A 45609-nucleotide genomic window follows, 5' to 3' on the forward strand; every position below is an offset into this window, starting at 1 on the left:
CCCTGTCGGAGCGGGGTCGGCCGCTTCGCTTTCGCTTTTCGGCCTTTCCGACTCTAGCAGATCCGATTTCGTTCCGTTGCCGGTCCGAATTCGTTTCCGATTCCCCGTCGGAAGGGGGTTGCCTTTTGGCTTTTCCGACTTTATCAGAAGGAGTTCGGCCGAATTAACGGGCCGGGGCTTCCGGTAAGTGGTCGGTTGCGCTTCGCCGAATTGAAGTTCCAGCCGAAGCGGAGAAGAGACTAACTCGTTGCGGATGAACTTGTCCAGTTCGTTGCAACCGTTCGAATCTACCTCCCCCTGACGCCTGTGTCAACAGGCTTCTGGGGCGAAGGGAAGATTAGCAGGCCAGCAGGGCTGGATGCACATCACGCGGCGGTCGGCAGAACGGCTTCGCGGTCGGTGAGGTCGACGTCGCCGGTGGCTCCGGCCCGTACGGCGCGGCCGCCCAGGACGTAGACGTACAGGAGGAAGCCCAGCTCGGCGGCTATGCCGATGCCGATGCGGGCCCAGGTGGGGAGGCCGGAAGGGGTGACGAAGCCTTCGAGGGCGCCGGATACGAAGAGGACGGCGGCGAGTCCGATGGCGACGCCGAGGGCGGAGCGGCCTTCTTCCGCGAGGGCCGTACGGCGGGTGCGCGGTCCGGGGTCGATGAGGGTCCAGCCCAGGCGGAGGCCGATGCCGGCAGCGACGAATACGGCGGTCAGTTCCAGGAGTCCGTGCGGAAGGATCAGGCCGAGGAAGGTGTCGAGGCGGCCCGCTGAGGACATCAGGCCGATGCCCACGCCGAGGTTGAGCATGTTCTGGAAGAGGACCCACAGGACGGGAAGGCCGGCGAAGGCGCCGAAGACGAGGCACAGGGCGACGGCCTGGGCGTTGTTCGTCCATACCTGGGCGGCGAAGGACGCGGCCGGGTGGCTGGAGTAGTAGGTCTCGTACTGGCCCCCGGGGCGGGTCATGGCGCGCAGGTCCTCCGGGGCGCCGATGGCTGCCTGGACCTCGGGGTGTGCGGCTATCCACCAGCCCATGAGGGCGGCGATCGCGGTGGAGAGGATCGCGGTGGGTATCCACCAGTGGCGCAGTCGGTAGACGGCTGCCGGGAAGGCCGTGGTGAAGAAGCGGGCGGTGTCGCGCCAGGAGGCCTTGCGGGCACCGGTGACCGTACTGCGGGCGCGGGCCACGAGGGAGGTAAGTCGGCTGGTCAGCGCTGGGTCGGGGGCGCTGGAGAGGAGGAGGGAGAGGTGGGTGGTGGTGCGCTGGTAGAGGGCGACCAGTTCGTCGGCCTCGGCTCCCGTGAGGCGGCGCTTGCGGCGCAGCAGTGATTCGAGCCGGTCCCATTCGGCGCCGTGAGCCGTGACGAAGACATCGAGGTCCATGTATGTCGCTCCTCGCAGCGCCGTGGGTGAGTGCCGGGTCAGCTTGGCAGACTGGCCGTGTCCGGCGTGGGGTGGGCGGGAGTTCGGGGATCGAGAGGGAGTGGGGCGCGACGTGAGGGAACTCGTCACGGGCGAAGCGGTGGTGCTCGGGCTGCGGCCGGCCAGGCTGCCGAGCAGGGGGCTGGCGGTGGCGGTCGATGTGGCCGTGGCCTGGGTGATCTACATCGGCATCTCGCTGATGCTGGTGGGCGCGACCTCGTCCATGGACAGCGCGGCGATGGCGGCCGTGTCGGTGGCGACGTTCGTGCTGGTGCAGGTCGGGATACCGATCGTCGTCGAGACGCTGAGCCAGGGGCGGTCGCTGGGAAAGCTGCTCTGCGGGCTGCGGGTCGTCCGGGAGGACGGTGGGCCGATCCGGTTCCGGCATGCGCTGGTGCGCGGGGCCATTGGGACCATCGAGATCGTGATGACCATGGGGGTCGTGGCGGCCATCGCCTCGTTGGTGTCGGCGCGGGGGCGTCGGCTGGGTGATGTTTTCGCGGGGACGCTGGTCATACGGGAGCGGATGCCCGTGGCGGAGGCCGGGACGGCGCTGCCGCCACCGCCGCCGTGGCTGGTCGCGGAGCTCGGGGCGCTGGACCTTTCGCGGGTGTCCGATGGGTGGTGGCTGACGGTGCGGCAGTACCTGACGCGGCGGGGACAGCTGGACCCGCAGGTCGGCGCGGCGATGGCGGAGCAGCTGGCGGAGGACTTGCGCGGGTTCACCGGGGTGCCGGCGCCTGCGGGGGTGCATCCGGCGGCCTATCTGGCGGCGGTGGCCGGGGAACGGCAGGCGCGGGAGTCGCGGCGGGCGTTCGGGGCGTCGGTGTCGGCGGGTGGCGGGCCGGCAGGTCTTGGCGGGACGTCGGAGGCCGTCGGGGCGGCTGCTGTGGGGGCGGGAGACAGTGCGCCCGGTGAGAGCGGTGGTTGGGCCGGTGGGCCGTGGGCGTCGGCCGCGCCCGTGGAGGCGGCGGGGGAGGTCGTGGCATCCGGGGGTGGGGGTGTGACGCCGACGGGGGGCGTGGGTTGGGCTCCGCCCGGGGGTGGCGCGGGGGCTTCAGGGACGGCGGCCGGTGACGGAGTGATGCGTGGTGATGGTGTTGGGCTCGCGGGGGCGCCGGGGCGGGGGCGTGCCGGTGATCAGAGGGCCGGCGGAAGCGAGCGGCCGCCGTCCCGTACGGGGTTTGCGCCGCCGGTGTGAGGGGGCCGGTGTCAGGCGGCCGGTGAGGGGCGTGGCCAGGTGTGCCGGCTGGGGTGTCGGCCGCGTGGCGATGGGGCCGCTGTCCGCTTCCGCGCCGGGCAGTGGTGAGCGCGTAGAGGCAGGTGCCTGGCCGGGGTTGCGGTGGGGCCGCCGCTCCTGAGGCGTACGTAGGGCTCGGTCGAGTCAGGGGGTGACCGCAGCCGGCTGCCAAGAGGTTGTGCCGGAGTGGCCGGGACGCGGTGGGTGGGCCGATGCTCAGCTGGTGTGTGCCGTGCGTCGTCGGGGTGACTGCACGGCCTCCGGCCCGTTCGGTGTGGCTCTCTGGCGCTGCGCGCGGGAGGGGATGGCCGGCGGAGCAGAGGCCGTGGTTCAGGAGAAGGTCGACGGTGGGGACTCGAGGGATTCGAGTTCGATGCCGGGGGCGGCGAGGACCACGTCGCCGGCGATGTGAACGGTGTGCTGTTCGCCGGTCTCCAGGTCGTTGACCTGGTATTCGTCGGCCATGAGCGGGGCGTTGTCAGTGGCGTGTGGTGTGCTTTTCAGCAGGGCCCAGGACTGGTCGAGCGTGCGGGGGGCGAGGACGGGGGGTGTGAAGGCGACGAGGCGGGTGCGAACGGCGCCGGCGCCGAGGGCGGGGCGCAGCAGGCGGGCGGTGGCGATGAGGAACGCGGGGGACGCGCCGGTGAAGGCGTGGGCGGGGACGTTGCCTTCGGTGGCGTGTTCACCGGTCGGGTCGGTGCGTACCCAGGTGACGCCCTCCAGGGCGGCGCCGCGGACCTGCCAGGCGGAGGCGTGCAGTTCGAGGCGGAGGGGGCGGCCGAGTTCGTCGAGGGTGAGGTCGACGGAGCCGGTGTGGTCGCCGGAGGGGTTGACGATCTGGGAGACGTAGCGCCAGCCGGAGGGGCCGGTGGCGCAGTGGAAGTGCTCTTCACCGAGGGGGGTGTGATCGTGCGGGTCGTGGAGGGAGTAGTGGCCGCGGGGCATGGGGGTGCAGTCCTTCGGCCGGCGACGCGGGCCGGTGAGTCGGGGATGGCGGTTCGGTACGGGGACCTTACGGGCCAGGCCCCCGCCGTGAGGGGCGAGGGCCTGGTGTCACCGGCTGCTGGGGCCGGTCACCGGGCGATCAGGGGAGCTGACCGGCCGGTGACCGCCGCCGGATCAGTAGCGGTAGTGGTCGGGCTTGTACGGGCCCTCGACCTCGACGCCGATGTAGGCGGCCTGCTCGGGGCGCAGCTCGGTGAGCTTGACGCCGAGGGCGTCGAGGTGGAGCCGGGCGACCTTCTCGTCGAGGTGCTTGGGGAGCACGTAGACGTCGGTCGGGTACTCCTCGGGCTTGGTGAACAGCTCGATCTGGGCCAGCGTCTGGTCCGCGAACGAGTTGGACATCACGAAGGAGGGGTGGCCGGTGGCGTTGCCCAGGTTGAGCAGACGGCCCTCGGACAGCACGATCAGGACCTTGCCGTCCGGGTGGGTCCAGGTGTGCACCTGCGGCTTGACCTCGTCCTTGACGATGCCGTCGAGCTGGGCCAGACCGGCCATGTCGATCTCGTTGTCGAAGTGGCCGATGTTGCCGACGATCGCCTGGTGCTTCATCCGGGCCATGTCGGACGCCATGATGATGTCCTTGTTGCCCGTGGTGGTGATGAAGATGTCGGCGGTCTCGACGACCTCCTCCAGGGTGGTGACCTGGTAGCCGTCCATCGCCGCCTGAAGGGCACAGATCGGGTCGACCTCGGTGACGATGACGCGGGCGCCCTGGCCGCGCAGCGACTCGGCGCAGCCCTTGCCGACGTCGCCGTAGCCGCAGACCACGGCGGTCTTGCCGCCGATGAGGACGTCGGTGGCGCGGTTGATGCCGTCGATCAGGGAGTGGCGGCAGCCGTACTTGTTGTCGAACTTCGACTTGGTCACGGCGTCGTTCACGTTGATCGCCGGGAAGAGCAGGTCGCCGTCGCGGTGCATCTCGTAGAGACGGTGCACGCCGGTGGTGGTCTCCTCGGTGACACCGCGGATCTCGGACGCCAGGTTCGTCCACTTCTGCGGGGACTCCGCCAGCGTGCGGGTGAGCAGCTCCAGGATGGCGCGGTGCTCGTCGCTCTCCGCGGTCTCGATCGCGGGGACCTTGCCGGCCTTCTCGTACTCGACGCCCTTGTGGACCAGGAGGGTGGCGTCGCCGCCGTCGTCGAGGATCATGTTCGGGCCGCCGGTGGGCGAGTTGGGCCAGGTCAGCGCCTGCTCCGTGCACCACCAGTACTCCTCCAGGGACTCGCCCTTCCAGGCGAAGACCGGGATGCCCTGGGGCGCGTCGGGCGTGCCGTTCGGGCCCACCGCGATGGCCGCGGCGGCGTGGTCCTGGGTGGAGAAGATGTTGCAGGAGGCCCAGCGGACCTCGGCGCCCAGGGCGGCCAGGGTCTCGATCAGGACCGCGGTCTGCACGGTCATGTGCAGGGAACCGGTGATGCGGGCACCGGCCAGCGGCTGGGCGGCGGAGTACTCCTTGCGGATCGCCATCAGACCGGGCATCTCGTGCTCGGCGAGGGTGATCTCCTTGCGGCCGAAAGCGGCGAGGGACAGGTCGGCGACCTTGAAGTCCTGGCCGGTGGCTGCTGTCGTCATGCGGGCTGCTCCTCGAGCGTCGAGGTGGATGGGCGGGCAGTCTGCGGCGCGGGCTGGGGTCCCCCAGCTACCACGGGGGAAGTTCGAGCGTACGCGGAAGCGGACGCACCTCTCCCCCTGGCCGCAGCGCAGTCCGTCGGAGGCCCTCTCTCCCTCGGCCGGTCCGCGGTACGGACCGCCCGACCGCCATCAGCAGCGACGTCTGGCACTGGTCACGAATCTACACCGATCGGCCCGGTGAACCCCAGCCCGGAGGGGCCGGTCCGGTGCCGTCCCGGCCAAGAAAAGACGCGGGGACCGCCGGTGAATACGGGGTTCCGGTGGGTCCGCGGCCGGAGTTCCGGCTGCCGCGGACCGGGTGCCGCAGGGGGTTTGCGGGCGCTGCGCCGTCATGCAGGATGCCTGGAGCGCGGAACCACTGGCACGACCGCGCGCACGTTCCTAAGGAGAGCCACGTGACCACCAGTCCAGCTGAGCCCCTCAAGGGCGCGGGGACGAGCGGGCGGGGGCTGAAGCTGCTCGCAGTGACCGCCTGTCCGACCGGGATCGCCCACACGTACATGGCCGCGGAGAAGCTGGCCCAGGCGGCCCGGTCCCTCGGGCACGAGATAAAGGTGGAGACGCAGGGCTCCATCGGGGCTGAGAATGAACTGTCTGACAACGATGTCAGGGATGCGGACGCGGTCATCATCGCCGCGGACAAGGACGTCGACCGCAGCCGGTTCGTCGGCAAGCGGGTCCTGGCGGTCGGGGTCGCCGAGGGCATCCGCCACCCCGAGCAGCTGATGGAGCGGGTGCGGAACGCGCCGGTTTACGGGGGCGAGGAGGGCGCCGGAGCCGGAGCGGGTGGTACCGGCGCGGCGCCGGCTGCCGGGGGTGCCGGCGGCGGCAAGGAGCGCAGCGTCACGTACAAGGCGCTGATGAACGGCGTCAGTTACACGATCCCGTTCGTGGTGGTCGGCGGTCTGCTGATCGCGGTCTCGCTGGCGCTGGGCGGGCATCCGCAGGCCGACGGCGGTCTGGTGATCCCCGACGGTTCGTTCTGGAAGCACGTCAACGACGTCGGCGTCATCGGGTTCACGCTGATGGTGCCGGTGCTGTCCGGCTATATCGCGTATGCGATCGGCGACCGGCCCGCACTGGTGCCGGGCATGATCGGCGGCTGGATAGCCAACACGGGCTCGCTGTACGACTCGAAGGCGGGTGCGGGCTTCATCGGGGCGATCGTCACCGGCTTCCTGGCCGGCTATCTGGTGCAGTGGATCAAGAAGGTCGAGGTACCGAAGTTCGCCCGGCCGATCATGCCGATCATCGTGATCCCGATCGTGTCGACGACGGCGCTCGGGCTGTTCTTCATCTACGTGATCGGCAGGCCCATCTCCTGGGTGTTCACCCACCTCACCGGCTGGCTCGGCGGAATGACCGGGTCCAGTGCGATTCTGCTCGGCGCGCTCCTCGGCCTCATGATCGCGTTCGATATGGGCGGGCCGGTCAACAAGACCGCGTTCCTGTTCGGCGCGGGGCTGATCGCGTCCGGCAACCAGACCGTGATGGGCATGTGTGCCGCGGCGATCCCGGTGATGCCGCTCGGCCAGGGGCTGGCCACGCTGGTCCGTCGCCGCCTCTACTCCGAGCAGGAGCGGGAGACGGGCATGGCCGCGCTGTTCATGGGGCTCTTCGGGATATCGGAGGGCGCGATTCCGTTCGCCGCGGCGCGGCCCGCGCAGGTGATCCCGGCGAACATGCTCGGTGGCGCGGTGGCCGGCGCTCTCGCCGGGATGACCGGTGTCACGGATGCGGTGCCGCACGGCGGGCCGATCGTGGCGGTGCTGGGTGCGGTCGGCGGGGTGCCGGCGTTCTTCCTCGCCGTGGTGGCCGGCTCGGTGGTCACGGCGCTGGCCACGGTGGCGCTGGTGGATGTGGCGGAGCGGCGGAAGGTCGGGGTGCGGGTGGCGGCTGATGCCGTTGGCGGACTCGGGGCGGGTGCCAGGGTTGTCGTCGGTGGGGATTCGGCGGCGATTGTGGCTACTGGCGCGGAGACGGTGGTGGCCGGGAGTGCCGGAGCCGTTGACGGTGCTGGAGCGGTTGGCGGTGCTGGAGCCGTTGGCGGTGCTGGGGTGGCGTCGCGTACGGGTGCGGGGGCGGGGGTGGATTCCGTTGCTGCGGCGGTGGGTTCGGATTCCCCGGCGGTGGATGCGGTTCGCGCGGCGGTGGATTCAGATCCGGCGGGGGCGGATTCGGGGCCGGTGGGTGCGGATTCGAGGCCGGCCGGTGCGGTTGGCGCTCCGGTGGCCGGCGCTGGTTCGGCGCAGGAGGCGGCGGGCTCGGTTGTGGGCACCGCCGTCGCGGTGGGCGAGGTCACCGGCGGCGAGGGCGTCGGTAGCGACGAGGATGCCGGTAACGGCGGGGACGACCTCGGCACGGGACACGGCGCCGAGGTGCTCTCCGGCTATCTCACCGGGCAGACCGTCAGGACGCAGCTCGACGCCGACGAGAAGGAGGCGGCGATACGGGAGATGGCCGAGCTGGTGGCCGGCACGGGAAAGGTGGCGGACGTCGACGAGCTGGTCCGGGTGGCGCTGGCCCGTGAGGAGCAGGGCACGACCGGGCTCGGTGAGGAGATCGCCATCCCGCACGCCAAGACGGACGCGGTGACCGCTCCGGTCGTCGGGTTCGCGCGGTCGGCGGACGGTATCGACTGGGGTTCGCTCGACGGCACACGCGCCAAGCTGCTCTTCATGATCTCGGTGCCGGAGGCGGCGGCCGGGGACGAGCATCTGCGCATCCTGGCGCTGCTGTCACGGAAGTTGACGGACGCGGACTTCCGGGCCCGGTTGCAGGACGCGGAGGACGAGGCGGCGATTCTGCGGGTTCTCGGGGAGGTCCAGTAGGGCGGGGGCGAACGCATCCCGTAGGGGTGGCGTGGGCCCCCTTGGGGCCGACAACGTCGCGGGGGCGGGGCGGCATTCCCGTGGTGGGCCGCGGGGTTGGCCGGCGGGCGGGCCGAGAGGCTTGGAGAGAGCCGGGGCGTGCGGCGGGGGTCCCTCGCTCCTGTTGGGAGGACGGCGAGGGCCCTCGCGCTCGTAGAGCGTGCGGCGAAGGCGCTCACACTCGTAGGAAAGGCGGCGAAGGGCCCTGTGGTCGCGGGGGGGGGTACTGCGAGGGGCTCCCCACTCGCAGGAAGTACCGCGAAGACCCCGGTCGGGAGTAGAGCAAAGCCCTCGCACTCGTGGGGAGTATGGCCAGCCCCCGCGCTCATAGGAAGTGCGGCGAAGGCCCCCGTGGTCGCGGGGAGTCCTGCGAAGGACTCCCCGCTCACAGGAAGTACCGCGAAGACCCCGGTCACGGTGAGGAAGGCCAAAGCCCTCGCCCTCGCAGTGAGTGCAACCGAAGCCCCCGCCCTCGTAGGGCGTACGACCAAAGCCCCCCGCTCACCCGCTCATGGCAAACACGGCAGAGGCCCCCACACCACTGCTCGGAACAGCGAAGGCCCCCGCACTCCTCAGGAGTGTGGGGGCCTTGCGGCGCTCTGTGGTGATGGTGGTGGGGGCAGACGGGCCTGCGAGGCCGCTCCCGGCGGCTCGGCCCGAGCCGCCCCCGTCCCTGCGCTCTGTTACTCGCCCGGCGTCTTCGACAGGTCGGTGCCCGCCGCGGCGGCTGCCTCGTTGTAGATGTCCGGCTCCAGGTAGATGACCCGGGCGATCGGTACGGCCTCGCGGATGCGGGCCTCGGCGGCGTTGATGGCGTGGGCGATCTCGGTGGCGGTGTCGTCGTGCTGTACCGCGATCTTGGCGGCGACCAGCAGCTCGTCGGGGCCGAGGTGGAGGGTGCGCATGTGGATGACGCGGGTGACGACGTCGCCGTCGACGAGCGCCGCGCGGATCTTGGCGATCTGCTCGGGGCCGGCCGCCTCGCCCAGCAGCAGCGACTTGGTCTCCGCGGCCAGGACCAGGGCGATCAGCACCAGCAGCGCGCCGATGCACATGGTGCCGATGCCGTCCCAGATGCCGTCGCCGGTGGCGAGGGTCAGGCCGACGCCGCCCAGCGCGAGGACCAGACCGACCAGGGCGCCGAAGTCCTCCAGCAGCACGACCGGCAGCTCGGGGGCCTTGGCGCGGCGCACGAACTGGGCCCAGGTCTGCTTGCCGCGCAGCTCGTTGGACTCCTTGATGGCCGTACGGAAGGAGAAGCCCTCGGCGATGATCGCGAAGATCAGGACGCCGATCGGCCAGTACCAGTCCTCCAGCGGGTGCGGGTCGTGGACCTTCTCGTAGCCCTCGTAGAGCGCGAAGACGCCGCCGATGGTGAACAGGACGATGGAGACCAGGAAGCCGTAGATGTAGCGCTCGCGGCCGTAACCGAAGGGGTGCTCGGCGGTCGCCGCGCGCTTGGCCTTCTTGCCGCCGAGCAGCAGCAGGCCCTGGTTGCCGGAGTCGGCGACCGAGTGCACGCCTTCGGCCAGCATCGATGACGAGCCGCTGAAGGCGAAGGCCACAAACTTCGCTGCGGCGATCGCCAGGTTGGCGCCCAGCGCCGCAACGATCGCCTTTGTCCCGCCTGATGCGCTCATAGGTGCCGCAAGTCCCTTCCGTCGACGGTGCTCCACCGCTTTACCGAGCCTTTAATGCCGTGCGGCGGTCATTGTTGCAGCCCCGCGCCGGGCGTCTGCCAGGAGGCCACCTGGCGGACGGTTTCCGGACGGCCGGACGGGCTTTCCGGCCACCGGCCGCTCCGGCTCAGGCCACCACCGTCGCGCGGAACAGCGTGCCGTCTCCGGAGACCGTGATCCGCTCGCCGGCCGGTACGAAGGCGGACTCGCCGGGCGCCAGGGTCAGCCCGGCCCCGCCGGTCCCGGCCGCGGTCCCGGCCTCCGCGTCCCGCAGTTCGACGGTGCCCGCCGTGCACAGCAGGATCTGCGGCGTACGGGACGCGAGCGGGTGCGGTGCGGCGCCGGGGGCCGGTACGAGGCGGGAGAGGCGGAACTCGTCGATGGGGGTCTCGTAGACCTCCTCGCCGTCGGTTTCCTCGGGGCGCAGCACGCCCGCGTCGCCGGCCTCGAAGCGGACCACCCGCAGCAGCTCCGGCACGTCCACGTGCTTGGGGGTCAGGCCGCAGCGCAGCACGTTGTCGGAGTTGGCCATCAGCTCGACGCCGAGGCCGCTGAGGTAGGCGTGCGGGATGCCGGCGCCGAGGAACAGGGCCTCGCCGGGCTGGAGCCGGACGTGGTTGAGCAGCATGGCGGCGAGGACGCCGGGGTCGCCCGGGTAGTGGTGGGCGAGGCCGGCGCAGGTGGCGTAGGCGTCGGCGTGCGGGCCGCCCTCGGCGGCCAGCCGGCCGGCGGCGACGGCGGTGTGCTCGACGGTCCCGGCGATGGCGTGGTGCTCGGCACCGAGGACGGCGGTGAGCACCTCGCGCAGCGCGTCCTCCTCGGGGCTGGCGCGCAGGATGTCGACGTAGGGCTTGAGGTCGTCGACGCCGAGGCCCTCCAGGAGGTCCGCGGTCTGCGCCGGGTGGCGGAAGCCGCACAGGCCGTCGAAGGGGGTGAGCGCGACGATGAGTTCGGGCTTGTGGTTGGCGTCCTTGTAGTTGCGGTGCCCGGCGTCGATCGGGACGCCGCGCCGCTCCTCGTCGGCGAAGCCCTCCGCGGCCTGCGTCAGGTCGGGGTGGACCTGGAGGGAGAGCGGGGAGCCGGCGGCGAGCAGTTTGAGCAGGAAGGGCAGCCGGGGGCCGAAGGCGCGGACGGTGTCGGCGCCCAGTTCGGTCTCGGGGGCGGCGTCGATGACCTCTGCCAGGGAGACGGGGCCGGTGCCGCGGTCGATGCGGGAGGGGGCGCCGGGGTGGGCGCCCATCCACATCTCGGCCTGGGGTTCGCCGGTCGGCGCGGTGCCCAGGAGCTCCGGGAGCGCGGTGGCGGAGCCCCAGGCGTAGGGGCGCACGGTGTTGGCGAGGCGGTCCATGGGTCGGCTGCTTCCTGACAGGGGGACGTGCTGTGGTGCTACGGGCCCGCGGGCGCGGGCCGGCCGTCAAAGGTCACTCGGTCCCGGCGAGCGCCAGGTAAACGGCGGCGAAATCCACGATGGCCAGTAGCTCAGCGGCCTTCTCCAGGTCGCTTCCGGTGTCGGCCTCCAGCTCGCTGACGGCGGTGTCGCGCTCCTCGGCGAGGGCCTGGGCGGCGCGGGTGGCGGACAGCGGGCCGGGCTCGCCGTCGCGCAGCAGCACGACCCTGGCGTGCAGTGCGGCGGGCTGCTCGACGCGGTCGCGGAAGAAGTCGTCCGGGTCGGCGCCGGCGGCCAGGGCGCCGGCCAGCAGGGCGCGGTGGGTGCCGAGGGCTTCGGGCAGCTCGGCGGCGAGGGCGGGGCGGCCGGCCAGCCCGGCGAGTTCGGTGGCGAAATGCCGGCCGACGGCGCCGGCGACGGTGCCTTCGGTCCAGATCAGGGGGAGCGCGTCGGCGAGGTCGGCGGCCAGGGTCTTGCCGGGGTTGGTGTAGGTGGGGATGGCCGGGCCGCAGCGTTCGGCGAGCTGGTCGAGGCGGTCGGCGAGTGCGGACAGTGCCTCGGGCGGGGCCTTGAGCAGGCCGATCCGGTCGGCGAGCGCGAGCAGCGGGATGAGTACCGACCAGAGGGTGCCGGGGGCGGCGGGCGGGGCGCCCTCGACGTCGAACTCGGCGTCGTAGGGGGTGGTCGCCAGGGGGACGGCGAGGCCGCGGGCCTGGGTGACGGCTTCGGCGAGCGGGCCGCCGGCCGGGGTGACGGCGACGACGGCGCAGCCGCGGCGGGCCGCCTGCTCGACCAGCTCGGCGAGGCCGGGGTCGGCGGCGTCCGGGCCGGGGAGCAGCAGCAGGTCCAGGGGGCCGGCCCAGCCGGGGAGCGTCCAGCGCAGTGCGCCGGGCAGCGGGGCGACGCCGGTGGGCTGGATGTGGGTGACGGGGCAGTTGCCGCCGCCGAGTGCCCTGAGGAGGTCCGCCACACCGGCCGCGGCGGGGCCGGGGCCGGCGACGAGGACGGCGCGGGGCCGCCCGTCGGGGGTCAGCTCGGGGATGCCGGACTCGGCGGCGCTGCGGGCGGCGGTGCGGACCCGGGCGCCGGATTCGGCGACGCCGCGCAGCAGGCCGAAGCGGTCGGCTCCGGCCAGCGCGTCAGGGGTGTCGAGGAGTGACTCGTCGAGCATGGTGGGCGCGGCCTCCGATTCGCCGGGTCGGGCGGGGGTGTGCCGGGCGGTGCCGGGCGGACCGGCGGTGCCCGGTCAGGCGGGGCGGCGGGCCTCGTCGACGAGGAGTACGGGGATGCCGTCCCGGACGGGGTAGGCGAGGCCGCAGTCGCCGGAGGTGCAGCGCAGCTCGGGGTCGGCGGCGGGGCCGGAGGAGTCTCCGGTCCGGTCCTGGAGCGGGGCGTGACATGCCGGGCAGGCAAGGATCTGGATCAAGCTGGCTTCGACCGGCATGGAGACTGCTCCTTCGGGGCGGTTGCGGCGTGGCCAGCGTACCGCCGTACGGGGTGCGGGGGCCTGCTCGGCGGGGATTCGGGGTGGTGCGCGGGGGTGCGGGCGGCAGGGACGGCGCCGCCGCCCGCCCCCTCGGTGGCGGGTCAGCCGCGGATGATCGCCAGGGCCTCGTCGCGGACCCGGTCGGTGGTGGCGGCGTCGCGGGCCTCGACGTTCAGCCGCAGCAGCGGCTCGGTGTTCGAGGCACGGACGTTGAACCACCAGTCACCGCCGGTGACCGTCAGTCCGTCCAGCTCGTCGAGGGTGACGCCGTCACGGCCCTCGTAGGCGGCCCTGATCGCGGCGAGCCGGCCCGTCTGGTCGTCGACGGTGCTGTTGATCTCGCCGGAGCCCGCGTACCGGTCGTACTCCGCGACCAGCCGCGACAGCGGACCGTCCTGCCCGCCGAGGGCCGCCAGGACGTGCATCGCGGCGAGCATCCCGGTGTCGGCGTTCCAGAAATCGCGGAAGTAGTAGTGCGCGGAGTGCTCGCCGCCGAAGATGGCGCCGGTCCTCGCCATCTCCTCCTTGATGAACGAGTGCCCCACACGGGTCCGCACCGGTGTGCCGCCGCTCTCCTTGACGACCTCCGGCACCGACCAGGAGGTGATCAGGTTGTGGATGACCGTGCCGCCGGGGTGCTTGCCCAGCTCGCGCGCGGCGACCAGGGCGGTGATCGCGGACGGGGAGACCGGGTCGCCGTTCTCGTCGACGACGAAACAGCGGTCCGCGTCCCCGTCGAAGGCGAGGCCGAGGTCCGCGCCGGTCTCCCGGACCCGCGCCTGGAGGTCGACGATGTTCTTCGCATCCAGCGGATTGGCCTCGTGGTTGGGGAACGAGCCGTCCAACTCGAAGTACATCGCGTCCAGTTCGAGCGGCAGCCCCTCGAAGACCGTCGGCACGGTGTGGCCGCCCATGCCGTTGCCCGCGTCCACCACGACCTTCAGCGGACGGATACCGCTCAGGTCGACCAGGCCGCGCAGATGGTCCGCGTAGTCGCCCAGGACGTCGCGCCGGGTGACGCCGCCGGTGGCGGCGACCGGCTCCGGGGCACCCTCGTCGGACCACCGCTCCACCAGCGCCCGGATGTCGGCCAGCCCGGTGTCCTGCCCGACCGGCGCCGCACCCGCCCGGCACATCTTGATCCCGTTGTACCGGGCCGGGTTGTGCGAGGCGGTGAACATCGCGCCCGGCAGCCCCAGGGCGCCGCTGGCGAAGTACAGCTCGTCGGTCGAGCACAGACCGATCTCGGTGACATCCGCGCCACGGGCCGCGGCGCCGCGCGCGAAGGCCCGCGACAGGCCGGGCGAGGAGGGCCGCATGTCGTGTCCGATCACGATCGCGTCCGCCGCGGTGACCTCGGCGAACGCCGCACCGAACAACTCGGCCAGGGGCTCGTCCCACTGGTCGGGGACGACACCGCGTACGTCATACGCCTTCACGATCTGCGACAGATCAGTCACAGCAAGCCCTCCTGGAGAGTCCCTATGTCCTCCCAACCTACCGGGCGGTGCTGTGCGGGAGCCGGGTATCCCCGGGTACGGGCCGCCGCGGCGGGGCGGTTGTCCGGATGCGGGCGGGTGCGGTGCCGGGGAGCCGGGCCGCGGCGCTCAGGAGTCCGGTGAGCGCAGCACCCGGAGGTGGCCGCGGCGGGCGACCTCCATGGGGTGGGTGTCGCGGCCGCCGGGGGCGTGGGGGTCGCCGGCGGCGCGTTCCTGGGGGCGGGCGGCTTCGCGTACGGCGTTCGCCAGGGCTTCGAGGTCGTCGCCGCTGGGGCGGGCCGGGCCGGAGTCGAGGGCGAGGCGGACGACCTCCCAGCCGCGGGGCGCGGTCAGCCGCTCGGAGTGCTCGGCGCACAGGTCGTAGCAGTGCGGTTCGGCGTAGGTGGCGAGCGGTCCGAGCACGGCGGTCGAATCCGCATAGACGTACGTCAGCGTTGCGACGGCGGGGCGGCCGCACGCAGTGCGCGAACAGCGACGTACAGGGCTCACGACGTTGGACGGTACCGCACTCTTGAGCGGGCCGCGACGACTCTCCCCCGGCTCACCCAACCGTGTCGTCCCGCTTCGTCCGATGCGTCTGACCTGCACCCGCTCGACCTGACCTGGACCGGCAGGGCCGGGCCGGAGGGCGTGCGGTGCGGAATCCCGTCACGACTCGATGCATTTCCTGCCATTCCGGTGTCGATCTGCGATCTCATGCAGGGATGCAAACGAACACAACGCGGACAGCTCCGGTCAGCCGGCGACATGCCCCGTCTTGCCGCGCTCCCAGGTTCCCGGGGGTCCTTGACGGCTACGCTCGATCCTGATGGACAGCCCCGTACCTTCCCGACCGCCGGAGCCGCGGCTCCGGCGCCGCGACCGCCACGGCCGCGGCATGCGCGGCCCGATCGCGCCGCCCCAGGTGCCGCTGTCGGTGACCCGCGCCGAGGCCTTCGTGGATCTCGTCTACGACTCCCGGGACCGGCTCGAGCGCCGCTGGCCGCAGCTCTCCCAGGTCGACTTCCTGGTGCTGGAGGTGCCCGGTGCCGGCCCGGACGACGGGCCGGACGCGGCCGCCGGCACCGAGACCGTGCCGCTGGGCCGGATGCTGCCGGCCGCGGGCGGACATCGCGACCGGATCGTGATCTACCGGCGGCCGGTGGAGATCCGCACGAAGGGCCGCGACGAGCGGGCGCTGCTGGTCCACGAGGTGGTGGTCGAGCAGGTCGCCGAACTCCTGGGGCTGGCCCCGGAGTCGGTGGACCCGCGCTACGGCCAGGAGTGAGACCGTCGCGCGGGTCCTGGGTACGGGTCCGCGGTCAGTTGGTGAGCACCGACAGGTCCTGGCCCGCGGTCGGGACGAGGACCGAGCCGCGGTCGTCGGGCAGCGGCTGGACGGTGAACGCGGGCACCCCGCCCTGGGGGCGGGCGAGCATCCGGGCCGCGTAGACGGGGCCGCTGCCGGACTCCGGCTCCACGGTCAGCGCGTAGGTCCCCTTCAGGCCCTGGGGGCGGGGCGGCCGGACGTCGAGGCCGGTGCCGCCCTTGACCGTGTAGGTCCTGGTGACCGGGGTGCCGCCGCCGCTGCCGGCCGACGCGGTGACCTTCACCTTCGCGTCCTCGCCCTTCTGCGGCGCGACCAGCGAGAGGGTGCTGCCCCGGTCGCGGTTGTCGGCGGCGGTGGCGCGCTTCTCGACCGGCCGGGTCGCGGGGATGAACGCCATCTCCTGCTTGGCGCCCTTGCCGCGGGTGACCCGCAGCGCGGCCGTGACCGGGGCCTTGGCCTCGCCGTCGGTGGGCGTGAGCACCAGTGAGCCGGCCTCGCCCTTGGTGAGGTCCTTGAGGTCCACGGCGGTGGTCATCCCGCTCTTGAGGTGCAGGGTCTCCAGCCCGGCGGGCGTGATCAGCCCGGTGGGGGTGGCCAGTTGGACCTTCAGGTCGGCGTCGGACTCACCGGGGGCGAGGGCCACCAGCCGGACGGAGGTGGCGTCCTTCGGGATGCCGGGCAGCACCAGGCCCGGCGCCGGGTCGGCGGCCGGCGGCAGCCAGTCGCTGCCGAGCGTGCCGTCGCTCGCCTGGACGGCGGCGCCGACCCGGCCCTCCCGGGCGACGACGTGCAGCGCGGCGTTGGTGGTGGGGCTGCCGGTGAGCGTGGACAGCAGCACCGGGACCGTGGTGTGCGGCGGCACCTGGATGTCCTCACCCGACGAGCTGTCCAACGCCCCGTCCTTGCCGTGCAGTTCGAGGTCGACGACGGCCGGGGTCGCGTCGGGGTTGGTGAGGTGGACGTAGTCCTGGCGTTCGCCGGCCGTGCTGACCCCGGGGAACCAGAACGTGGTGTCGGGGGTGGTGCAGCTCAGCCCGAGGAGGCCGCGGCCCGCACCGGCGGCGACGGAGGTGGTCTGCTGCACGGTCCAGCCGGGCGCGAGGGTGCCGTCCGCTGCTCCCACCAGGGCGGGGGCGTCGGGGCTGTCGGTGGTCGTGGTGACCGGCTTGCCGGCCTCCTGGAGGGGCACGACGGGCTTGGTGTCGCGGGGGGCGACGGTCTGCCCGGCGGCGGGGTCAGCGGCGCCCTTGTCCCTGGTCTTGCCCTTGCCCTTCTTCCCCTTGCCGTCGGTGCCGTCGCCGGCGTCCCGCACGGTCCCGGCGGGCAGCAGCTGGGCGGTGCCCTTCTTGCCGTCCGCACCGGCAGCGGCGCCCTTGGGGGCGAAGGCGGTGTAGGCGGTCTCGCCGACCTCGGAGGAGGTCGGGGCCGGGCAGAGCAGCGCGGAGCGCTGGACGGGCAGGCGGCTGCCCGCGCGGGGGGCGTCGTGGCCCTCGCCGTCGGGGGCGGCCACGGCGCCGACGCCGGTGACCGCGCCCAGCGCGACGGCCACGCCGATCAGGGACATCATGGTGCGCTTCACTGCTGGTCGCTCCCGTCACGGCGCGGCTCGGGGTAGGAGCCGGAGTACCCCGGGTACTCGGTGCCGTCGTCGTAGGGCTGCTGGTGCTGCGGCCCGCCGTCGCCGTACTGCTGCTGCCCGTAGCCGTACGGGTCGTAGGCGCCCGCCTGGTAGGGGTCCGCGTACGGGTCGGCGGCCTGGTAGGGGTCGGCCGGCGGGTACGGCCGGCCGTACTGCCCGTCCTGGTACGGATCGGCGGGCACGAAGGGCTGCGGGGCGGCGGGGTGGCCCGGTGGCACGGTCCCGTCCGGTGCGCCCTGCTGGGCGGCCTGCCACTCCTCGTAGGACGGCTGCTGCGGCACCGCCGCATACGGGTCGCCGGGGGCCGCCGGCTCCTGTCCGGGGGCCGGTACGGCCGTCGGGACACCGTCCTGGTCGTGCGGCGGCTCGCCGGTGCGCGCGGCGGGGACACCGGGCTCGGGGGCGCCGGCCGCCTCGGCCTGGGCCCGCAGGCGCCGCGCCCGGCGGCCGTCGCCGGACGCCGCTGCGGCCTGCGCGGCGGCCGCGTCCTCCGGAAGGTCGTCGTCGATCTCCCGGCGGCGGCCCGGCAGCGCCAGCACCACCAGGGTGACCGCGAGCAGGCCCTGCGCCCACAGCCAGAGGGTGTGGCCGAGGGGGTTCTCGTGGGTGAGGTCGAGGGTGCCGCCGCCCGCGGGGAGCGTGAAGCCCTGGGCCCAGCCGTCGACGGTCACCGGCTTGAGCGGGGTGCCGTTGACGGTGGCCTGCCAGCCCTCGTCGGCGGTGTCCGCGAGGCGCAGCACCCGGCCGCTGTCGCCGGCGGGCACCTTGGTGTGCGCCTCGACGGGGCCGGCCGGTACGGCGACGGGGGCGGTGGCCTCGCCCGCGCTGGTGCCGTCCTTGGCCTCGCCCGGGACGATCGAGACCCGTGAGACCCGCCGGTCGACGCGCCACAGGGCGCTGCCGTCGTCCTGGCTGAGCCGGGTCAGGCCCGGGGTCGCGTCCAGCACCCGGCCCATGTCGCGCGGCGCACCGTCCCTGACCAGGACGTAGCGGACCGCGTAGCCGCCGAGCTGGTTGGTCTGGTCGGCGCCGGAGCCTGCCACGAGGTGGGCGACGATGCCGGCGAGCCGCTTGTCCTCACCCGCGGCCGCGGCCAGGTCGGCGTCGCCGAGCCGGGCGCCGGAGCCGCGGACGAGGGTGTAGCCGACATGGCCGGGCGAGCCGTCGAGGACCAGGGTGCGGGCCCGGTCCGCGGTGCCGGACTCCTCGGCGACGAACGCCGGGACCTGCTCCGGGGTGCGCCGCTCCAGCGGACCGGAGGCGCCGGTGATCATCCAGCTGACCGCGGCGTAGAGCGGGGCGAGCACGGACGCCAGCGCGATCAGCACGGCGACCGGCTGCTTCCAGCCGAAGCCGAGGCTGGCCATCCGGGTGCGGATGCCCTCGGCGCCGATCGCCGCGGCACACAGCAGCGCCAGGCCGTAGACGAGCATCGCGGGCCCGGTCCAGCCGGAGCCGTTGCCCAGCGCCGCGAGCAGCAGCCCGGCCAGCGCCACCGCCCAGGCGATGCGGGTCGCGCGCTGCCGCTCGTCGCGCAGTGTCGCGGCGAGCGCCGCCAGGACGATGCCGAGGAACAGCACCCCGCCGGCGGCCTTGGGACCGCCGGGGCTGAGCCCGATGAGGTCGAGGACGGAGGCGGAGCCGGCGCCGTAGTCGAGCCCGGCCTCCTGGAAGAAGGCGGACGGACGGCTCAGCAACGACAGCGACCAGGGCGCCAGCACCACGAACGGCACCACGGTCACGACCAGGAAGCGCAGCCCGTAGGCGAGCATCTGGTCGCGGCTGCCGTCGAGGAGGCGCAGCACCAGCAGCCCGATGCCGAGCAGCACCGCGATCGGCCAGACGACCGGGGTGAAGGCCATGGTGAAGGTGATCAGGAGGGTGTACGCCCAGGTGGCGCGCCAGCTGGGCCGGGTCCCGGCCGGGAGCCGCAGTCCGGCGGCGGCGATCCCCGCGCGGGCCATCAGGGGCAGCAGGACGGCGAGCACCGCGGTGCCCAGCCGGCCGCCCGCGAGCGCGCCGGCGGCCGCGGGCAGGAAGGCGTAGGCGATGCTGCCCCAGGCCCGCAGCAGCCGGGAGGCGACCAGCGGGCGGGAGGCGAAGTAGGCGGTGAGCCCGGCGAGCGGGACGGAGCAGACCAGCAGCAGGGTGACGGTGAAGCCGGTGGAGCCGAGGAAGAGGCTCGACACCAGGGCGACGATCGCCAGGTAGGGGGGCGCGGAGGCGCTGCCGCCGACACCGACCGCATGCCAGCTGTCGAGGTACGCCGACCACAGGTCGGAGACGCTGCCGGGTGCGGGCAGCATCGCGCCGCCGGTCAGCGCGCCGGAGCCGAGCAGTCCGCGGCAGGCGACCAGCGAGACCAGCAGCAGGACGAGGAAGAGCACCGGGGCCGGTTTGCGGGCGATCCGCTTGAGCCGGGCGAACTGCTCGACCTCCAGGAAGTCGGCGTCGTCCCCGCCGGGCCCGGACTCCACCGCGCCGTGCCGGCCGGCCGAGGCGACGTCCGGTGCGGCGCGCCCGGCGATGTTGCCGGCGACCTGTTCGGCGGTGGCCCGGACGGTCGCTCCGGGGGGTGGGAAGAGCGGCCGCAGCTCGTTCGCCTCGACCGCGGGCCGGCCTCTGCGTTTGCGTGCGGCGAGGATCTTGCCGGGCCGCAGCAGGGTGCCGAAGAGCCCGGCGAGTTCGTCGAGCGCCTGCCCCGGGACCTTGCCGACGAGGTAGGCGAGCACCCGCAGGAAGGTGCCGATCAGCAGCCGCAGCAGGACGTAGGGGAGGGTGGCGCCGCGGGTGTTGGCGAGCAGGGTGTAGACGGCGCCGGCCTTGTCGACGCGGTGCGGGTTGGCGACCGAGCGGCCGACGCAGTCGATGGGGCGGCGTTCGCGGGCGGAGGCCTCGGCGTGCCGCAGGACGGCGTCCGGCGCGACCAGGACCTGGTGGCCGGCGGCCTGGGCGCGCCAGCACAGGTCGACGTCGTCGCGCATCAGCGGCAGCCGGCGGTCGAAGCCGCCCAACTCCTCGTAGACGTCACGGCGGATGAGCATGCCGGCGGTGGAGACGGACAGCACCGTGCGCACCTGGTCGTGCTGGCCCTGGTCCTGTTCGCGGCGGTCCAGGCCGGTCCAGCGGCGGCCGGAGCGGGCGATGCTGACGCCGGCCTCCAGCAGCTGCCGGCGGTCGTACCAGCTGCGCAGCTTGGGGCCGACGATGACGGAGGAGGGGCTGGCGTCGGCGACCCGCAGCAGCTCGGCGAGCGCGTCCGGGGCCGGTGCGCAGTCGTCGTGCAGCAGCCACAGCCACTGGACCGGTTCGCCGTGCGGCAACTCCGGCATCTCGTACGCCTCGTCGCGCCAGGTGCGGGAGACCGGGTCCCAGCCGCTGGGCCGGCGCAGATACGGCAGGTCGTCGGGGGTCAGCACGGGGGCGGTGCGGACGGCCTCGTCGACGGCGGTGCCGAATCCGGAGCGGCGGGCGAGGTGCAGCACCCGCTGGTCCCCGATGGCCTCGGCGAGCAGCTGGGCGGAGTGGTCCGCGCTGCCGGTGTCGGCGCCGATGACGTTCTGCACCGGGCGCTCCTGGCCGAGCAGGCCGGTGAGCGCGTCGGGCAGCCAGCGGGCACCGTCATGGGAGACGATCACGGCGGTGACGACGTGCCGCGGGAACTCTGGGGTGGCGGCTGCATGTGAGGCGGCCTGGGCGGCCGACTGGCTGTGCACGGACATCGAGGTACGGGCCCTCCGGACCCGGGAGTTCGAAGGCCCGCGGCGAAGTCGCGCTGGCCCCGCCCCCGGAAGACACTGCGACGGACTACGAGGCGACGCGCGCGCCCGGCGGGGCGGCGGCGCATCTCGGACGGGGCCCCACACTAATGGTTCCCGCCGGTGCCCCGACCGGGTCCGTCACAGCAGTCCGCCTCCGGCGAGCAGGTCGCAGGAGGCGGGGTGTTCGCTATAGGGGGATATGGGGAGTTGAGGTGGTACGGCGGCGTGGTCCTCGGGGCCGCGCGCCGTCGGTGGGTCCGGTCGCGCTGTCATCGTCAGACGGCAGCCTTCTTGAGCCGGCGCCGCTCGCGCTCGGAAAGGCCGCCCCAAATGCCGAAGCGCTCGTCGTTGGCGAGCGCGTACTCCAGGCATTCGGACCGGACTTCGCAGGCGAGACAGACCTTCTTGGCCTCGCGGGTGGAGCCACCCTTCTCCGGGAAGAAGGACTCGGGGTCGGTCTGGGCGCACAGTGCGCGCTCCTGCCAGCCGAGCTCCTCGTCCGCCTCCTCGACCAGCAATTCCTGGAACAGCTCGGTCATGTGCGCCCCTCGTCTGTCTTTACGTCCCCGTGATCAAGCCGTGATCGATTTCGGCTGAACGACACGAGTGAAATTACAAGTGTGGTGATCCGGGCCAGTCAAGCCGAGATCTGCTATTGAGCCTCTTATTCACTCGGCAGAACCAAGCGGATGCGGAAAGTGTTCAAATCAGCAAAAACCAGGACACTTCCCTGGGCGTGCCACCCGGCACGTCCTCTTCACTCACCAAGACGCGACCAAGCGGCGTTCACGTTGCACCCCCGCGCGCCGAAGCGGGGGAGATCACAGACGGATCACGGGGCCGCAACGGCGTTTGAAGGCGCGGTTGCGGGTCGATGTCTCCGCCCCCGGCACTGCACAAACCTTTCGTCGGGCGGAGTAACCGGATGAGGTGAAAGATTTACGTCAAACCAGACATCCGGTTGACATCGCGCCGCGAACCCGGTCTCCTTGACCCCATGCCAGCGACCCTCGCGCTCCGACTGACCCGTGCCTACGGGTCGCTCTGCGCTGCGCAGGCCCGCTGTCGCTGTTCCAGCTGTCGAAGCCACTGAGCTCCAGCTTTTCCGCTCGCACCACCCCGCAGCACCCCTGCTCCGCGCCGCCGCGCCGCGCTCCCCACAGGGAGAGCCCGCGCCGCGCCGCAGCCCTCCCCCAGCCACCGCTGGGCGGGACCCCCCGCGCCACCCCAGCACTTCCGCCGAGGACCCGAAACCCATGAACAGCGACGTCCAGATCGCCGGCGACCCGCTCGCCATCCCCCACCTGCTGCCGCCCGTCCCCGCACACCCGGCCACCGTCGCCGGTTTCGCCGGGCTGGCCCGCTCGATCGCCGCCGACCGCGCCGCCTGGGCCCCGCTGGTCCGCTACGACGCCACCACCCGCTGGTACCACCGCCTCCGCACCGGGCCCGGCTATGAGGTGTGGCTGCTGAGCTGGGTGCCGGGACAGAGCAGCGGGCGGCACGACCACGGGGCGTCCTCCGGTGTGCTGACCGTCCTGGAGGGCGAGTTGACCGAGCACACCGGGGACGGACCCCGTACGCTCACGGCCGGCGCCCAGCAGGTGTTCGCCCCCGGCTACGTCCACGAGGTCGTCAACGACGCCCTGGCCCCGGCCGTCAGCCTGCACGTGTACTTCCCGGGGCTGACCGACATGCCGATGCACCCCAGCCAGACAGCGGATTCCGGCGCCACGACCGCACCTCCCGGGATGCTGGCCCCCTGATACCCACCCGTCGCCCGGCCACCGCCCCTCATGGACTCAGCCTCCGGCTGACACACTGTCTTTATGCGAATCGTGGTTCTGGCCGGCGGTATCGGCGGCGCCCGCTTTCTGCGGGGACTGAAGGCAGCGGCTCCGGACGCGGACATCACCGTCATCGGGAACACCGGCGACGACATCCATCTGTTCGGACTCAAGGTGTGCCCCGACCTCGACACCGTGATGTACACGCTCGGCGGCGGCATCAACGAGGAGCAGGGCTGGGGCCGCACCGACGAAACCTTCCGGGTGAAGGAGGAGTTGGCCGCCTACGGCGTCGGCCCCGAGTGGTTCGGGCTGGGGGACCGGGACTTCGCGACCCACATCGTGCGGACCCAGATGCTGGGCGCCGGATATCCGCTCAGCGCCGTCACCGAGGCGCTGTGCGCGCGCTGGCAGCCCGGTGTGCGGCTGCTGCCCATGTCCGACGACCGGGTCGAGACCCATGTCGCCGTCACGGAACCCGACAGCGGCTCCGCCGCGGGGGCCGGCGAGCGCAAGGCGATCCACTTCCAGGAGTACTGGGTGCGGCTGCGGGCCTCGGTGCCCGCCCACGCCGTGGTGCCGGTCGGCGCCGACCAGGCCAAGCCGGCGCCGGGCGTGCTGGAGGCCATCGGCGCGGCGGACGTGGTGCTGTTCCCGCCGTCCAACCCGGTGGTCAGCATCGGGACGATCCTGGCGGTGCCGGGCATCCGGGAGGCCATCGCGGACGCCGGGGTACCGGTGATCGGGCTCTCGCCGATCGTCGGCGACGCCCCCGTCCGCGGCATGGCCGACAAGGTGCTGGCCGCGGTGGGGGTGGAGGCGACCGCCGGGGCCGTCGCCCGCCACTACGGGCCCGGACTGCTGGACGGCTGGCTGGTCGACTCCGTCGACGCGGGGGCGGTGGCCGAGGTCGAGGCGGCCGGCATCCGCTGCCGGGCGGTACCGCTGATGATGACGGATCTGGACGCCACGGCCGCGATGGTGCGCGAGGCCCTGGAGCTGGCCGAGGAGGTCCGGGCGTGAACGACGCCGCCGGGGCGCCCGCCTACCGGGTGTGGGCGCTGCCGGGAATGCCCGAGGTGCGGCCCGGCGACGACCTCGTCAAGCTGATCGCGGCGGCGGCCACCGCCGAGGGAATGCCCCAACTCGTCGACGGTGACGTGCTGTTGGTGACCTCGAAGATCGTCAGCAAGGCCGAGGGCCGGGTGGTCGAGGCCGCCGACCGCGAGGCGGCGATCGACCAGGAGACGGTGCGCGTGGTGGCGCGCCGCGGCGCCCTGCGGATCGTGCAGAACCGGCAGGGGCTGGTGATGGCCGCGGCCGGTGTCGACGCCTCCAACACCCCTTCGGGGACGGTGCTGTTGCTGCCGGAGGACCCGGACGCCTCGGCCCGCGCGCTGCGCGCCGGCCTGCGCACCACGCTCGGCGTCGACGTCGGCGTCGTCATCAGCGACACCTTCGGCCGGCCCTGGCGCAACGGGCTGACCGATGTCGCCATCGGCGCGGCCGGGGTGCGGGTGCTGGACGATCTGCGCGGCGGCACCGACGCGTACGGCAATCCGCTCAGCGCGACGGTGGTGGCCACCGCCGACGAACTGGCCGCCGCGGGCGACCTGGTGAAGGGCAAGGCCGCCGGGCTGCCGGTCGCGGTGGTGCGGGGGCTGGCCCATGTCGTCGGGGAGACCGGCGAGCCGGGCGGCGCGCGCGCCATGGTGCGCAGCCCCGAGGACGACATGTTCCGGCTGGGCACCTCGGAGGCCGTACGGGAAGCGGTGACGGCGCGGCGTACCGTCCGTGCCTTCACCGGGGAACCGGTCGATCCGGGCGCGGTCCGGCGCGCGGTGGCGGCGGCGGTCACGGCTCCGGCGCCGCACCACACCACGCCCTGGCGGTTCGTGCTCCTGGAGTCGCCGGAGGTACGGCTGCGGCTGCTGGACGCGATGCGGGACGCCTGGATCGCGGACCTGCGCCAGGACGGCAAGTCGGAGGAGTCGGTCGCCAAGCGGATTCGGCGCGGCGATGTGCTGCGGGCCGCGCCGTATCTGGCGGTGCCGTGCATGGTGACGGACGGCGCGCACCCCTACCCCGACGCGCGGCGGAGCACGGCGGAGCGCGAGATGTTCATCGTGGCCCACGGCGCGGGCATCCAGAACTTCCTGGTCGCGCTGGCGGGCGAACGTCTCGGCTCCGCCTGGGTGTCGTCGACGATGTTCTGCCGGGAGGTGGTCCGGGACGTACTGGGGCTGCCGGAGGACTGGGAGCCCATGGGCGCGGTGGCCATCGGCCGTCCGGCGGCGGCCCCGCCGGAGCGGCCGGCACGGAACGCGGACGACTTCGTCGTCGTGCGCTGACCGGCGCCCGCGCCGGTCACAGCCGGGCGATGTCCCCCACCGGGAAGCGCGGGGCGCGGCGCGGCGGGACGCGGCCGGACAGCAGGATCAGCCGGGCGGCGCGGTGCCGCTGGCCCTCGTAGGGCGCGAGGAGTTCGAGCATCTCCTCGTCCGTGGTGCCGCGCCGTCCGGTGAGCGCATAGCCGATGATCTTCGGCAGATGCAGATCGCCGACCGTGATCGCGTCCGGGGCGCCGAGGGTGCGCTGCAGGGTCTCCGCGGCGGTCCAGGGGCCGATGCCGGGCAGCGCCGTGAGCCGCCGGGTGGCGTCCGCGAGGTCCATCCGCGCGGCCTCCTCCATCCGGCGGGCGGCCCGCACGGCGCGCAGGATCGCCGACGAGCGCTTGGCGTCGACGCCCGCGCGGTGCCACTCCCAGGAGGGGATCAGCGCCCAGCCGCGCGGCTCCGGCATCACCCGCATCCGCTCCCAGGGGCCGGGGGCGGGCTCGCCGTGCCGCTGGAGCAGCAGGCGCCAGGCGCGGTAGGCCTCGTCGCTGGTGACCTTCTGCTCCAGGACGGAGGGGATCAGCGACTCCAGGACCAGGCCGGTGCGCGCGAGCCGGACGCCGGGGTGACGGCGGCGGGCCTCATGGACGATGCGGTGCCGGGCGGTCAGCCGCGCCGGGTCGTCGGACTCCCCCAGCAGCTCGGGCAGACGCTCCAGCAGCCAGTCGGCGCCCGGCCCCCAGGCCTCGGCCTCGATCCGGCCGGCGGCCGGGCGGGCCGCGATACGGAGCGTGCCGGGCCCCTCGGGGGTACGGCAGGCCCGCCAGAACTCGCCGCCGCGCACCGCGAACGCGGGGTCACCGGGGCCGCGCTGCAGCACACCCAGCGTGCGGTGCAGATCGAGCGGGCCGGGCGGGTCCCAGGTGCGGGCGGGCATGCGGCCAGGTTAGGCGATGGGGGGTGACAGCGGGGCGGGCCGGAGGGGAGGGGCTGTGGGGGTGGGCCGTAGAGGGCCGTGGGGGTGGGCCGTAGGGGGTGGGCGAACAGATCCCGTAGGGGAGGCGAGGGCCCCCTCGGGGGCCACAACGCGGTGGTGCGGGGCGGCATTCCCGCGGTGGTGCGAGAGGTCTGGCTGCCGGGGTGGCGGCAGGCATGGCCGCCGTGGTGGCCGGGAGGCATGACGGCGGGGGGACCGGGAGGCATGGCGGCGGGGGGGACCGGGAGGCATGGCCGCCACGGCGCGCCCCCGGAGGGGCCGGACGCCGCCTGCTGGCTACCGGCCACTACCTACCGGGCCACCGGCCAACTCACCGCCTACCGCCCACCGGCCCACCCACCCCCGCCTACTGGTCCGACGAGAAGCGGACCGAGCCGGCCGGGAGTTCGGCGTCGCACCAGATGCGGATGCCGTCGCGCAGCTCGTTGTCGGCGCCGATCCGTGCGCCGTCGCCGATGACCGCGCCGTCCAGGACCGTACGGGCCCCGATGTGGGCCCCGGCGCCGATCAGCGAGTCACGGATGCGGGCGCCCGGCTCGACGACCGCGCCGTCGAGGACGGCGCTGCCGTCGATCTCGGCACCGGCGCCGATGACGGTGCGCGGGCCGACGACGGTGCCGCCGGTGAGCTTGGCGTCGGTGGCGACGTCGGCGGTCTCCAGGACCAGGCGCTCGCCGCGGCGGCCGGGCACCGCCGGGGACGGGGCGCGGCCGAGGACCAGGTCGGCGGAGCCGCGGACGAAGGCCTGTGGGGTGCCGAGGTCGAGCCAGTAGGTGGAGTCGACCATGCCCTGGAGGTGGGCGCCGTCGGCGAGCAGGCCGGGGAAGGTCTCGCGTTCCACGGAGACCGGGCGGCCGGCCGGGATGGTGTCGATGACCGACCGGTTGAAGACGTAGGCCCCGGCGTTGATCTGGTCGGTGACGATCTCCTCGGGGGTCTGCGGCTTCTCCAGGAAGGCGGTGACCCGGCCGGTGTCGTCCGTGGGGACCAGGCCGAAGGCGCGCGGGTCCTCGACGCGGGTCAGGTGCAGGGAGACATCGGCGCCGGAGGTGCGGTGGGTGCCGACGAGGGCGGCGATGTCGAGGCCGGTGAGGATGTCACCGTTGAAGATCAGTACCGGGTCGTCGGGGGCGGAGTGCAGCCGCGCGGCGACGTTGCGGATGGCGCCGCCGGTGCCCAGCGGCTCCTGCTCGGTGACGTACTCCAGATGCAGGCCGAACGCCGAACCGTCGCCGAAATACGGCTCGAAGACCTCGGCGAGGTAGGAGGTGGCGAGCACGATGTGCTCGACGCCGGCCGCCCGGGCGCGGGCCAGTTGGTGGGTGAGGAACGGCACACCCGCCGCCGGGACCATCGGCTTGGGCGTATGCACCGTCAGCGGGCGCAGCCGGGTGCCCTTGCCGCCGACCAGGAGGATCGCTTCAGTCACTGAGACCTCTGTTCGCTTCTCCGCCCGCTGGGCCCCTGCTGCCCGAGCGCGGGCGGGGAGGGAGCAGCGGTGCGGCTCTCGTCGTCGACCACAGCCCGGCGGCTGCACATACGACGCTCACGGTGTCTTCTCTGCTTCCTGCTGGGGTCGGCCGATCGGCCGACCAGTGTAGGCAGACGGGCTCCGGAGCTCCCCCGGTGGTGGGGCGCTCCGGTGCCGTTCAGGCCACGGGAGGAGCGCGGGGCGGGACGGCGGGCGTCGTGGTGGCTGGGGCGTGCGGACGAGGGAACGGATGAATGGTTTCTGCAGCCTGCACCGTGACAGACCCGAGCAAACCCGGAACGTGCCGTCATGTCAGGCCGGAAGCGGATCAGCGGCCCTGGAGTGCGGCCGCGGCGAGGCGGGTGGCGGCGAGCTTCTCGTAGAGGTGGACGCCGGGGCAGTCGGTGGTGAAGCCGTCCCGGTGGCCGGAGATGACGTGCAGGGGGACCTTCGTTCCCTTGGGGAAGCGGTTTCCGCCGCCGGACAGCAGCTGGATGGTGGCGCGCGGGTCGACGCTGTGGAGGCCGAGCTTCCAGGCCGTCAGACGGGCGATGGCGTCGACGGCGGGCTGGGGCGGCTCGTCGTCGGTGAAGGTGCCGAGGACGGCGATGCCGGTGCTGTCGGTGTTGAAGCCGAGGGTGTGGGCGCCCATGACGGGCTTGGCGACGCCGCCGGCGCGGCCCTCGTAGACCGTGCCGCACTTGTCGATGAGGAAGTTGTAGCCGATGTCGCGCCAGTGGTTGCTCTTGACGTGGAAGCGGTACATGGCGCGGATCAGCGAAGGGGCCTCGGCGCAGTCGTAGTTGTTGCCCGAGCCGCTGTGGTGGACGAAGGCGGCGCGGACGGTGCGGGTGTAGGTGAAGGCCTTCTCGCGCAGTTGCTCGTCGGCGCCCCAGCCGGCCCGGGTGACGATCCGCGGGCGCGGTCCGACGTAGGTCCGGCCGGGCGGTGCGCCGTCCTCGGCGGGGAGGTCGGTCTTGGCGGCGGCCTGGTCGAGGGCCGGGATCTCGGTGGCGCCGAGCGGGGCGAGCCCGGCGTTGGCGGCGGAGGCCGCGCCGGCCTCGGGGCCGAGCGGGGCGGGCGGGTCGGCGGGTGCGCCGCGGACGCCGCGCGGGGGCCGGCCGGGGTCGACGAGTTCCAGCCGCAGCCCGCCGGGGAGGGCGGCGCGGGCGCGGTTGCGGGACGCGGGGGTGATGCGCAGTTGGACGGCGTCGGAGTCGCCGACCCACAGCGGCGCGGTGCTGCCGCGGACCGTGCTGTCGCGGCGCTCGGCTGCGCCGAGGTCGGGGGCGTCGTCGTTGTGGACCTGGACGTCCTGCCAGCCGGACCAGTCGTCGCGGCCGGTGGCGCGGGTGCGGACCTGGACCCGGCCGCGCAGTTCGGCGGCGGCGTCGTCCCAGACGACGCCGAGGAGGGAGAACGGCCGTACGGTGCGGGCCGGCAGGCCGAGGGACTGGGGGACGGGCGCCGTGGCGTCCCGGGAGTCGGGGTGCGGGGCGGGTGCGCCGAGCGCCGCCACCGGCAGGGACTGGGTGCTGCCCGGCAGCTCACCGGAGTGGGCGGGGCGCGGCGCGGCGGCGGGGGCGGCACCGGCGCCGGGCGCGAGGGGCAGGGCGAGGGCGGCGCTGCACACGGCGCCGCAACAGAGTGTGAGGAAGGGGCGCATGGACAAAATCCTGGACATGGCCGGGGCGAACGCGCCAACGCTGATCTGACGGTGCATCGGCCGATCCGGTGGCTCCGGCCCGCCGGGCCCGGCCCGTCGCCGGCCGCCGCCGCGCGTACCCTGGCCGCGATGAACGCCACCGATCGCACCCCCGCCGACCTGCTGAGTTCCGCGCTCGCCGCGGACCCGGCCCGCCCGCTGGTGACCTTCTACGACGACGCCACCGGCGAGCGCGTGGAACTGTCCGTCGCGACCTTCGCCAATTGGGTGGCCAAGACCGCCAACTATCTCCAGGGCGATCTGGCCGCCGAGCCCGGCGACCGGCTCGCGCTGCTGCTGCCCGCGCACTGGCAGACCGCCGTCTGGCTGCTGGCCTGCTCGTCCGTGGGCGTGGTGGCGGAGGTGGACGGCGATCCGGCCGCCGCCGACCTCGTCGTCGCCGGGCCGGACCGGCTCGATGCGGCGCTCGCCTGTTCCGGGGAGCGGGTGGCGCTGGCGCTGCGCCCGCTGGGCGGCCGCTTCCCGCAGCCGCCGGCGGGTTTCGCGGACTACGCGGTGGAGGTGCCGGGCCAGGGCGACCGGTTCGCGCCGTTCGCGCCGGTGGACCCGGGTGCCGTGGCGCTGGCCGTCGGCGGCGAGGAGCTGACCGGGGCCGGGATCGGGGCGCGCGCGCTGGCCGACGCGGGGGCGGCGGGGCTGCCGGAGGCGCCCCGGGTGCTGTCGGGGCTGGGGTACGACACCTGGCAGGGCCTGTCGTACGGGCTGTACGGGCCGCTGGTGACCGGCGGTTCCGTGGTGCTGTGCCGGCACCTGGACCGGCTGGACGCGGCGGCCGTGGCGGGCCGGGAGGACAGTGAGAAGACCACGTTCCGGGCGCCGCCGGCGCACTGAGGGTGCCGCGCTCCCCCGTCCGGCGGACCGGACGGGCCCCGGGGCGGGCCGGTACGTCCTTTTCGGGCCAGGATCTTGAGTACGTACAACCATGCGCGGGTTTCGTCCGTCTCTTGTTCCGTCCGGGCCCTGCGTGCGGGCGCGACGCCGACTCCGTGAGGGATGGACGCACACGTGACCGAGACCCCCGAGCCCCCCAGGTTCGCCGGCTGGGGCGCACGCCCGGCCGGGGGGCCGGGAGCGGACGGGCCGGGGCCGCCGCGCATCCCGCCGTACCGGTGGCACTGGCGCCGCTGGGCCGCGCTCGGGATCACCGGTTTCGTGCTGGCCGGGGCGGGGACGGGCTGGGCGGTGTACGCCAAGCTCAACGGCAACATCCACACCGACAGCGCCACCGAGCGGGAGCTGCGGAAGTGGGAGTCCGAGCGGCCGCCGGCGGGCCCGCCGAACGCCGAGAACGTGCTGCTGATCGGCTCCGACAGCCGGAACGGCGGCAACGGCAGATACGGCCACAGCCGCGGCCAGCGGTCGGACACCACGATGCTGCTGCACCTCGCGGCGGACCGGAAGAGCGCCACCGCGGTGAGCATCCCGCGCGATCTGATGGTCGAGGTGCCGCACTGCAAGCGCCCGGACGGCACGGAGACCGCACCGCGGCCGGGCCAGTTCAACGGGGCGTTCGCGGCGGGCGGCCCGGCCTGCACGATCCGCACGGTCGAGAAGCTGACCGGCATCCGCGTCGACCACTACATGATCATCGATTTCGTCGGCTTCACGAAGATGGTGGACGCGGTGGACGGCGTCGAGGTCTGTCTGCCGCGGCCGGTCCACGATCCCGAGGCGGATCTCACCCTGCCCGCCGGCCGGCAGACCCTGCACGGTGAGGCGGCGCTCGGTTACGTACGGGCACGAAAGAGCCTGGGCAACGGCAGCGATACGCAGCGCATGGAGAGGCAACAACGATTTCTTGGCGCACTCGTGAAGAAAGTGCAGAGCAATGGTGTCCTGCTCAATCCGACCCGGCTGTATCCGGTGCTGGATGCCGCGACGAGTTCACTGACCACGGACACCGAGCTGGCTTCCCTCAGGGGGCTGTACGAATTGGTGCGCAGCGCGCGCCGCATTCCCACCGGGCAGGTCCAGTTCATGACCGTGCCACGGCGGGAGTACCGCCTGGACCCCAATCGCGATGAGCTGCTGCAGCCGGACGCCGGGCGGCTCTTCGCGCAGCTGCACAAGGATCTTCCGGTGACCGTGCGGCCCCCGCGCGACGCCGGGGAGGAACCGGTCCGCACCGGAAACGGATCGTCGGACGACCGGCCGGACGAACCGTCGGCGCCCCCGCCGAGTTCGGGCCCGACCTTTCCCGGGACGACGGCGGAACGCGGGATCTGCGAATAAAGATGCCGCAAAACAAGCCGACGACTCGAAGGGATTGGGCGGATTGCCCAGTTGTAGGTAAGTGGAATTTGTCACGAGCGTCGCGGGGCGCTGAACTGGGCGGATAGTGTGAGCGATCCGGTCGCTCGACCAAGCGACCGATGAACCGAGTAATGCACGATCGACCTACCGAGCGCCTTGAGGGGATGGCGCCGCGTGGCACCGACGGAGGACTCAAGGCACCGTGGACGCGCAAGGCCGTGGGCGGGCGGGCGACAACAACGTCGATCCCGCCGATCAGTGGGTGTTCGATCCGGACACCGGCAACTACGAACTGCGGCTTGACCCTGCCGGTCAAGCCGCCGCTCGGCCCTCCGACCGCACTGCGGCCGGCAGACGCGCCGCCCGTAAGCGGGACGCCGCGGTCGGCGACACCGACACCCGGCCGCTGCCGACCCAGCGTGGGCGGCGGGACGAGGACGGCGGGGACGGCGACGGCGGGCCGGCGGCCGGCGGCCGGGCCGCGCGCCGGGCGGCCGCGAGCCGCACGGCGACGGCGAACGCTGCCGAGGCGGGCCCGGCGAGCCGCCGCAAGCGCAAGCCGCAGAAGTCGGGGAAGAAGCGGGCGCTGCACTGGACCGCCGGTGTGGTGGGCTTCGTGCTCGTCGCCGGCTGCGGCGCCGCGTACTTCGTGTACCAGCAGCTCGACGGCAACATCAACAAGGTCGATGTCGGCGTGGAGAACGACGCGGTGTCCGACGGCCCGGTGAACCTCCTGATCATCGGCACCGACTCGCGTTCCGGGAAGGGCAACGCGGGATACGGCGACGCCGGGAGCGTGGGCCACGCGGACACCACGATCCTGATGCACATCTCCAAGGACCGGACGAACGCCACCGCGATGAGCATCCCGCGCGACATGATCACGGACATCCCCAACTGCCCGACGAAGCAGAAGGACGGCTCGACGAAGAACATCCCCGGTGAGCACGGGGTGCGCTTCAACACCAGCCTGGGCCAGGAGAGCCGGGACCCCGGCTGCACCTGGCGGACCGTCGAGAAGATGACCGGCCTGAAGATCAACCACTTCATGATGGCCGACTTCAACGCGGTCAAGGAGCTGTCCAACGCGGTGGACGGCGTCGAGGTGTGCGCGGCCAAGGACATCAACGACCCCAAGTCGCACCTGAAGTTGAAGGCCGGCCGGCACACCGTCAAGGGTGAGCAGGCGCTGGCGTTCGTCCGTACCCGGCACACCGTCGGCTTCGGCAGTGACCTCAGCCGTATCGAGCTGCAGCAGCAGTTCCTCAGCTCGCTGATCCGCAAGCTGAAGTCCAGCGCCTTCAGCAGCCCCGGCAAGCTCTACGACGTCAGCCAGGCGGCGACCAAGGCGCTCACCGTCGACACCGGTATCGGCACCGCGAGCAAGCTGCTGGACTTCGGCACCGACCTGAAGAAGGTCGACATCGACAAGGTCACCTTCGCGACCGTGCCGGTGCTGGACAACCCGGACGACCCGGCCACCGTCATCATGGACAAGGCCAAGGCGGACCCGCTGTTCGCGATGGTGCGGGCGGACCACACCCTGGCCAAGGGCAAGAAGGGCAAGAAGAAGTCCGGCCCGGCCAAGAAGGCTCCGGCCGAGCGGGTACGGGTCGACGTCACCAACGGCGGCGGGCCGATCGGCTCGGCCCAGGAGACCGTGGACTGGCTGCAGAACACCAAGGCCGCCAAGCTCGCCACCAACGCCGGCAACGCGCCGGCGAAGCTGGCCGCCACCCGCCTCGAGTACGCGCCCAACCAGGCCGACCAGGCCGCCACCCTGGCCGACTGGATGGGGCTGCCCAAGAGCGCGCTGAAGAAGTCCGGGAAGGACGCCGGGGACCGCGAGCCGATGAAGCTCGTCCTCGGCAAGGACTTCAAGGCGCCGGGTTCGCCGATCGAGGCACCGACCGAAACCCCGGACGGGGTCCAGAACGTCAATGCAGATGACAAGAACATCTGCGCAAAGTGAATTGAGCGGGAAACGGCCGCCCCGCCGAGGCGCCGAGCGCACCACCGGGACAACGGGGAGAGGGCCGTATGGGGCAGAGCAGTGTGCGGGGAGACCGGTCGCGTCGGAGACGCACGCCCGAAGGGCGGGAACCGGAACGGGACGGCAGCCTCTACGAGGACAAGGGGCTGCCCCCGGACGCGCCCGGCTGGACGCCTCCGGAAGGCGTCGCCGTGCCCTCCGCGGACGGGGCCGGCGACGCTGACGTGCCCGCCGACGGCGGGCACCCCACCGACGGGAAGCCGCGCCGCAAGGGCCGCAAGGCGCTGCGCTGGACCGCCCTCACCGTCGCCGTCCTGATAGCGGGCGGCGCCGGTGCCGGGTACTGGTACTACGAGCACCTCAACGCCAACCTCCGCAAGGCCCCGCGGTCCCTGGGCGGCGACGGCCTGAAGAAGCCGGACCCCAACGCCTTCGGACAGAGCCCGCTGAACATCCTGCTGCTGGGCTCCGACGGCCGGAACAACGCCAAGAACATCGAACTCGGCGGCGCCCGGCAGGACGCGGACCGCAAGCCGCTCGCCGACGTGCAGATGCTGGTGCACGTCTCGGCGGACCGCAGCAACATGTCGGTGATCTCCATCCCGCGGGACACCCGGGTGACGATCCCCCGCTGCACCGACCCGAAGACCCACGAGGTCTTCCCGCAGACCTCCGCGGCCATCAACCAGTCGCTCCAGCACGGCGGTCCGGGCTGCACCCTCGCCACCTGGCAGGAGCTGACCGGCATCTACGTCGACCACTTCATGATGGTCGACTTCGGCGGTGTGGTGGACATGGCCGACGCCATCGGCGGTGTCCCGGTGTGCGTCGACAACAACGTCTACTCGCACGACAGCAAGGGCCACGGCAGCGGACTGCGGCTGAAGAAGGGCACCCACTCCGTCAAGGGCGTCCAGGCCCTCCAGTGGCTGCGCACCCGCTACGGCTTCGAGGACAACACCGACATCGGCCGGGCCAAGGCCCAGCACATGTACATGAACTCGATGGTCCGCCAGCTGAAGGCCGGCACCAAGCTCTCCGACCCGGGCCAGCTGCGTGACCTGGCGGAGGCCGCGACCAAGGCGCTGACCGTCGACGACGGCCTCGACACCGTCAAGAAGCTCTACGACCTCGGCGGCGACCTCAGCCGGGTGCCGACCAAGCGCATCACGATGGTCACCATGCCCTGGCAGTACAGCCCCGACGAGTCGTATGTCATGCCCAAGCCCGGCGACGCGGAGGCGACCTTCGGGCTGCTGCGCAACGACACCGCGCTGGACGGCAAGGACCGGAAGAAGAAGCCCACTCCGGCTCCCAAGCCGTCAACTCCCAAGGACCAGCTGAAGGTCGTGGTGCAGAACGGCACCAACAGCACGGTCAACGGCCCGGTCTCCGGCCGCGCGTCGGCCGTCCAGCAGCAGCTGGCCGGCCTGGGCTACGCGGCGGCCGGCACCGACCCCGCGCTCACCACGCAGGCCGACACCACGCTCACGTACCGGGACAAGGAGCGGCGGGGCGACGCCCTGGCGCTGGCGAAGGCGCTCGGACTGCCCAAGAGCGCGGTCCGGGAGTCGAGTTCGGCCACCGGGATGCGGCTGGTGGTCGGCAACGACTGGCGCACCGGTACGGCGTACCCGGAGCAGGGTGACGAGAAGGGCGCGGACAAGGCCCCGGACAGCGCGGACGCGCTCAACGGCGAGGACACCAAGGCCTGCATGAAGGTGAATCCGTCGTACACCTTCTAGGCGGGACGGGGGCGCGGGGCGGGTGTTGCTTGTCTTTCCCGGCGGGCGTTGCTCGTTTTCGGGGCGGGCGCCGCTCGTCTTCAGGCAGGGCGCCGCTCGTCTTCGGGGGGGGGGCGCCGCTCGTTGCTTTCCCAGGTGGTTTTTCCCCGCCGCCCACCCCCCTTCGGGGGGTGGGCGGGTGTAGAGGGGAGGTTCCCGCAACGACGCGGCGGTGCCAGGGCGTGGACGAGGCCGTGGACCAGGCGGTGAGCGCCCCTCGCCACCGCCCCCGGGAGCGGGCCGGCGGCCCGGCTACTCGGCGCCCGCCGCCGCGCTCAGGACCGCCGGGCGGCGGCTGGCGATGACCTTCCTGGCGAGGGAGCGGGGGCTGGTCAGGAAGCCCGTGCCCCAGGCCATGTGCATGGTCGCCAGGGCGAGGGGGATCTGTGCGCGGGCCTTGAGCGACAGGCCCTTGCCGGCCGGCACCGAGCCCGCGGTGATGGCGGCGAGGTAGCCGGCCGGGACGACCAGGCCCCACGGGGTGACGGCCGCACCGATCACCAGGCCCGCCGCGATGGCGCACACCGCGGTCGGCGGCGCGAGGTAGCGCAGGTTGATCGAACCGGCGTGGTAGCGGGCGACGACATGGCGCCACTTGCCGTAGTCCTTGTACTGCTTGGCCAGCGCCTTGATGCTCGGCCGCGGGCGGTACTGCACCCGCAGCTCGGGCGAGAACCAGATCTGCCCGCCGGCCTCCCGGATGCGGAAGTTCAGCTCCCAGTCCTGGGCGCGGATGAACTCCTCGTTGTAGCCGCCCTGCTGCTCCAGCGCCTCGCGCCGGAACACCCCGAGGTAGACGGTCTCGGCGGGGCCGGCCTGCCCGCCGGTGTGGAAGGCGGCGTTGCCCACGCCGATCTTGGACGTCATCGCGGCGGCGACCGCGTCCTCCCAGGCGTTCTCGCCCTCGGCGTGCATGATCCCGCCGACGTTCGCCGCGCCGGTCTCCTCCAGGAGGCGCACCGCGGTGGCGATGTAGTTCGCCGAGAGCATGCCGTGGCCGTCGACGCGCACCACGATGGGGTGCCGGGACGCCTTGATCGCGGCGTTCAGCGCGGCGGGGGTGCGGCCGGTGGGGTTGGGCACGGTGTGCACCCGGGCGTCCTCGGCGACGAGCTCGGCGGCGATCTCGTCCGTACGGTCCGCGGACGGGCCGAGGGCGATCACCACCTCCATCTCACCGGCGTACTCCTGCTCCAGGATGTGCCGGACCGAATTGCGCAGGTGTCGTTCCTCATTGAGCACCGGCATGATCACGGAGACGGCCGGGGGCTGCTGCTGCGGCATGGTTCCTCGGGGGGACGGCCCGTGGCGGAGCCGCCAGCGGCGGCAGCGCCCGCCGGGAGACTGCAGAATCGCGCCTCACGTTACCGCGAATGGGCGACGCCTCCGGACGCAGCCGGGTGGCCGGGCGCCGGGTGCCCGGCGTGTGACGCTGTGCAGCCGATCGTATCGACCTACGGTGCCCTCGTCGGATTGATCGCCGTTTCTCCCCTTTTCCTGCCCCGCTCCCCCGCCGGGCCCCGAGTACGCCCGTCCAGCCGCGGAGGTGTCCCCCGTGACCGCGCCGTTCCGCTCCTCCCGTCCGGCCCGGCGCCGGGCCGCCCGGCCCGGTGTGCGCCGGCGCCCGCCGGGCCCGCGCTGGGGGGTGCGGATCGGCGCCGTCGCGTCCGTGCTGCTGCTGGCCGCGAGCGGTGTCGGGCACGCCGTGGTCACCGGCGTGGAGAGCGGCATCGGCCGGGTGGACGCCTTCAAGGGCATGAGCAACCGGCCCGGGGGCGGCGACGGGCTGAACTTCCTGGTCGTGGGCACGGACGGGCGGGACCGGCTCACCGCGGCGGAGAAGCAGAAGTACCACCTGGGCGGCGCGCCCTGTCACTGCACGGACACCCTCATGCTGGTGCACCTCTCCGCCGACCGGGACCGCGCCAGCGTGATCAGCCTGCCCCGCGACTCCTACGCGGAGGTTCCCGCGCACCGGGACGCCGTCACCGGCCGGCAGCGCGCCAAGCACCCCATCAAGCTGAACGCGGCCTACGCCGAGGGCGGCCCCAGCCTCACCGTGCGGACCGTCGAGCACATGACGGGGGTGCACATCGACCACTACCTGGAGGTCGACTTCACCAGCTTCATGCGCAGCGTGGACGCGGTCGGCGGGGTGGAGATCTGCACCGTGCGGCCGCTGCGCGACAGCTTCACCGGACTGAATCTGCCGGTCGGCAGGTCGCGGCTCAACGGCGGCCAGGCGCTCCAGTACGTGCGTGCGCGGCATGTGGACGGCTCCGCGGACCTCGGCCGGATGCAGCGCCAGCAGCGCTTCCTGGCCGCCCTCATCCACAAGATCACCTCCTCCGGAGTGCTGATGAACCCCATCCGCTTCAGGGACGTCGCCGACACGATGCTCCGGTCCGTACGGGCCGACTCCGGCTTCGGGGCCAACGACCTGGTCGACCTCGGGCAGGCGATGCGCGGCTTCACCCCGTCGTCCTCGGAGTTCACGTCCGTGCCGCTGGGCGATGTGGCCCAGCCGGTGCCGGGCGTCGGCTCGACGGTGCGCTGGGACCCGGTGCAGGCGCCGAAGCTCTTCCGGGCGATCCGCGAGGACCGGCCGATCGCCGTGCCCCGGGACCGGGAGGAGCCGCGGGCCAGGGTGGTGGACATCCCGCCGGGCCAGGTCCAGGTGCGGGTCGACAACGGCAGCGGCCGGGCCGGGCAGGCCGCGACGGTGGCCGGCGAGCTGCGCGCCACCGGCTTCGCGACCACCGGCGCCCCCGGCAACTCCGCGCTCGGCGCGGTGCCCCGCACGGTGATCGTCTACGACCCGCGCTGGGACCGCTCGGCCCGCTCGCTGGCCGCCGCGCTGCCGGGCGCGGAGCTGCGTCCGGCGGCCGGGCGGGGGCCGGAGATGCAGGTGACGGTCGGCCGGAACCACGCCGGGGTGCAGCGGGTACGGGCCGAGGAGCCGCCGCAGAAGCCTGGCCGGATCTCGGCGATCACCGGGGACGAGGCGGTGTGCCCATGAGCGAGCGCAGCACGGGGGTCCTCCGGGCCGGCTGCCGGGGAGTCGCCGGCGGACGGTGCGCGTCTGGCGCGGGCGGGGCCGGGCGGAGCGGGGCGGCGGCATGAGCGTCCCCGCGCCCCGCCGCACCCTGCCCGGACCGCCCGCGCGCCGTACGGACGCCCGCGGCCGCGCCCGCCGGGTCACGGTGGCCACCGCCGCGCTGTTCCTGGTCGCGGTCACCGTCGCCGCGGCGCCGCCGGCACCCCCCGCGCCGACCGGCTGCGGGGAGCTGGTGAACGGCCAGCTGTGTCTGCAGGGGCCGGTGGGGGCCGACGGGATGTACACCGCGACCTACCGGCGGCACGGGCCGGCGGCCGGTCCCGACGAGATCATCGTGCGGCTCGGATACCAGCGCAAGAACGACCGGATCACCGCCTTCCCCGGCTGGTTCGGCACCCGGCGGACCCAGGGCGGCGCCGTCGCGCTGAGCGGCCGGGTGGAGATGCTCGCGGACGAGTGCATCCGGGGCGTCATGGAGCGCGGGGAGACGTTCTACGTCACGAAATGGAGCTGCAGCTGATGTCCGGGACGCCCGGGAAGTTCGCGATGTCCTGAAAGGGGCGCACTGTGTGGCAGGTTGTGCTGGGCATCACCCCCGCGACGGTGGCGCTCTTCCTGGTCCTGGCGCTGGGGGCGGCGGCGGCGCTCGCCCTGTGGACGGCGCTCGTCCCCGACAGCGGCGCCCCGCGCACCACGGCCCGCGTACTGCTGGGCGGCTGGCTGCTGCTGCTCCTGCTGGCGACGCTCGCGCCCAGCCAGCCGGTCGGCTCCGGGGACGCGACGGTGTGGTGGCGGCCCGGTGAGGGGCTGTTCGACCTGGGCGCCCAGCTGGAGCCCGGGGAGCTGGCGATGCTGGTGCGGCGGCAGATCGCCAACGCGGCGCTGTTCGTGCCCGCACCGCTGCTGCTGCGGTTCGCCGCGCCGCGCACCTCGGCCGCCGGCACCTTCCTCATGGGCGTGGGCCTGTGCCTGGCCATCGAGACGGCGCAGCTGCTGATGCGGGCCGGGCGGATCGCCGATGTCGACGATGTGATCTGCGCGGCGGCCGGCACCGTGATCGGTACGGGGCTGGCGCTGGCCGCGCAGCGCGGGGTGGCCGCTATGCGTCGTCGAGGCCTTCCGCGGCGCGCCGTTCGCGCAGCTCCATGATCGCGCGGCGCCGGGCGAGGCGGTGCGTCCGGCGGATCTGCGCCTCCTGGTAGCGGCGCTTGTCCCGCTCGGTCTCGGGGAGCACCTGCGGCACCCGGCGCGGCCTGCCCTGTTCGTCGACGGCGGCGAAGACGAGGTAGGCGGAGCCGACCTGCTGGGCCGGGGTCGACTCGTTCCAGCGCTCGGCCAGGACCCGTACGCCGACCTCCATGGAGGAGCGGCCGGTCCAGTTGACCTGGGCGCGGACGTGCACGAGGTCGCCGATGCGGACGGGTTCGAGGAAGACCATCTCGTCCATGGAGGCGGTGACGGCCGGGCCGCCGGAGTGGCGTCCGGCCACCGCGCCCGCGGCATCGTCGACGAGCTTCATGATCACGCCGCCGTGCACCGTTCCCAGAAGGTTCGTGTCGCCGGCCGTCATGATGTGGCTGAGCGTGATGCGGGACACGGAAGTGGGCTTGCCCACCGCCTCGTCCTCGGGGGTGTCGGTGACGAGTTCGGTCATGCGGTCCAGCCTAAGTGGCACCTGTGGAGCACCCCGTCCACGTGGATCGTGAGACTGGTCTCGCCGTTCGCGCAGGTCTGTGACACAGGTCTCACCGCCCCCGCCGGAATCCATCCGGAATGGTTGCTTCCATTCGTGCAGGTCGGAATGGTCATGTCCGCTTGTGGTATGCGCCGGAAGGGCGCCGTGGCTTTGCATCAGCTCTGCAACAGCACTGGCCCGATCCCGCACCCGCTCTATGGAGCACCCCACCGCGGGAGGCACACTTCCCCGTATGAATGAGTGGCCCAACGGCGACCAGAACGGCAACCGGTACGGATACGGCAGCGGCGGCTCCGAGCCGGAGGGTGCGCGCTCCATGCCCCAGGTACGGCGCGACGCAGGCCCCGGCTATCAGCGGAACGAGCCGCCGATGCCGGCGTCGATGTCCCCGCGCAGGGGTGCGACCGTCCCGCCGCAGCAGTCCCAGGGCTACGAGGACTCCTACGACGACGGCTACAACACCGGCCAGGTCTACGGCGGTGGCCGGGGCGGCGGCGGCCGCCACGACGACGGCTACGGCGCGGGCGGCGGCCGGCCGCGCCCCCGCTGGGGCAAGCGGATCAAGTGGACGGTCATCACCCTGGTCGCCGTACTGGCGGTGACCTCGGTCGCCACCTACTTCTGGGCCGACGGCAAGCTCCGCCGCAAGGTCGACCTGAGCAAGGCCATCGACCGTCCGGAGACCGGCGACGGCACGAACTACCTGATCGTCGGCTCGGACAGCCGTGAGGGCATGACCGCCGCGCAGAAGCGCAAGCTGCACACCGGCTCCGCCGAGGGCAAGCGCACCGACTCGATGATGATCCTGCACGACGGCAGCAACGGCCCGACGCTGATATCCCTGCCGCGCGACTCGGACGTGGAGATACCCACCTACATCGGCTCGGACTCCGGCAAGAAGTACCCGGGCACCGGACGGCACACCAAGCTCAACGCGGCCTACGCCGAGGACGGCCCGGAGCTGCTGGTGCGCACCGTCGAGTACAACACCAAGCTGCACATCGACCACTACGTCGAGATCGGCTTCGCCGGCTTCGCCAACATCGTGGACGCCATCGGCGGCGTCGAGATGGACCTCCCCAAGGCGATCAAGGACAGGGACTCCGGCGCCGACTTCCCGGCCGGCAAGCAGACCCTCAACGGCCAGCAGGCGCTCGCCTACGTCCGCACCCGGCACGCCTTCGCCCAGCAGGACCTGGACCGTACGAAGAACCAGCAGAAGTTCCTGGCGACGCTGGCGAGCCAGACCGCCACCCCCGGAACGGTCCTCAACCCCTTCAAGCTCTACCCGACGATGAGCGCCGGCCTGGACACGCTCGTCGTCGACAAGGACATGAGCCTGTGGAGCCTGGGCGAGATGTTCTTCGCGATGAAGGGCGTCACCGGCGGCGAGGGCAAGTCCATGAACATGCCGGTCTCCGGCAGCAACGGCGGCAACCTGGTCTGGGACAAGGCCAAGCTCCGGCAGCTGGTGCAGCAGCTCAACAACGACGAGAAGGTCACGGTCAGCAGCAGCTGACCGCACGCACGAAGGGCCCCGGACCGCCGCTGCGGTCCGGGGCCCTCTGCCGTCCGTACGGGCTTACTGCGGCAGGTTGCGGGCCATCACGATCCGCTGGACCTGGTTGGTGCCCTCGTAGATCTGCGTGATCTTGGCGTCGCGCATCATCCGCTCGACCGGGTAGTCACGGGTGTAGCCGTAGCCGCCGAGCAGCTGGACGGCGTCCGTGGTGATCTCCATGGCCGCGTCCGAGGCGTAGCACTTGGCCGCCGCGCCGAAGAACGTCAGGTCCTCGCCCTTGCCGCCGGCCGATATCCGCTCGGAGCGGGCGGCCGCTGCGTAGGTGAGCTGGCGGGCCGCCTCCACCTTCATGGCCATGTCGGCGAGCATGAACTGGACGCCCTGGAAGTCACCGATCGGCTTGCCGAACTGCTTGCGCTCCTGGACGTAGCCCTTGGCGTAGTCCAGGGCGCCCTGGGCGATGCCGAGCGCCTGGGCCGCGATGGTGATGCGGGTGTGGTCCAGGGTCTTCATGGCGGTGGCGAAGCCGGTGCCCTCCGCGCCGATCATGCGGTCGGCGGGAATCCGGACGTTGTCGAGGTAGACCTCGCGGGTCGGGGAGCCCTTGATGCCGAGCTTCTTCTCCGGGGCACCGAAGGAGACACCCTCGTCGCCCTTCTCGACGACGAACGCCGAGATGCCCTTGGAGCGCTTCTCGGGGTCGGTGACGGCCATCACCGTGTAGTACTCGCTGACACCGGCGTTGGTGATCCAGCGCTTGACGCCGTTGAGGACGTAGTGGTCGCCGTCGCGGACGGCCTTGGTCTTCATGCCCGCCGCGTCCGAACCGGCGTCCGGCTCGCTCAGGCAGTACGAGAACATCGCGTCGCCCTTGGCCAGCGGGCCCAGGTACTTCGCCTTCAGCTCCTCGGAGCCGGAGAGGATCACCGGCAGCGAGCCGAGCTTGTTGACCGCCGGGATGAGGGAGGACGACGCACAGACGCGGGCGACCTCCTCGATCACGATGACGGTCGCCAGCGCGTCCGCACCGGCCCCGCCGTAGGCCTCCGGTACGTGGACGGCGTGCAGGTCGTTGGCGACCAGCGCGTCGAGCGCCTCCTGCGGGAAGCGGGCCTCCTCGTCCACCGCGGCCGCGAACGGCGCGATCTTCGCCTCGGCGAGCGAGCGCACCGACTCGCGGAGCATGTCGTGCTCCTCGGATGGCCGGTACAGATCGAAATCAGCGGTTCCCGCCAAGGTTTCTCACTCCCCTGTGAGCTGACTACCAATGTGCTAACTACCGTTAAGTAACCCCGTTACCTCTCCGGATTCTAGGCGCCGATCCCAGCCGCGGATACGTGAGGTTGCCGACAGTTACACCGGCACCGCCCGCACAGCTGGGGCGGTCATTCCCCTCCCGACTATGCTCGGCCAGCGCCGTTTTCTCCATGCCCGCCCGTCACCTGCCCCCCGCCCCTCAACGCCGGCACTTCGCGCCGCACCGCCTGTTTGGAGCGTCCATGCCCCTCAAGATCACCGTGATCGGCACCGGCTACCTCGGCGCCACCCACGCCGCGGCCATGGCCGAGCTGGGCTTCGAGGTGCTGGGGCTCGATGTGGTCCCCGAGAAGATCGAGATGCTGCAGCGGGGCGAGGTCCCGATGTACGAGCCCGGTCTGGAGGACCTGCTGCGCCGCCATGTCGCCGGGATCGAGGGATCGAGCGGCCGGCTGCGCTTCACCACCTCCTACGAGGAGGCCGGGGCCTTCGGCGACGTCCACTTCGTCTGCGTGAACACCCCGCAGAAGCACGGCGAGTACGCCTGCGACATGAGCTACGTGGACAGCGCCTTCGACGCGCTGGCGCCGCATCTGACCCGGCCCACGCTGGTGGTCGGCAAGTCGACGGTGCCGGTGGGCAGCGCGGCCCGGCTCGCCCGGCGGCTGGCCGGTGCCGCCCCCGCGGGCGAGGCCGCCGAGCTGGCCTGGAACCCGGAGTTCCTGCGCGAGGGCTTCGCCGTCAAGGACACCCTGCACCCGGACCGCATCGTGGTGGGCGTGGCCGGCGAGCGGGGCGAGGAGCTGCTGCGCGAGGTGTACGCCACCCCGATCGCCGAGGGCTCCCCCTTCATCGTCATGGACTACCCGACGTCCGAACTGGTGAAGACCTCCGCCAACTCCTTCCTGGCCACGAAGATCTCCTTCATCAACGCGATGGCGGAGGTCTGCGAGGCGGCCGACGGCGATGTGGTGAAGCTCGCCGAGGCCATCGGGCACGACGAGCGGATCGGCAAGAAGTTCCTGCGGGCCGGCATCGGCTTCGGCGGCGGCTGCCTGCCCAAGGACCTGCGGGCCTTCATGGCGCGCGCCGGCGAACTGGGCGCCGACCAGGCCCTGACCTTCCTCCGCGAGATCGACTCGATCAACATGCGGCGCCGCGGCCACATGGTCGAGCTGGCCCGCGACGCGGTCGGCGGCGGCTTCCTCGGCAAGCGCGTCGCCGTCCTGGGCGCGACCTTCAAGCCGGACTCGGACGACGTCCGCGACTCCCCCGCCCTCAACGTCGCCGGCCAGATCCACCTGCAGGGCGGCCAGGTCACGGTCTACGACCCCAAGGGCATGGAGAACGCCCGGCGGCTCTTCCCGACGCTGGCCTACGCGGACAGCGCGCTGGAGGCGGTGCGCGGCGCGGACGCGGTGCTGCATCTGACGGAGTGGCGCGAGTTCCGCGAGCTGGACCCGGCCGCCCTGGGTGAGGTGGTCGCCGAGCGCCGCATCCTGGACGGCCGCAACGCCCTGGACCCGGCGCTGTGGCGCAAGGCCGGCTGGACCTACCGCGCACTGGGCCGCCCGCAGGCGTAGCCCCCGCTACCCGGACTCGGACCTGCCGCGCCTGGCGCGGTAGGTCCGCATCTTCGCCCGGCTGCCGCAGACCGCCATGGTGCACCAGCGGCTGCGGCCGGCCGGGCTCCTGTCGTAGAAGACCCAGCGGCAGTCGTGCGCCTCGCACGCCTTGAGCCGGACCCAGGTCCCGTCGGCGACGGCGGCCGCGATCCCCGCGGCGATCCGGGCGGTGAACTGCGCGACGGCGCCGAGCCCCGGAGCCGGGCGCAGTGCGGCGCCGCCGTCGGGCGCCATGGCCAGGACGAGCGGCGCGGCCGCCAGCAGCCGGTCCAGCGTCCGGGCCGCTTCCGCGGGTACGGCGGTCCCGGCGGTGTGCGCCAGACAGACCTCCCGGAGCGCCTCCCGCAGCTCCCCGAGCGCCGCCGACTCCCCCCGCCCCGGGGCGGGTTCCGTCACACCCTGCGCACACAGAAAGGCGCCGGGACCGCCGTCGGCGGTCAGCGCGTCCTCGCCGGTCTCGACATCGAGGGTGTTGACCAGATCCTGCACCGCCCGCAGGGATTCCGGCGCCGTTCGGGAAGTCACCCTTGCCACGTTACCGACATCCCGCCATCATGCGGTAACGAGGTTACTGGTTGAAGCCATGAGGAGGTAACGCCATGGGCCTGATCAAGCTCGGTGTCGTCGCACTGGACTGCCCCGACCCCCGGGCGCTCGCCAACTTCTACGCCGAGATGCTCGACTGGCAGGTCACCGGAGGCGACGACGAGTGGATCGAGATCGCCGGCCCCACCGGCCGCACGCTGGCCTTCCAGGGGGTCGCCGACTACCGCCCGCCGCGGTGGCCCGGCCAGGACGTGCCGCAGCAGCTGCATCTCGACTTCGACGTCTCCCGCGCGGACATCGACGAGGCCGAACGAAAGATCCTCGCCCTCGGCGCGGAGCTCGTCCAACGGGACGAGGGACTCCGCGACTTCCGCGTGTACCTGGACCCGGCGGGGCATCCGTTCTGTCTTTGCCTCAAGTAACCGTTCCGGCTGCGATTTGCTTTCGGCCCACGTTTTCGGCTTTCCCGCCGTGGTGGCTCGCGCCGTTTCGGGTCCGCTGCGCGGGGCGTGGGTGCGGGTGATGTTTGTTGCTGCCTGCGCCGTGGCGCCTGCGGCGGGCGGGTGGGTGTCGGGTGCGGTGACGGGCCTCCGGGGCAGGGTTTCCGGACTGCTTCGCTTTACGTCCGGAAACCCTGCC

36 protein-coding genes are annotated in these 45609 nt (G+C 72.8%); 16 read left to right on the plus strand and 20 right to left on the minus strand.

Translation table 11 applies throughout. From position 1 onward, the window contains the following. Positions 1 to 365: 365 nt before the first annotated feature. Positions 366 to 1373: a stage II sporulation protein M gene (locus ACWC9R_RS28545; RefSeq protein ID WP_450735791.1), complete on the minus strand. Its 1008-nt coding sequence runs from the start codon at positions 1371 to 1373 to the stop codon at positions 366 to 368. A 112-nt stretch (positions 1374 to 1485) separates the two neighbouring features. Between ACWC9R_RS28545 and ACWC9R_RS28550 the strand changes: the two genes are divergently transcribed. Next, positions 1486 to 2613 carry an RDD family protein gene (locus ACWC9R_RS28550; protein WP_450735792.1) on the plus strand — a complete coding sequence of 376 codons (1128 nt, stop codon included), beginning with the start codon at positions 1486 to 1488 and terminating at the stop codon, positions 2611 to 2613. 369 nt (positions 2614 to 2982) lie between these two features. Here ACWC9R_RS28550 and ACWC9R_RS28555 read toward each other — a convergent pair whose 3' ends face one another. After that, positions 2983 to 3597: a hypothetical protein gene (locus ACWC9R_RS28555; protein WP_450735794.1), complete on the minus strand. Its 615-nt coding sequence runs from the start codon at positions 3595 to 3597 to the stop codon at positions 2983 to 2985. 174 nt (positions 3598 to 3771) lie between these two features. Further along, positions 3772 to 5229 (minus strand): adenosylhomocysteinase, encoded by a 1458-nt coding sequence (ahcY, locus tag ACWC9R_RS28560; RefSeq protein WP_450735796.1) that lies wholly within the window; start codon positions 5227 to 5229, stop codon positions 3772 to 3774. 524 nt (positions 5230 to 5753) lie between these two features. Here ahcY and ACWC9R_RS28565 point away from each other — a divergent pair. Next, positions 5754 to 8120, plus strand: coding sequence for a fructose-specific PTS transporter subunit EIIC (locus tag ACWC9R_RS28565; RefSeq protein ID WP_450735847.1), 2367 nt, complete (start codon positions 5754 to 5756; stop codon positions 8118 to 8120). 722 nt (positions 8121 to 8842) lie between these two features. Here the strand turns inward: ACWC9R_RS28565 and ACWC9R_RS28570 are convergent. From ACWC9R_RS28570 to ACWC9R_RS28595, 6 genes are all read right to left on the minus strand, one after another. Beyond that, a complete protein-coding gene (locus tag ACWC9R_RS28570) occupies positions 8843 to 9799 on the minus strand; it encodes a cation diffusion facilitator family transporter (RefSeq protein WP_450735798.1) in 957 nt (318 codons plus the stop codon). A 166-nt stretch (positions 9800 to 9965) separates the two neighbouring features. Further along, the gene (gene manA / locus ACWC9R_RS28575; protein WP_450735799.1) at positions 9966 to 11186 is read right to left on the minus strand and encodes a mannose-6-phosphate isomerase, class I; all 1221 of its coding nucleotides are present in this window, start codon (positions 11184 to 11186) and stop codon (positions 9966 to 9968) included. Between the two features lie 73 nt (positions 11187 to 11259). After that, a complete protein-coding gene (locus ACWC9R_RS28580; RefSeq protein WP_450735801.1) occupies positions 11260 to 12396 on the minus strand; it encodes an SIS domain-containing protein in 1137 nt (378 codons plus the stop codon). Between the two features lie 75 nt (positions 12397 to 12471). Further along, on the minus strand, positions 12472 to 12669 hold the full coding sequence (locus ACWC9R_RS28585) for a Trm112 family protein (RefSeq protein WP_362610386.1): 198 nt from the start codon (positions 12667 to 12669) through the stop codon (positions 12472 to 12474). Between the two features lie 143 nt (positions 12670 to 12812). Further along, the gene (locus tag ACWC9R_RS28590; protein WP_450735803.1) at positions 12813 to 14171 is read right to left on the minus strand and encodes a phosphomannomutase/phosphoglucomutase; all 1359 of its coding nucleotides are present in this window, start codon (positions 14169 to 14171) and stop codon (positions 12813 to 12815) included. A gap of 147 nt (positions 14172 to 14318) precedes the next feature. After that, entirely contained in the window at positions 14319 to 14759 is a 441-nt protein-coding gene (locus tag ACWC9R_RS28595) for a DUF3499 domain-containing protein (protein WP_450735805.1), read from the minus strand. 259 nt (positions 14760 to 15018) lie between these two features. Here ACWC9R_RS28595 and ACWC9R_RS28600 point away from each other — a divergent pair, with 259 nt between their 5' ends. Next, the gene (locus ACWC9R_RS28600; protein WP_450735807.1) at positions 15019 to 15477 is read left to right on the plus strand and encodes a metallopeptidase family protein; all 459 of its coding nucleotides are present in this window, start codon (positions 15019 to 15021) and stop codon (positions 15475 to 15477) included. A gap of 34 nt (positions 15478 to 15511) precedes the next feature. Here the strand turns inward: ACWC9R_RS28600 and ACWC9R_RS28605 are convergent, their stop codons facing one another. The 4 genes from ACWC9R_RS28605 to ACWC9R_RS28620 all read right to left on the minus strand — a co-directional run bounded on the left by ACWC9R_RS28605 (position 15512) and on the right by ACWC9R_RS28620 (position 21458). Continuing rightward, positions 15512 to 17098 carry a DUF5719 family protein gene (locus ACWC9R_RS28605; RefSeq protein WP_450735809.1) on the minus strand — a complete coding sequence of 529 codons (1587 nt, stop codon included), beginning with the start codon at positions 17096 to 17098 and terminating at the stop codon, positions 15512 to 15514. Beyond that, positions 17095 to 20880 carry a glycosyltransferase gene (locus tag ACWC9R_RS28610; protein WP_450735811.1) on the minus strand — a complete coding sequence of 1262 codons (3786 nt, stop codon included), beginning with the start codon at positions 20878 to 20880 and terminating at the stop codon, positions 17095 to 17097. The genes ACWC9R_RS28605 and ACWC9R_RS28610 overlap by 4 nt, the downstream gene beginning before the upstream one ends. A gap of 177 nt (positions 20881 to 21057) precedes the next feature. Further along, the gene (locus ACWC9R_RS28615; protein ID WP_450735813.1) at positions 21058 to 21192 is read right to left on the minus strand and encodes a hypothetical protein; all 135 of its coding nucleotides are present in this window, start codon (positions 21190 to 21192) and stop codon (positions 21058 to 21060) included. A gap of 2 nt (positions 21193 to 21194) precedes the next feature. Further along, the gene (locus tag ACWC9R_RS28620; RefSeq protein WP_003983763.1) at positions 21195 to 21458 is read right to left on the minus strand and encodes a WhiB family transcriptional regulator; all 264 of its coding nucleotides are present in this window, start codon (positions 21456 to 21458) and stop codon (positions 21195 to 21197) included. Positions 21459 to 22175: 717 nt separating this feature from the next. Between ACWC9R_RS28620 and ACWC9R_RS28625 the strand changes: the two genes are divergently transcribed. From ACWC9R_RS28625 to ACWC9R_RS28635, 3 genes are all read left to right on the plus strand, one after another. After that, positions 22176 to 22685: a cysteine dioxygenase gene (locus tag ACWC9R_RS28625; RefSeq protein WP_450735815.1), complete on the plus strand. Its 510-nt coding sequence runs from the start codon at positions 22176 to 22178 to the stop codon at positions 22683 to 22685. A gap of 63 nt (positions 22686 to 22748) precedes the next feature. Next, a complete protein-coding gene (gene cofD, locus ACWC9R_RS28630; protein ID WP_450735816.1) occupies positions 22749 to 23729 on the plus strand; it encodes a 2-phospho-L-lactate transferase in 981 nt (326 codons plus the stop codon). After that, the gene (locus ACWC9R_RS28635; RefSeq protein WP_450735818.1) at positions 23726 to 25057 is read left to right on the plus strand and encodes a coenzyme F420-0:L-glutamate ligase; all 1332 of its coding nucleotides are present in this window, start codon (positions 23726 to 23728) and stop codon (positions 25055 to 25057) included. Before cofD ends, ACWC9R_RS28635 begins: the two co-directional genes overlap by 4 nt. 16 nt (positions 25058 to 25073) lie before the next feature. Here the strand turns inward: ACWC9R_RS28635 and ACWC9R_RS28640 are convergent, their stop codons facing one another. The 3 genes from ACWC9R_RS28640 to ACWC9R_RS28650 form a co-directional block, all read right to left on the minus strand. Continuing rightward, on the minus strand, positions 25074 to 25979 hold the full coding sequence (locus ACWC9R_RS28640; protein WP_450735820.1) for a DNA-3-methyladenine glycosylase family protein: 906 nt from the start codon (positions 25977 to 25979) through the stop codon (positions 25074 to 25076). A gap of 406 nt (positions 25980 to 26385) precedes the next feature. Then, complete coding sequence (locus tag ACWC9R_RS28645; RefSeq protein WP_450735822.1) at positions 26386 to 27468, minus strand: sugar phosphate nucleotidyltransferase; 1083 nt, start codon at positions 27466 to 27468, stop codon at positions 26386 to 26388. 370 nt (positions 27469 to 27838) lie between these two features. Continuing rightward, positions 27839 to 29176: a peptidoglycan recognition protein family protein gene (locus ACWC9R_RS28650; protein ID WP_450735824.1), complete on the minus strand. Its 1338-nt coding sequence runs from the start codon at positions 29174 to 29176 to the stop codon at positions 27839 to 27841. 129 nt (positions 29177 to 29305) lie between these two features. Between ACWC9R_RS28650 and ACWC9R_RS28655 the strand changes: the two genes are divergently transcribed. The 4 genes from ACWC9R_RS28655 (at position 29306) to ACWC9R_RS28670 (ending at position 35227) form a co-directional block, all read left to right on the plus strand. Continuing rightward, positions 29306 to 30067: a TIGR03089 family protein gene (locus tag ACWC9R_RS28655; protein ID WP_450735826.1), complete on the plus strand. Its 762-nt coding sequence runs from the start codon at positions 29306 to 29308 to the stop codon at positions 30065 to 30067. Between the two features lie 162 nt (positions 30068 to 30229). Then, positions 30230 to 31468, plus strand: a complete 1239-nt coding sequence (locus tag ACWC9R_RS28660; RefSeq protein WP_450735828.1) for an LCP family protein — start codon at positions 30230 to 30232, stop codon at positions 31466 to 31468. Positions 31469 to 31691: 223 nt separating this feature from the next. Continuing rightward, positions 31692 to 33461 carry an LCP family protein gene (locus tag ACWC9R_RS28665; RefSeq protein ID WP_450735830.1) on the plus strand — a complete coding sequence of 590 codons (1770 nt, stop codon included), beginning with the start codon at positions 31692 to 31694 and terminating at the stop codon, positions 33459 to 33461. Between the two features lie 68 nt (positions 33462 to 33529). Further along, on the plus strand, positions 33530 to 35227 hold the full coding sequence (locus tag ACWC9R_RS28670) for an LCP family glycopolymer transferase (RefSeq protein ID WP_450735832.1): 1698 nt from the start codon (positions 33530 to 33532) through the stop codon (positions 35225 to 35227). A gap of 291 nt (positions 35228 to 35518) precedes the next feature. Here the strand turns inward: ACWC9R_RS28670 and ACWC9R_RS28675 are convergent, their stop codons facing one another. Next, positions 35519 to 36550: a glycosyltransferase family 2 protein gene (locus ACWC9R_RS28675; RefSeq protein ID WP_450735833.1), complete on the minus strand. Its 1032-nt coding sequence runs from the start codon at positions 36548 to 36550 to the stop codon at positions 35519 to 35521. Between the two features lie 271 nt (positions 36551 to 36821). Between ACWC9R_RS28675 and ACWC9R_RS28680 the strand changes: the two genes are divergently transcribed. From ACWC9R_RS28680 to ACWC9R_RS28690, 3 genes are all read left to right on the plus strand, one after another. Next, positions 36822 to 38285, plus strand: coding sequence for an LCP family protein (locus ACWC9R_RS28680; RefSeq protein WP_450735835.1), 1464 nt, complete (start codon positions 36822 to 36824; stop codon positions 38283 to 38285). Between the two features lie 100 nt (positions 38286 to 38385). After that, entirely contained in the window at positions 38386 to 38844 is a 459-nt protein-coding gene (locus ACWC9R_RS28685; protein ID WP_450735837.1) for a hypothetical protein, read from the plus strand. A gap of 47 nt (positions 38845 to 38891) precedes the next feature. After that, positions 38892 to 39473 (plus strand): VanZ family protein, encoded by a 582-nt coding sequence (locus ACWC9R_RS28690; protein WP_450735839.1) that lies wholly within the window; start codon positions 38892 to 38894, stop codon positions 39471 to 39473. Here ACWC9R_RS28690 and ACWC9R_RS28695 read toward each other — a convergent pair. Further along, the gene (locus tag ACWC9R_RS28695) at positions 39424 to 39978 is read right to left on the minus strand and encodes an acyl-CoA thioesterase (RefSeq protein ID WP_362610342.1); all 555 of its coding nucleotides are present in this window, start codon (positions 39976 to 39978) and stop codon (positions 39424 to 39426) included. The two genes, ACWC9R_RS28690 and ACWC9R_RS28695, sit on opposite strands and share 50 nt — an antisense overlap. A gap of 274 nt (positions 39979 to 40252) precedes the next feature. On the opposite strand from ACWC9R_RS28695, the gene ACWC9R_RS28700 reads away from it, so the two are divergent. Then, the gene (locus tag ACWC9R_RS28700) at positions 40253 to 41539 is read left to right on the plus strand and encodes an LCP family protein (protein ID WP_450735841.1); all 1287 of its coding nucleotides are present in this window, start codon (positions 40253 to 40255) and stop codon (positions 41537 to 41539) included. Between the two features lie 63 nt (positions 41540 to 41602). Here ACWC9R_RS28700 and ACWC9R_RS28705 read toward each other — a convergent pair whose 3' ends face one another. Beyond that, the gene (locus ACWC9R_RS28705; protein ID WP_362610338.1) at positions 41603 to 42778 is read right to left on the minus strand and encodes an acyl-CoA dehydrogenase family protein; all 1176 of its coding nucleotides are present in this window, start codon (positions 42776 to 42778) and stop codon (positions 41603 to 41605) included. A 263-nt stretch (positions 42779 to 43041) separates the two neighbouring features. Here ACWC9R_RS28705 and ACWC9R_RS28710 point away from each other — a divergent pair, with 263 nt between their 5' ends. Further along, entirely contained in the window at positions 43042 to 44382 is a 1341-nt protein-coding gene (locus tag ACWC9R_RS28710) for a UDP-glucose dehydrogenase family protein (RefSeq protein WP_450735843.1), read from the plus strand. A 6-nt stretch (positions 44383 to 44388) separates the two neighbouring features. Here ACWC9R_RS28710 and ACWC9R_RS28715 read toward each other — a convergent pair whose 3' ends face one another. Then, a complete protein-coding gene (locus tag ACWC9R_RS28715; protein WP_450735844.1) occupies positions 44389 to 44949 on the minus strand; it encodes a CGNR zinc finger domain-containing protein in 561 nt (186 codons plus the stop codon). Positions 44950 to 45023: 74 nt separating this feature from the next. On the opposite strand from ACWC9R_RS28715, the gene ACWC9R_RS28720 reads away from it, so the two are divergent. Continuing rightward, positions 45024 to 45392 (plus strand): VOC family protein, encoded by a 369-nt coding sequence (locus ACWC9R_RS28720; protein ID WP_450735846.1) that lies wholly within the window; start codon positions 45024 to 45026, stop codon positions 45390 to 45392. Positions 45393 to 45609: the final 217 nt, after the last annotated feature.

The organism is Streptomyces sp. NPDC001219, assembly GCF_053597915.1.

Excerpts from the sequence above, each read along its gene's own strand:
- ACWC9R_RS28710 (WP_450735843.1), top strand. The coding sequence starts at position 43,042 with ATGCCCCTCAAGATCACCGTGATCGGCACCGGCTACCTCGGCGCCACC.
- ACWC9R_RS28695 (WP_362610342.1), bottom strand. The coding sequence starts at position 39,978 with ATGACCGAACTCGTCACCGACACCCCCGAGGACGAGGCGGTGGGCAAG.
- ACWC9R_RS28720 (WP_450735846.1), top strand. The coding sequence starts at position 45,024 with ATGGGCCTGATCAAGCTCGGTGTCGTCGCACTGGACTGCCCCGACCCC.
- ACWC9R_RS28675 (WP_450735833.1), bottom strand. The coding sequence starts at position 36,550 with ATGCCGCAGCAGCAGCCCCCGGCCGTCTCCGTGATCATGCCGGTGCTC.
- ACWC9R_RS28650 (WP_450735824.1), bottom strand. The coding sequence starts at position 29,176 with ATGCGCCCCTTCCTCACACTCTGTTGCGGCGCCGTGTGCAGCGCCGCC.
- ACWC9R_RS28640 (WP_450735820.1), bottom strand. The coding sequence starts at position 25,979 with ATGCCCGCCCGCACCTGGGACCCGCCCGGCCCGCTCGATCTGCACCGC.
- ACWC9R_RS28700 (WP_450735841.1), top strand. The coding sequence starts at position 40,253 with ATGAATGAGTGGCCCAACGGCGACCAGAACGGCAACCGGTACGGATAC.
- ACWC9R_RS28685 (WP_450735837.1), top strand. The coding sequence starts at position 38,386 with ATGAGCGTCCCCGCGCCCCGCCGCACCCTGCCCGGACCGCCCGCGCGC.
- ACWC9R_RS28610 (WP_450735811.1), bottom strand. The coding sequence starts at position 20,880 with ATGTCCGTGCACAGCCAGTCGGCCGCCCAGGCCGCCTCACATGCAGCC.
- ACWC9R_RS28585 (WP_362610386.1), bottom strand. The coding sequence starts at position 12,669 with ATGCCGGTCGAAGCCAGCTTGATCCAGATCCTTGCCTGCCCGGCATGT.
- ACWC9R_RS28625 (WP_450735815.1), top strand. The coding sequence starts at position 22,176 with ATGAACAGCGACGTCCAGATCGCCGGCGACCCGCTCGCCATCCCCCAC.
- ACWC9R_RS28655 (WP_450735826.1), top strand. The coding sequence starts at position 29,306 with ATGAACGCCACCGATCGCACCCCCGCCGACCTGCTGAGTTCCGCGCTC.
- ACWC9R_RS28620 (WP_003983763.1), bottom strand. The coding sequence starts at position 21,458 with ATGACCGAGCTGTTCCAGGAATTGCTGGTCGAGGAGGCGGACGAGGAG.
- cofD (WP_450735816.1), top strand. The coding sequence starts at position 22,749 with ATGCGAATCGTGGTTCTGGCCGGCGGTATCGGCGGCGCCCGCTTTCTG.
- ACWC9R_RS28580 (WP_450735801.1), bottom strand. The coding sequence starts at position 12,396 with ATGCTCGACGAGTCACTCCTCGACACCCCTGACGCGCTGGCCGGAGCC.
- ahcY (WP_450735796.1), bottom strand. The coding sequence starts at position 5,229 with ATGACGACAGCAGCCACCGGCCAGGACTTCAAGGTCGCCGACCTGTCC.
- ACWC9R_RS28660 (WP_450735828.1), top strand. The coding sequence starts at position 30,230 with ATGGACGCACACGTGACCGAGACCCCCGAGCCCCCCAGGTTCGCCGGC.
- ACWC9R_RS28670 (WP_450735832.1), top strand. The coding sequence starts at position 33,530 with ATGGGGCAGAGCAGTGTGCGGGGAGACCGGTCGCGTCGGAGACGCACG.
- ACWC9R_RS28600 (WP_450735807.1), top strand. The coding sequence starts at position 15,019 with ATGGACAGCCCCGTACCTTCCCGACCGCCGGAGCCGCGGCTCCGGCGC.
- ACWC9R_RS28570 (WP_450735798.1), bottom strand. The coding sequence starts at position 9,799 with ATGAGCGCATCAGGCGGGACAAAGGCGATCGTTGCGGCGCTGGGCGCC.
- ACWC9R_RS28615 (WP_450735813.1), bottom strand. The coding sequence starts at position 21,192 with ATGACAGCGCGACCGGACCCACCGACGGCGCGCGGCCCCGAGGACCAC.
- ACWC9R_RS28545 (WP_450735791.1), bottom strand. The coding sequence starts at position 1,373 with ATGGACCTCGATGTCTTCGTCACGGCTCACGGCGCCGAATGGGACCGG.
- manA (WP_450735799.1), bottom strand. The coding sequence starts at position 11,186 with ATGGACCGCCTCGCCAACACCGTGCGCCCCTACGCCTGGGGCTCCGCC.
- ACWC9R_RS28555 (WP_450735794.1), bottom strand. The coding sequence starts at position 3,597 with ATGCCCCGCGGCCACTACTCCCTCCACGACCCGCACGATCACACCCCC.